The sequence below is a fragment of the Collinsella sp. LCP21S3_C7 genome (genome assembly GCF_052118485.1).
Classification (GTDB): Bacteria; Actinomycetota; Coriobacteriia; order Coriobacteriales; family Coriobacteriaceae; genus Collinsella.
Genome location: NZ_JBQKHC010000002.1, coordinates 112861 through 170531, shown reverse-complemented (window position 1 = coordinate 170531; position 57671 = coordinate 112861). Strand labels below are relative to the sequence as shown.

General features: G+C 60.4%; 49 protein-coding genes, 2 tRNA genes, 1 pseudogene and 1 riboswitch (2 of these 53 only partly in view). Of the genes and pseudogenes, 43 read left to right on the top strand and 9 right to left on the bottom strand.

Going from position 1 to position 57671, the window contains the following annotated elements:
- The 3 genes from ACTQ1E_RS02095 to ACTQ1E_RS02085 form a co-directional block, all read left to right on the top strand.
- Positions 1–643: the 3' portion of an acyl-CoA dehydratase activase-related protein gene (locus ACTQ1E_RS02095; protein WP_441564485.1), read on the top strand. Its footprint begins 4139 nt before the window's first position; 643 of the gene's 4782 nt are visible here — the last part of the coding sequence; its start codon lies beyond the left edge, outside the window; its stop codon occupies positions 641–643.
- 281 nt (positions 644–924) lie between these two features.
- A complete protein-coding gene (locus ACTQ1E_RS02090; RefSeq protein WP_154514839.1) occupies positions 925–1884 on the top strand; it encodes a 3-hydroxyacyl-CoA dehydrogenase in 960 nt (319 codons plus the stop codon).
- Positions 1885–2188: 304 nt separating this feature from the next.
- The gene (locus ACTQ1E_RS02085; protein WP_441564484.1) at positions 2189–3925 is read left to right on the top strand and encodes an aryl-sulfate sulfotransferase; all 1737 of its coding nucleotides are present in this window, start codon (positions 2189–2191) and stop codon (positions 3923–3925) included.
- A 69-nt stretch (positions 3926–3994) separates the two neighbouring features.
- Here ACTQ1E_RS02085 and ACTQ1E_RS02080 read toward each other — a convergent pair whose 3' ends face one another.
- Both ACTQ1E_RS02080 and ACTQ1E_RS02075 read right to left on the bottom strand, forming a co-directional pair.
- Positions 3995–5134: a DUF389 domain-containing protein gene (locus tag ACTQ1E_RS02080; RefSeq protein WP_441564483.1), complete on the bottom strand. Its 1140-nt coding sequence runs from the start codon at positions 5132–5134 to the stop codon at positions 3995–3997.
- Between the two features lie 209 nt (positions 5135–5343).
- Positions 5344–7044, bottom strand: coding sequence for an OPT/YSL family transporter (locus ACTQ1E_RS02075; RefSeq protein ID WP_441564482.1), 1701 nt, complete (start codon positions 7042–7044; stop codon positions 5344–5346).
- A 306-nt stretch (positions 7045–7350) separates the two neighbouring features.
- Between ACTQ1E_RS02075 and ACTQ1E_RS02070 the strand changes: the two genes are divergently transcribed.
- The 11 genes from ACTQ1E_RS02070 (at position 7351) to ACTQ1E_RS02020 (ending at position 17790) form a co-directional block, all read left to right on the top strand.
- Positions 7351–8202, top strand: a complete 852-nt coding sequence (locus ACTQ1E_RS02070) for a type III pantothenate kinase (protein WP_154514831.1) — start codon at positions 7351–7353, stop codon at positions 8200–8202.
- Between the two features lie 88 nt (positions 8203–8290).
- Complete coding sequence (locus tag ACTQ1E_RS02065; RefSeq protein ID WP_154514829.1) at positions 8291–8815, top strand: deoxycytidylate deaminase; 525 nt, start codon at positions 8291–8293, stop codon at positions 8813–8815.
- 188 nt (positions 8816–9003) lie between these two features.
- Positions 9004–9282: a NifU family protein gene (locus ACTQ1E_RS02060; RefSeq protein WP_370450539.1), complete on the top strand. Its 279-nt coding sequence runs from the start codon at positions 9004–9006 to the stop codon at positions 9280–9282.
- Between the two features lie 109 nt (positions 9283–9391).
- Positions 9392–10213: a prolipoprotein diacylglyceryl transferase gene (gene lgt / locus ACTQ1E_RS02055; RefSeq protein WP_441564481.1), complete on the top strand. Its 822-nt coding sequence runs from the start codon at positions 9392–9394 to the stop codon at positions 10211–10213.
- Between the two features lie 146 nt (positions 10214–10359).
- Complete coding sequence (locus ACTQ1E_RS02050) at positions 10360–12543, top strand: DUF6020 family protein (RefSeq protein WP_441564480.1); 2184 nt, start codon at positions 10360–10362, stop codon at positions 12541–12543.
- A 165-nt stretch (positions 12544–12708) separates the two neighbouring features.
- The gene (locus tag ACTQ1E_RS02045; protein WP_154514825.1) at positions 12709–13515 is read left to right on the top strand and encodes a YebC/PmpR family DNA-binding transcriptional regulator; all 807 of its coding nucleotides are present in this window, start codon (positions 12709–12711) and stop codon (positions 13513–13515) included.
- 165 nt (positions 13516–13680) lie between these two features.
- The gene (locus ACTQ1E_RS02040) at positions 13681–14226 is read left to right on the top strand and encodes a hypothetical protein (RefSeq protein ID WP_195838499.1); all 546 of its coding nucleotides are present in this window, start codon (positions 13681–13683) and stop codon (positions 14224–14226) included.
- A complete protein-coding gene (locus ACTQ1E_RS02035) occupies positions 14219–14596 on the top strand; it encodes a DUF2273 domain-containing protein (RefSeq protein WP_370450537.1) in 378 nt (125 codons plus the stop codon). Before ACTQ1E_RS02040 ends, ACTQ1E_RS02035 begins: the two co-directional genes overlap by 8 nt.
- 44 nt (positions 14597–14640) lie before the next feature.
- A complete protein-coding gene (locus ACTQ1E_RS02030) occupies positions 14641–15162 on the top strand; it encodes an Asp23/Gls24 family envelope stress response protein (protein ID WP_441564479.1) in 522 nt (173 codons plus the stop codon).
- 207 nt (positions 15163–15369) lie between these two features.
- Positions 15370–16392 (top strand): YitT family protein, encoded by a 1023-nt coding sequence (locus ACTQ1E_RS02025; protein WP_441540262.1) that lies wholly within the window; start codon positions 15370–15372, stop codon positions 16390–16392.
- 150 nt (positions 16393–16542) lie between these two features.
- Positions 16543–17790, top strand: coding sequence for a zinc-ribbon domain-containing protein (locus tag ACTQ1E_RS02020; RefSeq protein WP_441564478.1), 1248 nt, complete (start codon positions 16543–16545; stop codon positions 17788–17790).
- 140 nt (positions 17791–17930) lie between these two features.
- On the opposite strand, the gene ACTQ1E_RS02015 is transcribed toward ACTQ1E_RS02020, so the two are convergent.
- Positions 17931–19394 carry a M20 family metallopeptidase gene (locus ACTQ1E_RS02015; protein ID WP_441564477.1) on the bottom strand — a complete coding sequence of 488 codons (1464 nt, stop codon included), beginning with the start codon at positions 19392–19394 and terminating at the stop codon, positions 17931–17933.
- A gap of 304 nt (positions 19395–19698) precedes the next feature.
- Here ACTQ1E_RS02015 and ACTQ1E_RS02010 point away from each other — a divergent pair, with 304 nt between their 5' ends.
- The 12 genes from ACTQ1E_RS02010 (at position 19699) to ACTQ1E_RS01955 (ending at position 34238) form a co-directional block, all read left to right on the top strand.
- Positions 19699–21342 (top strand): amidohydrolase, encoded by a 1644-nt coding sequence (locus ACTQ1E_RS02010; RefSeq protein WP_441536872.1) that lies wholly within the window; start codon positions 19699–19701, stop codon positions 21340–21342.
- Positions 21343–22262: 920 nt separating this feature from the next.
- Complete coding sequence (gene groES, locus ACTQ1E_RS02005; RefSeq protein WP_427718293.1) at positions 22263–22556, top strand: co-chaperone GroES; 294 nt, start codon at positions 22263–22265, stop codon at positions 22554–22556.
- A 96-nt stretch (positions 22557–22652) separates the two neighbouring features.
- The gene (groL, locus tag ACTQ1E_RS02000) at positions 22653–24290 is read left to right on the top strand and encodes a chaperonin GroEL (RefSeq protein WP_154514811.1); all 1638 of its coding nucleotides are present in this window, start codon (positions 22653–22655) and stop codon (positions 24288–24290) included.
- 370 nt (positions 24291–24660) lie between these two features.
- A riboswitch (FMN riboswitch) is annotated at positions 24661–24853 on the top strand.
- A gap of 5 nt (positions 24854–24858) precedes the next feature.
- A complete protein-coding gene (locus tag ACTQ1E_RS01995; protein ID WP_229770605.1) occupies positions 24859–25449 on the top strand; it encodes an ECF transporter S component in 591 nt (196 codons plus the stop codon).
- Positions 25446–27350: an energy-coupling factor transporter ATPase gene (locus tag ACTQ1E_RS01990; protein WP_441564476.1), complete on the top strand. Its 1905-nt coding sequence runs from the start codon at positions 25446–25448 to the stop codon at positions 27348–27350. The genes ACTQ1E_RS01995 and ACTQ1E_RS01990 overlap by 4 nt, the downstream gene beginning before the upstream one ends.
- Complete coding sequence (locus ACTQ1E_RS01985; protein ID WP_154514805.1) at positions 27350–28150, top strand: energy-coupling factor transporter transmembrane component T family protein; 801 nt, start codon at positions 27350–27352, stop codon at positions 28148–28150. Before ACTQ1E_RS01990 ends, ACTQ1E_RS01985 begins: the two co-directional genes overlap by 1 nt.
- Positions 28151–28180: 30 nt before the next feature.
- Positions 28181–28627, top strand: coding sequence for a pyridoxamine 5'-phosphate oxidase family protein (locus tag ACTQ1E_RS01980; protein WP_441564475.1), 447 nt, complete (start codon positions 28181–28183; stop codon positions 28625–28627).
- 52 nt (positions 28628–28679) lie between these two features.
- A complete protein-coding gene (locus ACTQ1E_RS01975) occupies positions 28680–29090 on the top strand; it encodes a pyridoxamine 5'-phosphate oxidase family protein (protein ID WP_441564474.1) in 411 nt (136 codons plus the stop codon).
- A gap of 260 nt (positions 29091–29350) precedes the next feature.
- Complete coding sequence (gene argC / locus ACTQ1E_RS01970) at positions 29351–30421, top strand: N-acetyl-gamma-glutamyl-phosphate reductase (RefSeq protein ID WP_427795080.1); 1071 nt, start codon at positions 29351–29353, stop codon at positions 30419–30421.
- 134 nt (positions 30422–30555) lie between these two features.
- Positions 30556–31824: a bifunctional glutamate N-acetyltransferase/amino-acid acetyltransferase ArgJ gene (gene argJ, locus ACTQ1E_RS01965; RefSeq protein ID WP_441564473.1), complete on the top strand. Its 1269-nt coding sequence runs from the start codon at positions 30556–30558 to the stop codon at positions 31822–31824.
- Positions 31825–31905: 81 nt separating this feature from the next.
- Complete coding sequence (gene argB / locus ACTQ1E_RS01960; RefSeq protein WP_427718310.1) at positions 31906–32886, top strand: acetylglutamate kinase; 981 nt, start codon at positions 31906–31908, stop codon at positions 32884–32886.
- Positions 32887–32954: 68 nt separating this feature from the next.
- Positions 32955–34238 (top strand): aminotransferase class III-fold pyridoxal phosphate-dependent enzyme, encoded by a 1284-nt coding sequence (locus tag ACTQ1E_RS01955; protein ID WP_441564472.1) that lies wholly within the window; start codon positions 32955–32957, stop codon positions 34236–34238.
- Positions 34239–34521: 283 nt separating this feature from the next.
- Here the strand turns inward: ACTQ1E_RS01955 and ACTQ1E_RS01950 are convergent.
- From ACTQ1E_RS01950 to ACTQ1E_RS01935, 4 genes and pseudogenes are all read right to left on the bottom strand, one after another.
- Positions 34522–35532, bottom strand: a pseudogene (locus tag ACTQ1E_RS01950) (MFS transporter); the annotation flags it as partial.
- Between the two features lie 97 nt (positions 35533–35629).
- Positions 35630–35705, bottom strand: a tRNA-Val gene (locus ACTQ1E_RS01945).
- Positions 35706–35762: 57 nt separating this feature from the next.
- Positions 35763–37631, bottom strand: coding sequence for an asparagine synthase (glutamine-hydrolyzing) (gene asnB / locus ACTQ1E_RS01940; RefSeq protein ID WP_427718316.1), 1869 nt, complete (start codon positions 37629–37631; stop codon positions 35763–35765).
- Positions 37632–37798: 167 nt separating this feature from the next.
- Positions 37799–38050, bottom strand: coding sequence for a hypothetical protein (locus ACTQ1E_RS01935; protein ID WP_441564471.1), 252 nt, complete (start codon positions 38048–38050; stop codon positions 37799–37801).
- 202 nt (positions 38051–38252) lie between these two features.
- On the opposite strand from ACTQ1E_RS01935, the gene ACTQ1E_RS01930 reads away from it, so the two are divergent.
- The 13 genes from ACTQ1E_RS01930 (at position 38253) to ACTQ1E_RS01870 (ending at position 50118) form a co-directional block, all read left to right on the top strand.
- Positions 38253–39770, top strand: a complete 1518-nt coding sequence (locus tag ACTQ1E_RS01930; RefSeq protein WP_441564470.1) for a Mur ligase family protein — start codon at positions 38253–38255, stop codon at positions 39768–39770.
- 130 nt (positions 39771–39900) lie between these two features.
- Complete coding sequence (locus tag ACTQ1E_RS01925; protein ID WP_427793596.1) at positions 39901–40812, top strand: HAD family hydrolase; 912 nt, start codon at positions 39901–39903, stop codon at positions 40810–40812.
- A 53-nt stretch (positions 40813–40865) separates the two neighbouring features.
- Positions 40866–41750, top strand: coding sequence for a glutamate racemase (gene murI, locus ACTQ1E_RS01920; protein ID WP_117769301.1), 885 nt, complete (start codon positions 40866–40868; stop codon positions 41748–41750).
- 53 nt (positions 41751–41803) lie between these two features.
- Positions 41804–42529 carry a ribonuclease PH gene (rph, locus tag ACTQ1E_RS01915; RefSeq protein ID WP_117799672.1) on the top strand — a complete coding sequence of 242 codons (726 nt, stop codon included), beginning with the start codon at positions 41804–41806 and terminating at the stop codon, positions 42527–42529.
- Positions 42530–42671: 142 nt separating this feature from the next.
- Positions 42672–43313 (top strand): RdgB/HAM1 family non-canonical purine NTP pyrophosphatase, encoded by a 642-nt coding sequence (rdgB, locus tag ACTQ1E_RS01910; RefSeq protein WP_118206636.1) that lies wholly within the window; start codon positions 42672–42674, stop codon positions 43311–43313.
- A gap of 3 nt (positions 43314–43316) precedes the next feature.
- Positions 43317–43763, top strand: a complete 447-nt coding sequence (gene dtd / locus ACTQ1E_RS01905) for a D-aminoacyl-tRNA deacylase (RefSeq protein WP_117797049.1) — start codon at positions 43317–43319, stop codon at positions 43761–43763.
- A 114-nt stretch (positions 43764–43877) separates the two neighbouring features.
- Positions 43878–44174 (top strand): Veg family protein, encoded by a 297-nt coding sequence (locus ACTQ1E_RS01900; RefSeq protein ID WP_118206416.1) that lies wholly within the window; start codon positions 43878–43880, stop codon positions 44172–44174.
- A gap of 2 nt (positions 44175–44176) precedes the next feature.
- Positions 44177–45073, top strand: coding sequence for a 4-(cytidine 5'-diphospho)-2-C-methyl-D-erythritol kinase (gene ispE, locus ACTQ1E_RS01895; protein WP_441564469.1), 897 nt, complete (start codon positions 44177–44179; stop codon positions 45071–45073).
- 49 nt (positions 45074–45122) lie between these two features.
- Positions 45123–45199 (top strand) — tRNA-Pro (locus ACTQ1E_RS01890).
- A gap of 112 nt (positions 45200–45311) precedes the next feature.
- Positions 45312–45587, top strand: coding sequence for a twin-arginine translocase TatA/TatE family subunit (gene tatA, locus ACTQ1E_RS01885; protein WP_195838497.1), 276 nt, complete (start codon positions 45312–45314; stop codon positions 45585–45587).
- A gap of 106 nt (positions 45588–45693) precedes the next feature.
- Complete coding sequence (gene greA / locus ACTQ1E_RS01880; protein WP_006234960.1) at positions 45694–46164, top strand: transcription elongation factor GreA; 471 nt, start codon at positions 45694–45696, stop codon at positions 46162–46164.
- A 79-nt stretch (positions 46165–46243) separates the two neighbouring features.
- Positions 46244–48208 carry a lysine--tRNA ligase gene (lysS, locus tag ACTQ1E_RS01875; RefSeq protein WP_441564468.1) on the top strand — a complete coding sequence of 655 codons (1965 nt, stop codon included), beginning with the start codon at positions 46244–46246 and terminating at the stop codon, positions 48206–48208.
- 341 nt (positions 48209–48549) lie between these two features.
- Positions 48550–50118 carry a threonine/serine ThrE exporter family protein gene (locus tag ACTQ1E_RS01870; protein WP_441564467.1) on the top strand — a complete coding sequence of 523 codons (1569 nt, stop codon included), beginning with the start codon at positions 48550–48552 and terminating at the stop codon, positions 50116–50118.
- 103 nt (positions 50119–50221) lie between these two features.
- Here the strand turns inward: ACTQ1E_RS01870 and ACTQ1E_RS01865 are convergent, their stop codons facing one another.
- Positions 50222–50503, bottom strand: a complete 282-nt coding sequence (locus ACTQ1E_RS01865; RefSeq protein WP_441564466.1) for a hypothetical protein — start codon at positions 50501–50503, stop codon at positions 50222–50224.
- Between the two features lie 491 nt (positions 50504–50994).
- Here ACTQ1E_RS01865 and ACTQ1E_RS01860 point away from each other — a divergent pair, with 491 nt between their 5' ends.
- Positions 50995–53637, top strand: a complete 2643-nt coding sequence (locus tag ACTQ1E_RS01860; RefSeq protein WP_441564465.1) for an ATP-dependent Clp protease ATP-binding subunit — start codon at positions 50995–50997, stop codon at positions 53635–53637.
- Between the two features lie 324 nt (positions 53638–53961).
- Positions 53962–55419 carry an aminoacyl-histidine dipeptidase gene (locus tag ACTQ1E_RS01855; protein ID WP_427796172.1) on the top strand — a complete coding sequence of 486 codons (1458 nt, stop codon included), beginning with the start codon at positions 53962–53964 and terminating at the stop codon, positions 55417–55419.
- Between the two features lie 80 nt (positions 55420–55499).
- Here ACTQ1E_RS01855 and ACTQ1E_RS01850 read toward each other — a convergent pair whose 3' ends face one another.
- Complete coding sequence (locus ACTQ1E_RS01850; RefSeq protein ID WP_154514774.1) at positions 55500–56084, bottom strand: manganese efflux pump MntP; 585 nt, start codon at positions 56082–56084, stop codon at positions 55500–55502.
- Positions 56085–56332: 248 nt separating this feature from the next.
- On the opposite strand from ACTQ1E_RS01850, the gene disA reads away from it, so the two are divergent.
- Together disA and ispD are read left to right on the top strand one after the other, a co-directional pair.
- Entirely contained in the window at positions 56333–57373 is a 1041-nt protein-coding gene (gene disA / locus ACTQ1E_RS01845) for a DNA integrity scanning diadenylate cyclase DisA (RefSeq protein ID WP_370450554.1), read from the top strand.
- Positions 57373–57671 carry the 5' portion of a 2-C-methyl-D-erythritol 4-phosphate cytidylyltransferase gene (ispD, locus tag ACTQ1E_RS01840; RefSeq protein ID WP_441564464.1) on the top strand. The gene runs 430 nt beyond the window's last position, so 299 of the gene's 729 nt are visible here — the first part of the coding sequence; it begins with the start codon at positions 57373–57375; the stop codon falls past the right edge of the window. Before disA ends, ispD begins: the two co-directional genes overlap by 1 nt.

The following is a 57671-nucleotide window of genomic DNA, read 5'->3' as shown; positions in this document are numbered from 1 at the left end:
GGTGCCGGGCCTGCTCGACTTCTTCCTGTACTCCATGAGCAACGCCGAGCTGCAGAAGGATGAGCTCGGAAGCTCTGCAACCACGCGCGCTGGTATGCAGGCGCTCATCAAGCTCGTGGACTGGATGCGTACGCCGGTGGAAGAGCTGCTCCAAAAGTCCCGCCGCTTTGAGGCGCCCGAGCGCATCGGCACCATGGCGGACAAGGCCCGTACGGTGCTTTCGGTGTGCAACAACATGGGTGAAGGCTGGCTGCTCACGGCCGAGATGCTCGACCTGATTGACCATGGCGCGCCCAACATCATCTGCACGCAGCCCTTTGCGTGCCTGCCTAACCACGTGGTGGGCAAGGCCGTGATCAAGGAGCTGCGCCGTCGGCACCCCGAGAGCAACATTGTCGCAGTGGACTACGACCCCGGCGCGTCCGAGGTCAACCAGCTCAACCGCATTAAGCTCATGATCAGCGTGGCCAAGGAAAACATGCGCGCCGGTAAGGGCTTTAAGCTCGAGAAGGTGGCGCCGCTCGCGATGGACGAGGTCACCGGCCAGATGCATGCCCATGATGGCTGCGTGAGCTGTGGCTCGGTCAGCGAGGAGGCCGTTGCATCGGTCGCCAAGCGTCTGGGACGTGGCATTAAGAAGTAGTTGGCCTGCTATGTGCTAGATATGAGACAAACGGGTGGTAGCCGTATCGGCTACCACCCGTTTTTGCTGGACGTATGCTGCGTAAACGCCCCAACTATCACCTCTTCCGAAAGCTACGTGTCAGTGGCACCAAAAATCGCCCTTGGAACCCTGAGATAATGAACATATGTAGTCGTTCGCCGCAAAATACCGTCCGTTTATGGAACCCACCTCTAGCGCGCGTCATCCTTACGGTTGAATAAATACACATCCATGGAATTACGTAAGAGAGGACTGTTCCTATGAGCTACAAGACCGTTTGTGTTGCCGGTGGCGGCGTGTTGGGAAGCCAGATTGCCTTTCAGGCTGCCTACTGCGGCTTCGATGTGACGATCTGGCTGCGCAGCGAGGGCAGCATCGGCCGCACTCAGCCCAAGATCGATCATGTGCGCGAGGAGTACATCGCGGCTATCGAGGGCATGGCGGACGGCACGGGCGAGTGGTGTGCCGGTATCGCCGATAGCGACCAGCCCTTCGATAAGGAGGCGGCGCTCGCCGCCGTCGAGCGTGCCTACTCCACACTCAAGCTAGAGCTCGATCTTGCCAAGGCAGTGGCCGACGCCGATCTGGTTATCGAGTCGATGGCCGAGGACACCCAGGCAAAGATCGACTTCTACAAGAAGCTCGCCCCGGTTCTCCCGCAAAAGACCGTTGTCGTGACGAACTCCTCCACGCTGCTGCCGAGCACCTTTGCCAAGTACACCGGCCGCCCCGAGAAGTACCTGTCGCTGCACTTTGCCAACTCCATCTGGAAGAACAACATGACCGAGGTCATGGCTCAGGACCAGACAGACAAGCGCTATTTCGATGAGCTCGTCGACTTTGCCAGCGACATCCGTATGCTTGCCCTGCCCGTCAACAAGGAAAAGAACGGCTATCTGCTCAATTCCATGCTGGTACCGTGGCTGCTTTCGGGCCTTGATCTGTACGTCTCGGGCGTCAGCGACCCCAAGAGCATCGACCTCGCATGGACGCGCGGCACTGGCGCGCCCAAGGGCCCGTTCCGCGTGTTCGACACCGTGGGCATCCAGACGGCCTACAACATCGTCATGCAGTATCAGAAGGTGCCGGGCTTGGTGAGCCCGCTGCTCAAAAAGATGATGATGCCCTACAACTTTAAGGCTATGGCATCCGTCCTCAAGCAGATGCTCGACGAAGGCAAGCTGGGCGAAAGCTCGGGTGAGGGCTTCTTCAAGTACTAAAAAGATTCCTCGGCAACATTGAGAAACGTATCATTTGCAGTGTCAGTGCGCCGCAGCGCCGCTCGGCAACGGGACAATCCGCTTTATGCGCCAACGCGAACTTGTCGACTTTGCCGCGGACTGGATCGAGCACCATCGCGGCCGCCCCGATTGATCACTTGGGAGCGGAAGGGTTGCGGATTCCCTTCGCGCCCCGCGTTTCCGTATCGCTACAAGCTTAAACTTGCATTAAGGGGCGTTTGTTAAACTGCGAGTCATAATTAGACAGGGCTGGGCAAACGCCGTGGTATATGAGGGAACAACAATGGTATTCAAAGACGTTAACGATATGGAATTGAGTGACAAGGACAGCAGACTGTTTTCGCGTCGAGCGGCTCTTGCGGGCGCGGCGGGCGCGCTGGCGCTTGCCGGGACAGGGCTCATGGGCTGCTCGGTCGGCGGAGCCGGCACGGGCGCCGCATCTACTGCGAGCAACGAGCTCACTGACGAGCAAAAGAAACTCCACAAGCAGATTGTCGCGACCTACGACGTCGAGAAGCAGGCGGCCATCAAGGAGCGGCTCGATGCCGAGTACGCTGACGGCGGCTACAACGAGACCACTCCGTTTATCGCGCAGGATCCCTTTGGCACCGATACCCTGAGCTGCTACGTTCGCTTTGCGACAACGGATTCCGTAACCGTCTCCTACAAGGTCGCCGGCCGCAAAAAGACTGGCGACACGCCCAAGGTCGCCGCGTTTTCCCATACGCCCCACGGCGGTGACGCGCCGGCCATGGAACACGAGTTCAAGGTCATCGGCCTCATTCCCAACCACAAAAACACGGTAACTATCACTTGCACGGCACAAGATGGTATCAGCCGCACCTCGACGTTCACGGTCAAGACGCCGGCTCTCAAAGGCGAGGAAGAAGAGCAGCTCGCCGTCACGTCGGGGGAGTCCAATACGCCGCTTGCCGATGGTCTCTTTACCATCTTGGGCAACGACTCGTCCAAGCTCGACTTTATGTACCTCTACGACAACGACGGCCAGATTCGCGGCGAGGTGCCGATTGTCGGCTACCGCAGCCACCGCCTGCTGTTCCCGGGCGACGGCAGCATGATCATGAGCGTCTCGACTACCAAGATGGCCCAGATCAACGCCATCGGCCAGGTGGTAAACGTCTGGAGCACGGGCGACTACGAGCTACACCACGACTACGCTTTCGATGACGATGGCAACCTGCTGGTGCTGGCGAGTCACGCCGGCTCCGAAGCCGATTTGGACGTCGATCGCGCGGCTGCCAAAAAAGATAAGGATGATCGCGTTAATGTAGAGGACCTCATCATTAAGGTCGACATAACAACAGGTGACGTCTCTCTCGTCGTGGACCTGGGCGATATATTCCCCGACCTCAAGGCAAGCGCCAAGGTTGCCTCGGACGGCGACCTGGATTGGATTCACATCAACACGATTCAGTGGCTCGGCGGCGGCACCGTTTTTCTCAGCTCGCGCGAGACCTCAACGGTCATCAAGCTCACGGATATCTACGGTACGCCTTCGGTCGATTGGCTTATGGGCTCGCCAGAGTTTTGGGCCGGCTCGGGCTTTGAGGACAAGTTGCTGCAGGCTCAAGGCGATTTTTCGCTCAACGCAGGCCAGCATAGTGTGACCTATCTGCCAAACGACGAGACGACCGCGACTGGTCGCTACCAGGTGCTGCTATACGACAACAACTTTGGTGCTGCCGAGAGCTATCCCAAGTTCGACTGGGGCCAGCTGGGCGCTGCGGTAGTGACCGACTACAGCAAGGGAACGCATTCGTTTGGGCGCATTTTTACGGTGGACGAGACCGCGCGCACCTACGAGCTTGTGGATCAGATCGCAGTGCCGTTCTCAGGTTACGTAAGTAGTGCGCAGCGCGTCGGCGATTCGAATAGCATGCTCGTGGCATCGGGCATAGCCAAGACCTTTGCCGAGTACGATCGCTATGGACTGCCCATTGCCACGTACGAGATGGAAGCCGAGAAGTACATCTACCGCGTGTACAAGTACGAGCTGTAGCGCTGCGCTTGGCTGTGCCTGTGCCCCGCGGCTGCGCGCGCTCGTACCGGGCCTACCTCACGTTCCGCATCACTTCACGTCAAACTCCACGCGATCGAGTTCGGGTACGTTGAGGTCGATGAGCTTGCGGGCAACACGGCGGTCGTGCGCCCCGAGCGTCTCGCTTGTCGTTACGCGAGCGACAGTCTGGCGCTCGACAACGCCCTCCTTGTCGCCCTCGGTAGCCGAGGTCTCGACGGCGACGGTGTAATCCTTAAAGCCCGGCAGCACCGCCGCAAGTTCGCGCGTGGTTTCAGTGACGCCGTAGCCGTCTTGCACGCCGGCCTGCGCCGAGCCAATAGACCCCGCCGTCATAATAATGCAGGGGATGGCAAAGATCACCGTGCCTACGATGATGCGGCGGCGCACCTTGCGTGATAGCTCGTTGACCTCGGCGTTTTCTTCAGCAGTCACAATACCGTCGCCGTTCAGGTCGCGCTTGAGCGGCACGCGCAAAAGAAGCAGCACGGCTTCGGCAGCCAGTGCGATAAAGACCACGTTGATGCCAAACTCATAAAGCGCCGAGAGAAACAGTGACCCGCTTGCAATGGCGATGCCATAGCCCGCCGCGCACAGGGGCGGCATGAGCGCGGTCGCCACGGCCACGCCGGCGATAAGCGTGGCAGGTTCCTGGTCACGCGAGTTGCCCAGCCCGCCCGCAAAGCCGCCCGCGAGCGCGACAGCAAGGTCCCACACAGTGGGCGTCGAGTTGTCGATGATGGCGGCCGTGGTGGTGCCAAGGGGCGAGAGCTTAAAATACAGCGTGGACGTGATCAGACAAAAGGACATCTGTAGCGCGAGGCCGGCGACGGCCTCGACGGCAATCTCGCGGTCGAGCGTGGCGATGCCATATGCCATGGCAAGGACCGACCCCATGAGTGGGCAGATGAGCATGGCGCCCACGATGGCAATGTCCGAGTCGATATCGAGGCCGATGCTCGCGATGAGCATGGCGATGATGAGGATGCATAAGTGCGAGCCGGTCAGCCGCGCCCCGTTTACAAAGCGCTTGCGAATCACGTGATAGGGTGCGCGACCCTCGCGAATGTTGAATGCGCGCTTTAGGAAGCGGCCGGTGTTCTCCAGGGCTTCACTATGGGCAGGTCGAATGCCGTGGCGCCGGTGATGGCGTTTGCGTAGTCGCTTGATCTGTTGTTTGTCGAGTTCCATTTCCACCTCGTATTGCCGCAGGAACGCGGGTGCGCTCGCAGCATGTACTCTACACCGTGGCGGGCGGGGAGGTCATCTTGACGTGAAACTTAGACGAGCAGGTAAGGGGGACGTCAAATGCGGTTGCGGCCGAGTGTTTCGACAGATACAGAGCACGGGGCCGGATGGTCTCCGACCCTGCGCTCTGTACGGGTACGTTGTTGTTGGGTTTAGGCCAGCAGACTCAGGCCGACGGAGACAAACGCCAGGATAACGCCAACGACGGACTCGCCTCCCAGCAGGCCGCTGGCGACGACCAGGCCCTGCTCCTGGAAGGCAGCATCCTTGGAAGCCTTCTCTTTGCCCGAAAGACCGGCGGCGTCGCGGTGTGCGGCCCACTTGTCGTAGGCGAGCTTGACGCAGGAGCCCAAGAAGGCCGTGAGCGACATGTAGAACGGCAGGTACACGCCCAGACCGATCATCATGGCCGGAATGCCGAGCCAATACATGACGATGCCGGCGATAAAACCGCCTGCGAACCACGGCACACTCGGGATGCCCGAGACCATGGTGGCGACTACGCTTGCCTGCGCGGCCACAAAGCTCTTGTCGGGACCAAAGGCGTCCGGACCATAGGCGGTGACGAGCGCGACCATGACGGCGGCAGCGACCAGTGCGCCCACGATGCCGCCGATGGCCTGGCCGATCCACTGTGCGCGCGGGTTGGTGCCCAGCACGGCGCCGGCCTTAAAGTCGTTCATGACGTCGCCCGCAAGGCCGCACGCCACGGCCACGATGCCGGCGATAAAGAACAGCTTGACCTGCGCAAGCTGCGCGAAGGCCGCTACGATGAGCATGACGATGAGGCCAAAGATTTCCATGGGGTCGATACCCGTCTGGCCGCAGCTCTGCGCACTCATGATGGTGGTGACAAAGGTGAACAGCGTGACGATGACGGCTGGGACGGGGCCAAGGTCGAGCGCGATGGCGATGATCACGGCGATGGCGGCGGTGCCCAGGCCGATGATGCCGGCGTCGAGCTTAAGCGAGCCCGAGATGAGCGACTGCTCGTCGGTGTCGGTGGAGCTGTCGGCGGCAAGACCGCGAACGATACCGGCGACCTGCGGCAGGATGTCTTTAAGGACGACGGCGACGCCAAAGCCCATCATAAGGCCCATACCTAAGGACTTGACGATACCCTGCGCGGTCACAATATCGAACAGGCCGGCAGCGGTGCCGCCGACGATAATGCCAAAGTTGCCCAGCAGCGCGCCGGCAAACCAGAAGGCGACGGGGGCAAAGCCCACCAAAAAGCCGATGGACAGCAACATGGGCGAGTTGTAGATGGCAAAGGTCACGCCGGGGATATTGAGCGTGCACAGCATGCTGGGCACCACGCCCAGGGCGTCGCGCAGCACGCTATAGATGCCTGCGATGGCCATGGAGCCAAAGAGCTGCTTGCCGGTCTTGCCGCCGGCCTCGGTAGCACGCAGGGTCTGGGCTGCGGCGTTGCCGGTGGGAAACTCCAGCGCGGCGTCCACGATAAAGTGACGGTGGATGAGCGCCGTTGCCAGAAGGCCCAAAATGGTGCCGGCGAGCGCCACGATAAACATGTCGAGCCAGCTGATCTGGTCGGCATAGCCCAGCATCCAGGCGCCCGGGATGGTAAACGCCAGGCCGCCGGCGACCATGGCACCCGCGGACATGATGGTGTGGGTAACGTTGGCCTCGTTGAGGCTGGCATTGCCCATGAGCTTAAGGAAGAACAACGAGATGACGGCAGCGAAAATGATCGGCCAGGGGAGGGCGCCCATCTTGAGGGCCGTGTAGGCCGAGCTTGCCGTGATAATCACGCAGCCAAGGACGCCGATGACGACGCCGCGCAGCGTGAGTTGACCGCGCATAGAGGTGCGGTTCGAGGGATTGCCCATATAGAACTCCTTTGCGTATATCCGCTTCCCCCGCAAGCGCCGCTACGGATACGGCGCGGGAAGTCGGGTTACCAAGGGCCGCCGCGTGAGCTCGCGCACGACCGCGCATCAGTATAGCGGCAAGGTAGTCATTTTGGGACGGGGCTATTTTAGCTACCCTTTGACAGTCGACGAATTATCTGGGATTGGGGCAAATATCAACCGACATATTGGGGTAGCTAAAATAGCCCCGTCCCAAAATGACTACCTGGGATGGCTGGTTCGGGTAGGGGATATACTGCTGGGCAGACGAAAGGAGCGCCGACGATGCTTAATGGGTGCGCATATATATTGACGGTCGACGTGGGCAACACGTTCATTCGCTTTGGTCTGTTTGCCGAGGATTCGGCCGCGGCGCAGGAATGCCCGCTTGCGACGTGCGAGATCACGACGCCGCCGAGCATTACGGCCGATGAGGCGCGCATGAGGCTCGCGCGGGTCATGGGCGCACTGGCAGCCGATGCGGGCATGCCTGGTGTGCTCGTTCCTGCGGCAGCAGTGCTGAGCTGCGTGGTGCCGGCGCTCGAGCGCCCGTGGAAGGCGGCACTTTCCCGTACCTGCACGGGGCGCGTGCTCACCGTGGGGCCGGGACTTAAGACCGGCATGCCCGTGCACTACGACGACCCGGCCGAGATCGGTCCCGATCGCATCGCCGACGCCGTGGCGGCCCGTGCCGTCTACGGCTCTCCGTGTATCGTGATCGACCTGGGCACTACGACCAATATCGAGGTCATCGATGCGCGCGGAACCTTTGTCGGCGGTGTTATCGCGCCGGGGCTGGCGCTCGGCGCTCGCTCGCTCTCGGCCGCTGCGGCGCGCCTGCCGCAAGTCGAGCCCTCGGCACCCACGCATGTGATCGGTCGCAATACGCGCGAGGCCATGCGCTCGGGCGTGGTCTTGGGCGAGGTGGCCCGTATCGACGGCATGCTCGACATGGTGCTTGCCGAGATGCGCTCGACCAAGGCGGCAGGCGAGGGCAGCGTGCCCATTGTCATCACCGGCGACGATGCCGAGGCGCTCGCGGCGTTGGTCGGCCACAGCCTGACGGTAGACGACGCGCTGACGCTGCGGGGTCTCGCCGAGCTGTACCGCATCAACCAAAAGCCTCGCCGCGCATAAAGCCAAGAACGTCGGCGCCGGGAGGAAACAGCCCCACCTTTCACCTGCTACAATGGGCCAAACTATTTCGATTTCGGAGGTGTCTGCCATGTCGGACGATCTTCATCAAACCGCGTCGGGCAAGCGCCGCGACGTTATTAGCTGGGACGAGTTCTTTATGAGCGTGGCCATCGCCGCGCAGCGCCGCAGCAAGGATCCCAATACGCAGGTGGGCGCGTGCATCGCCAGCACCAACCACCGCATTCTTTCGGTGGGCTACAACGGTACGCCCTCGGCGCTCAACGACGACTTTTTCCCGTGGGGCACGAGCGATGACCCGCTGCAGGACAAACATAACTACGTAGTTCATGCCGAGGCCAACGCCGTGCTCAACTACCGCGGCTCGCTCAAGGACCTTGAGGGTTCCACGGTCTACGTCACGCTGTTCCCGTGCCACGACTGTGCCAAAATCCTGGCGCAGGTAGGTGTGGGCGAGGTTGTCTATCTGGACAATAAGTACGCCGACACCGACGACGGCCGAATCAGTCGCCGCATTCTCGACTCCTGCGGCATTAGCTTCCGCCAGGTTATCGTCGATGTCCACATTGGTACCGGGGAACAAACGCAGCAGTAGCGGCAGCGTGTACGAGCGCCGGGCGTTGGCAAAAGCGGCTAATTAAGCCCCGTTCCAAATTGATTGTCAAATTAACTGCTCGTGAAAGTCGTGTCCGCGCGCATGGACGGCTCGCGAGCGGGTACATGGCTGTAGTAACATAGCTCTGTCCGCGGGCGCGCCCGCGTTATTGTGAGAAAGGAGCCCCTGTGGCTGTTAACGAAGAGCTGCTTAAGAAGGTTCTTGAAGAGATTCGCCCCAACCTGCAGGCCGACGGCGGCGACATGGAGTATATGGGCGTTGATGACGAGGGCGTCGTCAAGCTGGAGCTCCAGGGCGCCTGCGCCGGTTGCCCCATGAGCGCTCTGACGCTTTCCATGGGCGTCGAGCGTATCCTCAAGGAGCACGTGCCCGGCGTTACGCGTGTCGAGCAGGTCAATGCCTCCGGCGAGGCCGAGGATCTGTACGACGAGTATGCGCCGTTCTGAGAAGCGAAAGCTGCGGGCGATGTGCTCCGCATAGACGTCATGCCCAAATGTGCGGCTGCGAGCGAAAGGCCCGCGGCCGCATTTGTATGTAGGGAGCAGGGGGACCGATATGCTCAACGACCTCTACCATATGCTTGATCCTGTCGCCATTTCGGCGGGGCCCATCACCATCTACTGGTACGGCTTGGCCTATGTGGTCGGAGCTCTGCTCACGGCGGTCGTCATGTACCGAACGCAGCGTCGTTGGGGTTTTGACATTACGGTCGACGACCTGATGAGTGTCGTGGTTGGTGTGGTCTTTGGCCTCATCATTGGCGCCCGTCTGTTCTACGTCATCTTTTACGGTGACGGCTACTACTGGGCGCATCCGCTCGAGATCTTTGCCACCAACGAAGGCGGCATGAGTTTCCATGGCGGCCTGGTGGGCGGCATCATCGGCGGCGTGCTCGTGTGCCGCATGTACAAGCTCGACGCCTGGACCATCGCCGACCTTGCCGTTATCGGTGCTCCGCTGGCCTTGTTCCTGGGGCGCTGCGCCAACTTTGTCAACGGCGAGCTGTGGGGCAAGCCGACCGATTTGCCCTGGGGCGTGATCTTTGGCGGCACCGCGGGCGATATGCCGCGCCATCCATCCCAGCTCTACGAGGCATTTCTCGAGGGCATTGTGCTCTTCTGCATTCTGCAGGTGCTCAGCCGCAAAAAACCGCTGCTGCCCCAGGGTGCGTTTATGGGCGTGTTCGTGATGGGGTACGGCATCGTCCGCTTCCTCATTGAGTTTGTGCGCGTGCCCGATGCCCAGCTGGGCTATCTGCTGGGCGGCGTCATCACCATGGGTCAGCTGCTGAGTCTGCCACTCGTGATTGCGGGCCTGGCGCTCATCATTTTTGCCCTCCGCCGCAACCGTCCCCAGCGCATCTATCTCGACGCCTAACCACCATATACCACCACAAAGGGGACAGGCACCTTTGTGGCGGTTTTGCCAGGCAACGATGACAGAACCGTAACGTTTCCCCAGATAAAACCTGCCAAAATAAGCCTGTCCCTTTTTGGCAGGTTTCTAGAAAGGCTTTTCGGACTGTGAAGGATTCCGATCTCTCCACAACGGCTGCGCGCGACGCCGCCCGCATCGTTTGGTTTAAGCGCTATCCCGCCAAGCAGACGCTCGTCGCATTTTTGCTCGCCCTGCTGGCGACCACGGCGTTTTCCATCGATCCCGCCCCGGTGTCGAGCAACGCGGTCTTGGCGATCGATCCAAAGGCCTCGGGCATGCTTTACGTGTGCTACGAGGTACTCCTCTCATTTGCCGGCCATACCGACGCTGTGATGCTGCTCGCGCTGGCCTGCCTGCTCACGCTGCCGTTTCGCTATGTGTTCTTTGGCCGCGGTGACGCTTGGCGCCCCTCGGTCGTGCTGCCGTCGCTGTTCTTTGCCGTCTGCATGGTGTTCGGCCGCAGTTACGACCTCACCGATTCGGCCGAGATTGTGCTGGGCGACAAGGCGCGCGTTATCTGCGCTTGGATTGGCGGCGCGGGCTGGATACTTCTGGCGATTGTGGCCTTCTATCTGGCTTTTGAGTTTTTGGATTGGTTGAGTTCTCGCCGCATTCCGTTTTCGGAGGCGCATTTTGGCCGCGTGTGGCGTGTTACCCACGCCGTGCTCTCGGTCCATCCTTTTGTTGGGCCGTTTCTTGTACTCATGATTGTCTGGGCGCCCACGCTTATCGCCTCGCTGCCCGGCCTCTTTATGGGAGATACGGGCGCGCAGATTCGCCAATGGTTCAACTACCCCAACGGCACGAGCGACTACCTGCGCCTGCTTAACCCCAACGTGCTGCTCAACGGCCATCATCCGGTGATGCACACGGCCATCATCGGCTCGTGTGTGCAGCTGGGGCTTTCGCTATTCAACAGCGCCAATGCGGGTCTTGCCATCTACACCTGCGCCCAATTTGTCATCACGGCCGCCTGTGTGGCCTATTCCATATCGTCGCTGCGTAAGCTGGGCGTGAGCCTGCCGGTCCGCGGCGTCATCTTGCTGTTCTTTGCGTTTATGCCGATGTTCTCCAACTACGCGGCGCTGCTGACCAAAGACGTACTGTTTGCCGATGCGTTTCTGGTACTGCTCGTTCAGACCGTCAAGCTCGTGGCATGTGGCCTGCCCCGTCGCGATGTCAATGCCGAGCGCGCGGGCGAGCGCACGCCTGTGCTCTTTGCGCGCCACGACTGGCTGTTGCTCGTGCTGGGCGCCATGGGTTCCACGTTTTTGCGCAATGGCGGCCTGGTCTTTCCGTTGGCGGCCTGCGTGATTGCGGCGGCGTTTTGCGCCTGGGACGCGCATGTGGCCCGTCGCGTGGTCAAACAGTCTGGCGTCGCACCCTCATGCGCCACGCCGCGCTTCCGCTGGGCCGGCGTTCTCGCGGTGCTCGTGCTCTGCCTTGCCTCCAACATGTACTTTACCAAGGTCTTTATGCCCGCGCACGATATCACGCCGGGCTCCAAGCGCGAGATCCTCTCGATTCCGTTTCAACAGACGGCGCGCTTCGTCCAAAAGCACGACGGCCTTAATTCGGGCGTTAACCCCAAGGTCAAAGACGACGGCACGATTGAGGAAGCTCCCTGCGACGGTCTGGTGACCGATAAGGAACGTGCCGTGATCGACCGGGTGCTCAAGTACGAGAATCTGGGCCGTCGCTACAACCCCGACAAGTCGGATGCCGTAAAAAACTGTTTTAACGAGTACGCCTCGCAGGAGGACATCAAGGCCTATTTTGAGGTGTGGGCCCAGATGTTCAAAAAGGATCCCGAGTGCTATATCTCGGCGCTCATCAATAACTACTACGGCTACTTTTATCCGAGTGCCCGCGATGCGTGGGTCTACAGCACGGCGCGCAGTGCCGAGATCATGGCGAAGCCCGATAACCTCAAGTACTTCGACTTCCATCCGGTCGATAGCAAGGTTGTGCGCTGGTGCGACCACCTGATCAACCTGTATCGCGTGGCAGTACAACGCATCCCGTTTATCTCGCTCACCATGAGCTCGGCCACCTATGTGTGGATCATGATCGCTGTGGTGGTCTATCTGCTACGTCGTCATTCGTGGCGCGGGCTGGCCATTTGGGTGCCGCTGCTGGGCGTGCTCGCCGTGTGCCTGATCGGTCCCTGCAACGGCTCGACCTACATGCGCTACCTGTATCCAGTCATCGCCTGCATGCCCTTCGCCATCGGCGCCACCATCACCCGCAGCGACCTCCTTTGGTTCTAACTTGGTGCAAAGGGGACAGGTTACTTTGCACCAAGGGGCTGCATCATCACGACGCCTTCATTTTGGGGTTTATCTCGCAGGCCAGTAGGTATATCATAACGACGTTTGTTTATATTGCCCGAGCATCTGCGCTGGGCTTTAGGTCGAAACCGATAGGAGACACGTATGTCCGGACACTCTAAGTGGGCCACAACCAAGCATCGTAAGGGCGCGCAGGACGCCAAGCGTTCCGCCCTCTTCTCCAAGCTGAGCCGCAACATCACCGTTGCTGCCCGTCTCGGCGGCGACCCGCTGCCCGAGAACAACGCCAGCCTCGCCGCTGCCGTTGCCAAGGCTAAGGCTCAGTCCATGCCCAAGGACAAGATCAAGTCCGCTATCGACAAGGCCTTCGGTTCGGGTGCCGATGCCGCCGTCTACGAGAACATCGTGTACGAGGGCTATGGTCCCGCCGGTGTTGCCGTCTACGTCGACTGCCTGACCGATAATCGCAACCGTACCGCCGCCGATGTCCGTTCCGCCTTCTCCCACGCTGGCGGCAACCTGGGCACCTCCGGCTCCGTCGCCTTCCAGTTTGAGCGCAAGGGCCAGATCGTCGTCGCCAAGGAGATCCTGGACGAGAACGCCAAGAAGGAGACCATGATCGCCAACGGTGCTGCCGGTGACGAGGAAGAGTTCATGATGGCTATCGCCGAGGCCGGTGGCGACGACTACGAGGACGCCGGCGAGGAGTGGATCGTTTGGACCGCCGCCAACGACGTCATGGCTGTTTCCAAGGCGCTCGAGGAGCAGGGCATCCAGGTCAAGGGCTCCGAGACCACTATGGTTCCGACCACCCCGACCGAGGTCTCCGGTGCCGACGCCAAGAAGGTCCAGCGCCTCATCGACCGTCTCGAGGAGCTCGACGACGTTCAGGATGTTTACAGCACCATGGACATGACCGACGAGGTCATCGCTGCCCTCGAGGAGGAGTAGCGCCTGCACGGGTTAAGTCGTGCATATCTGGGCATAATGAAGCGAGCATACAAGCCTCGTGGAATAGATGAGCCGGATCCGCGTGCGTATGGCACCGGACCCGGCTCTTTTATAATGATGCGAATCGTTTTGCATTCTGTGGACCGAAACCTGAAGGGAGCGCGCGTGCGCGTACTCAAACGAGCCCTAGCAATCGTGTACCTTGCCGCCGCCATCGTGGCGCTGGGCACGCTTGTCTGCCAGTTCTGGGGACCGTATACGTATCGCTTTATGCTGCTGTTGCGTGACACCATGCCTCGCGTCGTCGTTACGGTGTGCGCCGCCATCGTGGCACTTGGCGTGCTCATCGGGTTTTTCCGCCTGATGTTCGCGCGTCGCGAGCCGTCCTGCGTGCATCCGGCGGGGGAGCGCAACATCGAGGTCACCCTCGCAGCGCTTTCCTCGTGCGCTCGCGCTGCGGCAGAGCGCGACGACCGTGTGATGGTCGAGCATGTCGAGGCGCGCGTGCAGGGTTCCGACGAATCGCTCGTCCGTTTTAAGGTCGACGCCATCGCGCTCGATGACCGGGACGTGGCCTCCCTTGCAACCGCGATGCAGCAACGTATCGAGGAGGCCTGCGACACCATGCTCGGCACGCCGGGCACGACCGCGCGCGTCCGTTTTTTGCCGTCCAAGACTACCGTCCAGACCGTGGAGGTTTCCGGTGAGTGATACCAATCAAGACAAGACCGTCCGCACCCCGCGCCTGACGATCGACCAGAACGCTACGCCGGCAGGCGAGTCCGCCGACACCAAGCCCGAGGCCGGCGAGCAGCACGACAGCGCCGCCAGCGACTTTGACGAGGCCATGGGTCTCATCAAGGGTACGGGGGCGGCCATCTGGAGCTATGCCGTCCGTCATCCCAACACCACGCTCGGAGCCGTCGCCGGTTTTGTGCTCGCCGTGCTGGTGCTCACGCTCGGCCTGTGGGACACACTCGTCATCGCATTCTTTGTGCTGATCGGCGCCGTGATTGGCCAGATCCGTGACGGCGAGAACGGGATCGTCAACTTCTTCGGCCGTCTGTTTAGCGGTCGCTAGTATGTATTCGACCGCCGCGTGTGCGGTGGGCATAAGGAGGAACCATGGCTTTTAACACGAAGGTCGATGTGGCCGATACCGAGCTCGAGGCAGACGAGACCGTCGCCGTCGAGGCTGAGGACGTAACGCTCGAGGACGGGGCGCTCGTCGAGGCCGAGCCCGCCGACGATGCGGACGAGGATGATGAGGAAGCGGACGAGTCCGAGGATTCGCTGACCTATTCCAACGGTGTGATCGAGAAGATCGTCGCCATGGCCACCCGCGAGGTGCCGCACGTCCTGGGCATGAAGGGCAACCTTATGCACTTTGTGCAGGAGCAGTTTGGTGCCGAGAACCTGACCAAGGGCGTGACGGTCGAGGTCACCGATGACAACCGCGTGGTCGTCAACATTTCCGTCATTATCGAGTACGGCGCCTACGCACCCGCGATTTTCGACGACGTTAAGGCGCGCGTGACCGAGCGTCTGGCCGCGATGACCGGCCTTGAGGTGGCAGGCGTCAACCTGCGCATCGAGGATGTCATCACCCCCGAGGAGTACGAGCACCGCACCAGCCAGCACGAGTAGCCTACCAAATAGGGACAGGTTTGTTTCGATAGGTTTTACCTGCGAAAACGCTAAACGGTCGACCGCACGGATGCATGTGCGGCCGGCCGTTATTTGTATGCCCCCGATGTAGGCATACCGCTCGTCTAACTAGGGGTTGCAATCTTCGCGCTCCGCGTTACCCTAATGGGCGCATTGTTTCCAAATCGTTAACGAGGGGTTGCCGTAATGGCCGACGAGCACGAAACAGAAAGCAAGGCATGGGCGATTGAGGCCGCTGCGGCAGAGGCGGCGTCGCGTGCCGCCGAGGAGGTGCATCGTCCTCCCGTGGTGCCGATGGAGCGCGTTGTCGGTCGCGAGGATATCGAACGTGGCGAGCGCGCCGGCCGCAAGCGCAGCCAGGAGCCGGGCTTCCCGCGCTTTTTCGCCGAGCTCAATCTGGGCCTGATCCTCACGGCGTTCGCCATCGTGGCCTTTAAAACCCCCAATCACTTTGCCTTCGGCGGAACCTCGGGCGTGTCGGTCATTCTTTCCACGCTGTTCCCGACTCTGCCCGTCGGCGTCTTTATGTGGATTATCAACGCGGTTCTCGTCGTCTTGGGCTTTATCTTTTTGGAGCGCAAGGCAATCCTTTGGAGCGTTTTTGCCTCGTTTGCGCTTTCGGCCTACGTCTCGCTGTTTGAGCTCTTCATTCCGACGGATGTTTCGATGACGGGCGATATGTGGCTCGACCTGTGCTTTGCCGTTATCTTGCCGGCGCTGGGCAGTGCCATTGTCTTTGACATTGGCGCCTCAACGGGCGGCACCGATATCCTTGCCATGATCCTCAAGCGTCGCACGACGCTCGAGATCGGACGCGCCTTGCTACTGGTCGATATCGGCATCGTGACCATCGCGGCCTTTTTGTACGGTCCGCGCGTTGGCCTGTACTGCGTGCTCGGCCTGTTTGCCAAGACGCTTGTGGTCGACAAGGCCATCGAGAGCATTCATTTGCGCAAGGTCTGTACGATTATTTGCGCCGAGCCACGCAAAGTCGAGGAGTTTATCGTCAAGCATCTCAACCGCACGGCAACGATCAGCCGCGGCTACGGTGCCTTCTCGGGCAATTGCGTGACGGTGATCATGAGCGTGCTGAGCCGTCGCGAAGCAGTGCAACTGCGCCGCTATACCCGCGATATCGATCCAGATGCGTTTATCACGATCGTTGACAGCTCCGAGATCGTGGGCAAGGGCTTCCGCGGCACGAACTAGCGCGGATATACCCTTCGAACCATTGAATAAAGCCGCCAACGTTTCAAATCGGTCATCTTGGGGTATTTGTCCCCACATTGCGCGATAATGTTGCCAAAGACGTCGTTTGCGATCCAGGTGGTTCACTCTAGATACGAAGGGATGATTTCGATGTTCTGTTCGCAGTGTGGCGCCCCCATGGGCGATAACGACAAGTTCTGCGGCGTGTGCGGTGCCCCTAATACCGTGGTCAAGGCCGCCGGCCCCGCTCCCCAGGGACAGTCTCAGCCCCAGCAGTTTGTTCCGCAACCGCCCGTGGCGAATGCGCCAAAGGGCTGTGTGGCTCAGGCGTTCCAAGACATGACCAAGACTCCGGGCGTGCTGCAGCGCGTGTGCCAGATTGCTTTTTTGCCGGCGCTTATCTGTGTCGTGTCGGTGCTCGTGCTGTTCATTCCCGTTATCGGCGGTATTGCAGCTGCCATCGGCTTTTTGGCCGCCTGCGTGGCGAGTGTGTGCGGTTCGGGCTTTGGCATCGAGTGGGGTCGCGACCTGTCGCTTAAGATCGATGACGGCATGGATCGTCCGTTGATGCGTTCCACATCGTTTGGCCTCGGGGTCTTTTCGAGCGTTATTTCGGTCGTGCTCGAGATTATCGCTGCCATTCCCGTTATTGGTGTAGTGCTTTCGCTGGTGGAGAGCGTGGTAATTGGCGCGGCGGGCTCGTATTCGTATTACGGCTCTTCTGCGCTCGAGACTGCGCTGTTTGGCTCGCTTGGCCTGCTTGTCCTGGCTATGATTGCCACGGCGGTCCTGGGAGTCTTCTTTAAGATGTTCGCCGATATCGCCGTGATGCACTTTGCGGTGACCGGTCGCGTCGAGAGCGCGTTTTCGCTCGACAAGGTCTGGGTGGCCTTTAAGAACAATAAGACCAAGCTGTTTTGCGCTTCATTCCTTCCCGAGTTTTTGACGGGCCTGGTCGCCAACGTTGTCACATGGATCTTGACGGCGGTCTTTGGCGCCATTGCCTCTGTCGGTATGTATAGCTACTACTATCGTCCTACGGGTATTGAGGCAATTGTTACCGGCGGTGGCATCTCACTCGTGCTGTTCCTGGTGCTGATCGCTTTCGTCACCGTATTTCTAACGGTCTTTGGCAAGATGCTCAAGCACCGTGCCGTTGGCTATTGGGTCGCACGTTATGCAAGCGAGTGGGCCGACGAGGATAAGGACGACGTCCTGACTTTTGTATTGCCCTTCGAGAAGAAGTCCGCTCCTTCGGGTTACAGCGCTCCGGATGTCGCGCCTGAGCCCGAGCCTGAGTCTGTCCCGGGATCTGCGCCGGAGTCCGAGCCCACGACGGAGCCCGAGCCCGAGACGGAACCCGAGCCAAGCTCCGACGAGGACCCGCAAGACGAATAGCCCTGTCACCTGCCATTTGGGGACGGGATAGAAATGGTAGAAATAGTGCTTGACGAATGAGCGGGGGCGGACGTGTCGAAACGTCCGCCCCCGCTTTGACATCGCGATGTGGCTACGGCTGCGAGATGGTCGCGATTCGACTACTCGTTGTGCTTCTCCTCGTGACGAGCGGCGGTGCGAGCTTCGTGGATGCCCTTGATGGCGGCATGGCGGGCGGTGCGGGCGTCGTGCATGGCGTCGCGGGCCTCGGCGGCCGTTGCCTTGGCAGAGCGTAGCTTGGCTGCCAGATCGGGATTGGTCTCGGCAACCGCGGCGATAGCGGGGCCGTCGAGCTCCTCTTGCGTGGGCTCGGCCAAAAAGTCGATGGCATACTGAGCGGCTACCATGGAGCCCTTGGCGAGCACGCTCTCGTCGATCTTATAGAAGCAGGAGTGCTGGGCGTACGTGGCGCCAATCTTGGGGTTGCGCGTGCCCACAAAGGCAAGCACACCCGGTACACGGCGCAGGTACTCCGAAAAATCCTCGCCCGAAAGCGTGCCGCGATAATGGCCTTCGCCGGCTGCACCCAGACACTTGACCACGGCCTGACGACAACGCTCACTCGAGGCGACGTCGTTTTCGACCTTGTAGTTGGCGATGGTGTAGTCGGTAAGTTCAGCCTCGGCGCCCAGGGCCGCCGCAGTGTGCTCTACGATGCGGCGCATGAGCTCGGGCATTTCCTCGTGCGTCGAATCGCCATAGGTGCGCACCGTGCCGGCGAGGTAGGCGGTACCGGCGATAACGTTGCGCGCGGTGCCGCCGTGCAGCTCGCCGACGGTAATGACGGCCGGCTCGTAGGGGCTGATCTCGCGCGAAACGATGGTCTGCAGGGCGTTGACGATCTCGGCCGCCACCATGACGGCGTCGTGGCCGCGCTGGGGCATGGCGCCGTGGCACGAGGTCCCGCGGACATCAATGCGGAACCAGTCGGTATTGGCCATGCGCGGACCGGGCTCGCAGCTTACGGTGCCGGCGTTGACCTCACTCCAGATGTGTGCGGCGTAGGCGCCATCGACGCCGTCGAGCACACCCGTGCCGATCATGAGTTTGGCGCCTTGGCCGTTTTCCTCACTGGGTTGGAAGACGATGCGGACCTCGCCGTGGATGTCGTCGGTCATATGGCGCAGGATCTGCAGCGTGCCGAGCATCATGGCAATGTGGCAGTCGTGGCCGCAGGCGTGCATGCAGCCCTCGTTGACGCTGGCGAACTCCTCGCCGGTCTGTTCGGTGACGGGTAGGGCGTCGATATCCGCGCGCAGCAGGATGCGGCGGCGCGGCGTGCCGTCCTCGCGGTAGGCGTCGGGTGCGGTGCCGCGAAGGGTCGCCACCAGGCCCGTCTTAAGCGGGCGCTCGTAGGGGATATTCATGGCGTTGAGCTGGTTGGCGATGTCAGAAGTCGTGCGCTCTTCGGCGAGGCTCAGCTCCGGGTGCTTATGGAAGTGCCGGCGCTGCTTGATGATGTAGGGCTCAAACTCGGCGGCGATATCTTGGATGGCTGCGGTGACGTCATCAGCCGCGCGGGCCTCGGTCGCTGCCATAATCTGCTGTGCCTTGGTCTTCGTCATGGTCGATTTGCTCCTTGCTGGTTTATCGCAAAATCGTACAGGCTCTTTCCAGTATGCCACCTGCCACTTGGGGACGGGGCAGAAATGGTAGAAATGGATACCTCCGTAACCTTGATAGGTGCAAATTGCTTGTGCACGCAGCCTTGGATGCGGATTTCAAGCTTGAAATCTACCATTTCTACCCCGTTCCCAAGGGGCAGGCGGGGCCGTTGGGGTTGGGAAAGGTGCCGTTTACCGCTTGACGTTTTGCAACTGTGGCGGTGGAGTACACTCGGGGGTGTTGAATTTCCTGCCAGAGATGGGGATGCCCATGCAACATATCGATCGGATTATCCGCTCTAAGAACGTCTTTACCTCGCAAGACGGCATCGATACCGCCCGTGAGCTGGCGATTGCCATCGCAGGCGACCGTATCGTCGCAGTCGGCAAGCCCGATGACGTGATCGCCGCCGCGCCTGCCGCCACGCCGGTTATCGACTACGGCGAGCAGTTTGTCTGCCCCGGTTTCCATGACGCTCATCTGCACTTCTTTCATACCTCGGTCGGTTCCTCGCCGTATATGCTTATGGATGGGGGCACGTCCGAGGTGGCGCTGGTGCAGCACGTGCTCGAGTTTTCCCAGGATCTGCCCGACGACGCTTGGGTTGTGACGCAGGGCTGGCGCGACTACCGTTGGGACCCGCCCGAGCATCCTACCAAGGCGTCGCTCGATGCGGTATTTCCCGATCGTCCCTGCGTTATGTACTCGGGCGACGGCCACACGCTGTGGCTCAACAGTCGCGCTCTCGAGGCGCTCGGCGTCACGCGCGATAGCGAGCCGCCAGCGGGCGGCAGCTACGACAAGGACGCAAACGGTGAGCTCACGGGCATTGCTCACGAGGCGGCCGCCATGCAGCTGTTGCCGCGCTGCCTTGAGTGGCTGGGCGAAGATCGCATCGCAAGCGCTTACGCCGATCAAATGAGGCGCATGGCCGAGCAGGGCATCACCTCGATCTGCGACATGTCGCTCATGCCCATGCCGGGCTGCGATTTTATCCGCGACGACGTCTACGACAAACTGCAGACAGCCGGCAAGCTGGGCATTCGTGCCCATCTGTTCCCCACGCTGCTGGATGACCAGTCGCGTCTAGAAGAGCTGCAGGCACGTTACGCGAACAACGCACTGCTTTCGGCGCCGGGCTTTAAGCAGTTCTTTGACGGTGTGTCGAGTGAACATACGGCATATCTCACCGAGCCCTATACCAATCCGCGCTTCCCGGGCGACCAAGGCCGTCTGACGGTTTCCGCCGAGCGCATGCGCAAGCTGGTTCTGGCGGCTGCGGAGCGCGGCCGCGCCGTGCGCATCCACGTTATCGGCGACGGTGCGATTCATGCCGCGCTGGATATCTTCGAGGAAGCCGCCGGTCTGTACGGCCTGCCCCAGCACGGCCACAACACGCTCGAGCACCTGGAGAACCTCCTGCCCGAGGACATCGACCGCCTGCGCAAGCTCAACGTGATCGCCTCGAGCCAGCCCTGCCACATTACGCTCGACCCGGGTGGACCGGAGCGCGATTTGGGCTTGGAGCGCAGCCGCATCATGTGGCCGTTCGCAACCTATAAACAGCGCGGCATTCGCCAAGCCTTCGGTACCGACAGCCCCATCACGCCCGTTACCAGCATGGACGTGCTCTACACGGCTATCACGCGCCAGGACCCCAAAAGCCACTGGCCCGAGGGCGGCTGGTTACCGAGCGAGCGCATCGACGCGGCAACGGCTTTGCGCAACTACACCTTGGGCAGCGCCTATGCAGCAGGCGACGAGCAAAACCTCGGCAGCTTGGAGCCCGGCAAGTATGCTGACCTGGTAGTCCTGGACCAAAACCCGCTCACTGTTGACCCCCAAGAGCTGCAAGCCACCAACGTTCAGGCCACCTACCTGGCAGGTAACGTAATCTACGAGCGCTGATGCTCATGCCGTGTCGTTAAACGCGGCCCGGGCGACTTATTTTGGGATGGCGCTCGAGCCACGTCTGCATATCGGTGGGGACTCGTTATGAGCGTCCCTGCTCTGCCGGATTTGTGCGTGGGGTGGAGGCGCTGCTGCCCCGCGCGTTCAAATTGGACATTTGCAATGCTGCCTCATGGTGTTTGCATACTTCCCATTACAGATTGCATAAAAAGGTTGGGATGTTCTTTCTGGCCCTGATGTACCCCCGCTTGGGCCGTGCAAAAAACGGAGTATTCAGCACTGCGAGCTCTGCCGGCGCCGTTGCGGTCGGGTAATGTCATGGGGATTGACGTCATTTTGGCGTCCGGGCAGGCACGAGGCATGCCTTTATGCCCTGATGGGGTCTGCCTGCCGACCCAAATCGCCGGTCGAAGGCGTCCTTGGGACCAATAAGATGTGTCTGGCGCGTATACAGCCATCCTGGTCTGCTGAATACTCCCAAAAATGCACGGCGCTCCCCAGGGGACCCGTGCGTGCAGCGAAAGCCATGCCCATGTTCCTATCCGCATCGCCATTTTGCTGCACTGACGTTTCTGAATGCCGCGCCCGAACTAGTTAACTTGGCTCCCGTGTGGCGCCGGAGGGGCGGGATATAAGGTTTATCGCGAGTTCCGCACGAGCCGAAGGCCACGTAATGTGGCCTTCGTGCGAGCAGGACTGCCCGAGCAGGAAACCTTATGCCCCGCCCCTCCGGCGCCACACGGGAGCTGCGCACAAGTTATCCCCCCGGCATTCAGAAAATCTAAGTGCCAAAAAATAAGATTTTTTGACTCTGTGTTGTATAACCCGCCATTCGTGGGTACCATTCAACGCGTACGCAAACAAATGGGGTTAATTCGCGTGGCATAACCACGCGGCCCAAAAAGGAGGAGACAAGCATGTCGTCTTTGAAACCGCTTGCAGATCGTGTTCTGGTCAAGCCCGACGAGGCCGAGCAGAAGACCGCTTCTGGTCTGTATATCGCCAGCAACGCTCAGGAGAAGCCGCAGCGCGGCACCGTCGTTGCCGTTGGCGCTGGCAAGGTCAACGACAAGGGTGAGCGCATCCCCATGGACGTCAAGGAAGGCGACGTTGTCATCTACGGCAAGTTCGGTGGCAACGAGGTCAAGGTCGACGGCGAGAAGTATCTGCTGATGCGCGCCGACGACATCTACGCCGTCGTCGAGGCCTAGTCTCATCAGGCTCTCTGATTCGTCTTTGAACGCGGTCGCCGCATAGGACTCGGAAGCGGCGACGTGAGTCACATTTCTTTTGGAGGATTACCTACCATGGCAAAGAACATTACGTTCAATACCGATGCCCGCGCTAAGCTCGCCAAGGGCGTCAACACTCTGGCCGATGCCGTTACCGTCACCATGGGCCCCAAGGGTCGCTATGTCGCCCTGCAGCGCACGTTCGGTGCCCCGACCATCACCAACGACGGCGTTTCCGTCGCCAAGGAGATCGAGCTCGAGGACAACATCGAGAACATGGGTGCCCAGCTGGTGAAGGAGGTCGCCACCAAGACCAACGACACCGTGGGTGACGGCACCACCACCGCAACCCTGCTCGCTCAGGCCATCGTTAACGACGGCCTGCGCAACGTCGCCGCTGGCGCCAACCCGCTGGCCATCCGTCGCGGCATCGACAAGGCCGTCAACGCCGCCGTCGCCGAGATGAAGAAGCAGGCCAAGCCGGTCGAGACCAAGGAGCAGATTGCTTCCGTCGGTACCATCTCCGCCGGTGACCCCGAGGTCGGCGAGAAGATCGCCGAGGCCATGGAAGTCGTGGGCAAGGACGGCGTCATCACCGTCGAGGATTCCCAGACGTTCGACATCACCATCGACACCGTCGAGGGCATGCAGTTCGATAAGGGCTACGTCTCCGCTTACTTCGTCACGGACAACGACCGCATGGAGGCCGTGATGAAGGATCCGTACATCCTCATCACCGACCAGAAGATCTCCAGCGTCCAGGACATCATGCCTGTTCTCGAGGCTGTCCAGCGCGCTGGCCGTGGCCTGCTCATCATCGCTGAGGACATCGACGGCGAGGCTCTGCCCACCCTCGTCCTCAACAAGATCCGCGGCGCCCTCAACGTCTGCGCCGTCAAGGCTCCGGGCTACGGCGATCGCCGCAAGCGCATTCTCGAGGACATCGCCGTCCTCACCGGTGGTCAGGCTGCTCTGGACGAGTTGGGCGTGAAGGTCGCTGACATCACCGCCGATATGCTCGGTACCGCTAAGTCCGTCACCATCTCCAAGGACAACACCGTCATCGTCGGCGGCGCTGGCTCCAAGGAGGCCATCGACGCCCGTATTGCTCAGATCAAGGGCGAGATGGAGAACACCACCTCTGACTTCGACCGCGAGAAGCTCCAGGAGCGCCTGGCCAAGCTCTCCGGTGGCGTTGCCGTCATCAAAGTCGGCGCTGCCACCGAGTCCGAGCTCAAGGAGATCAAGCACCGCGTCGAGGACGCCCTGCAGGCAACCCGCGCTGCTGTCGAGGAGGGCATTGTCGCTGGCGGCGGCGTCGCCTTCATGGACGCTGTGCCTGCGCTCGATGCAGTCGAGATCGACGACCCCGAGGAGAAGATCGGCGTCGACATCGTCAAGAAGGCTCTGACCGCTCCGGTCGCAACCATTGCCAAGAACGCTGGCTTTGAGGGCGCTGTCGTGGTCGACAAGGTCGCCGAGCTGCCCGCTGGCCAGGGTCTCAACTCTGCCAGCGGCGAGTGGGGCGACATGATCGAGATGGGCGTCCTCGACCCCGTCAAGGTCAGCCGCGTCACCCTGCAGAACGCTGCTTCTGTCGCCAGCCTGATCCTCATCACCGAGGCCACGGTTTCCGATGTGCCCAAGAACACTCAGCTTGAGGATGCTATCGCTGCTGCTACCGCTGGTCAGCAGGGCGGCGGTATGTACTAAGGCCGACAAGGTCTAGAACTCCCACCGGGAATCCGGGGGCGTGACGGGGCTTCTCTCCGGAACGTCCTCGGACATGCAAAGAGGCTCCGCATCGCGCTTCGCGCTGCGGAGCCTCTTTGCGTCCTGCGGAATGTTCCGGAGAGAAGCCCCGTCACGCCCCCGGATTCCCTACGTTTACGGCCTTGAGGTCGGCTCGCGGAGAAGGACATGGTTGATGGGGGTACGTGTCCCTTTCGCTGTTTCGCGGCTTTGCCGCGAAAGGCGCGTTACTTTGGGGAGGGTGGGGAACGTGGTTGTTGCGGCAACTGATCCCCACCATAAATTACCCTTGACATACTTGCGCGAATACCTGCTCGTGCTACACTTCCAATTGCTGTTTCAGGGCGGGGTGAAATTCCCCACTGGCGGTAAATCGGACGGTGCCAGAGGGGCGCCGTGGCGCAGGGGAGGTACCTGCGTCCGAGCCGATGAGTCCGCGACCCGTGCGTGCGTTGGTTCGCATGTCGGCTGAACTGGTGAGATCCCAGTACCAACGGTTAGAGTCCGGATGAAAGAGGCAGGTGATCTTATGTCTGAACAGTCGCAGCATATCCATTTTGAGAACACGAATAGGTGGAGCACCAAACAGCTCGTTACCATGGCGCTGATGTGCGCCTTGGGCGCCCTGTTTATGTACGTGCAGCTGCCCATCCTTCCTTCGGCGCCGTTTTTGACCTACGACCCGTCGCTGGTGCCGGCGATGGTGTGCGGGTTTGCGTATGGTCCCGGCGCCGGTACTGCTGTTGCCGCTATGGCTATCGTTATTCACGCGCTCACCACGGGTGACTGGGTCGGCGCGCTTATGAACCTGGTTGCCACGCTGGGCTACATTCTGCCCGCGGCTATCGTCTACCAGAAGATGCATACCTATAAGGGTGCCGTGATTGGCCTGGTGTTCGGCGTCATTGCCGCTACGGCGCTGTCTATGGTCGCAAACCTTACCATTGGCGTATGGTTCTGGTATGGCTCGGTCGATGCGATCGCTCCGCTCATGGTTCCTGCCGTGCTGCCGTTCAACCTTATCAAGACCGTGCTCAACTCGGTGCTCACGCTTGCAGTGTACAAGGCGGTCTCCAACCTCATCACGCCTAAAAAGAACCAGGTCAAAGGCCGCGCATGATTGATTGTCGAGGCGTTTCCTTTAGCTATGACGGTGTCACGCCGGCGCTCGACGGTATCGATCTGAACATCGAGGATGGCGAGTTTTTCTGCATCCTCGGCGGCAATGGGTCGGGCAAGTCGACGTTTGCCAAGCATCTGAATGCGCTGCTGCAGCCCGATGCAGGAACGGTGCGTATCAACGGCATGGATGCATCCGATCCCGAGTTGGTCTACGACATTCGTTCGACCGCGGGCATGGTGTTCCAGAATCCCGATAATCAGCTGGTGGCAACGCTTGTCGAAGATGACGTTGCGTTTGGTCCCGAAAACTTTGGCGTGCCATCGGCGCAAATTGCGCAGCGCGTACGCGAGGCGCTGAAGGGTGTGGGCCTGGTGGGCTTTGAGCGCCACGAGACCCATGTACTTTCGGGCGGCCAAAAGCAGCGCGTGGCGCTTGCCGGCGTGCTCGCCATGGAACCGCGCGTACTCATATTGGACGAGGCTTCCTCGATGCTCGATCCGCGTGGACGTAAGGGCCTCATGAAGGTTTGCCGCGCGTTGCGCGATCGCGGCATGACCATCGTGATGATTACGCACGTTATGGAAGAGGCCGCCGAGGCCGATCGTGTCGCGGTGTTTCGGGCGGGGCGCGTTGCCATGCTCGGTGCGCCCGAGGAAATCTTGACGCGGGCGGACGAACTTGCCCAGCTCAACCTGGATATGCCGGCGTCGTGCTGTCTAGGTAGGGCACTCCGCGAGAAGGGCGTACCCGTTTGCGCGCAGGTGCGTGAGTCGGATATGGTCGCCGAGATTGCACAGGTTTATGCTGAGCGGAGCGGGGCGGACGTCGCTGGGCGGCCCTCTGCATCCGATTCTCGTGTGCTTGACCATGCATCCTCTGCGGCCGGTGGGATGGTCGCGTCGGAACCCGTCATCGAGATTTCGCACCTCTCGCATAGTTACTCGCTGAGCGCCCACGAGCGCCGTCGATGGCGCAAGCGCTCGACCACTGTGGGCGCATCGGGCAAACAGGCTCTTTGGGGCAACGATCCAAACAGCCCCTGGGCGCTACGTGATGTTTCGCTGACGGTGTGTCGCGGCGAGTTTCTGGGCCTGGCGGGTCATACCGGCTCGGGTAAATCAACGCTGGTTCAGCATCTCAACGGGCTGATTCGTCCACAGGAGGGGAGCGTTTGCGCACTGGGGCTCGACCTATCAAGCAAGAAAGGCGCCGCCGCGGTTAAGGCCAAGGTCGGCGTGGTGTTTCAGTATCCTGAGCGCCAGCTATTTGCCGAGACCGTGGCGCAGGACGTGGCGTTTGGCCCGCGCAACCTTGGCCTGCCGCAAGACGAGGTTGTTCGCCGTGTCGCAACATCGCTTGCGCGCGTGGGCCTCGACCTTGCCGCGATAGGCGACAAGAGCCCCTTTGAGCTTTCGGGCGGTCAGCGGCGCCGCGTGGCGTTTGCCGGCGTGCTCGCCATGGAGCCCGAGGTCCTGGTGCTCGACGAGCCCATGGCGGGGCTCGATCCGGCTGCGCGCAGGGATTTCCTGGAGCTCATCGATCGGCTCCATCGTGAGGGCCTGACCGTTGTCATGGTTTCGCACAGCATGGATGACCTGGCAAATTGTTGTGACCGTATCGTTGTGATGAACGAGGGCGCGGTGTTTGCCGATGGAACGCCCGCACAGGTTTTTGCGCACGCGAACGAGCTCAAATCGATCGGTTTGGGCGTTCCCGCTGCGCAGCGCATGGCATTGTCGCTCGTGCAAGCCGGTGTGCCGCTCCGCTGCGACAAGCTTTATACGGTTGAGTCGCTGGCCGACGAGTTGGCCGGCATGCTGCTAGGCTGCGCGGACGGACCTTTGAGGGCGTCGAGTCAGGCTGGTTCCAAGATGGCCACGCAAGAGGAGGGCTGCTAATGGAGGCATTCTCATTTGGCAGCTACTATCCGGGGGAAAGCGCAGTGCATCGCCTGGATCCGCGCACTAAGTTGCTCCTAGGTTTCGCATTTCTGATCACTGCGCTCACCGTCGGCAGCTTCCGCGGGCTGGTTCCGATCGCAATTTTTGTCGTGCTGGTCTATGTCGCGGCCCGGGTTCCGTTGCGTCGGGTCCTATCGTCGATGGCACCACTGCTGGCGATTGTCGTGGTGGTCGCGGTGCTCAACCTGTTTTCCGATCAGAGTGGCCGCATCCTGTGGCAGTTTGGCTTTTTGCAGGTGAGCGAGGGCTCGCTGCGTTCTGCGACGTTTATGGCGTGTCGCCTGACGATGATGATGGCCGGCATGAGCGCCATTACGCTCACCACGCCGACGCTCGACCTCACCGCGGGTTTTGAGCGCCTGCTCGCACCATTCGCGCGCGTGGGGCTTCCGGCGCACGAGCTCGGCATGATTATGGGTATCGCACTGCGGTTTATGCCACAATTTGCCACCGAGATGAAACAGACGGCCGATGCACAGGCAAGCCGTGGCGCGCGCGTGACGGGCGGTCCGCTCGGTGGCGTGCGCATGCTCGGCAGTGTGGCGATTCCGCTGTTTACTGGCGTGTTCCGTCATGCCGAGACGCTTTCGGCCGCCATGGATGCGCGCTGCTATCACGGCGAGCGGGGACGCACGCGTCTGCATGCGCTTACGTTTGGCCGCGGGGATGCACTGGCCGCGGTGGCGATGGCGCTGCTGGTGGCATGCGTTGTCGTTATCAATCTTCAGCTCGTCTAAGCTCGATTCGAGCGCAAGAAAGGGGTCTCTATGACCGACATCGATCGCACGGCTCAGCTCGAGCGCGTCTGCTCGTATCTCAGGCGCATTCCGGCGTGGTATCTTGCCACGACCGATGCAAACGACGGGTATCAGCCCCGCGTGAGGCCGTTTTCGTTTGCCATGGTCGATAACGACAAGCTGTGGTTTTGCACGTCGCGCGACAAGGACGTGTGGGCGGAGTTGAGCAAGAATCCCAAGTTTGAGGTATCGGGCTGGAAGCCGGGGGAGTGCTGGATCGTGTTAACTGGCGAGGCCGCACTCGAGGACGATGCATTCGTGAGTGACAAGGTGCGCCAGACGGGCTTTAAGCACATGGTGGGCATTGGCGAGCAACACGATAGTGCCAACGATGGTCGCCTTGCGTTCTTCTCGGTCCGCAACATCGCCGCGCGGTTCTGCGATATCGACGGCAGCGAAGAGCTCCTCGAGCTTTAATTTCCCAAATTAGCTGCCATTCCAAAAGACTGGTCAGATGACAGGAGGAAACGTGAACGGATTGAATACGGTGCTGGAGTATCTGACGTCGGTGCCGGCGTGGTACCTAGCGACGAGCGTGGACGGGCAGCCGCATGTGCGTCCGTTCTCGTTTACGCAGATTCAGGACGGCAAGCTGTGGTTTGTAACGGCGCGCACCAAAGATGTGTGGCAAGAGCTGCTGCAAAACCAGCGCTTTGAGGCCACGAGTTGGTGGCCGGGCCATGGTTGGTTGATCCTGCGCGGACGTGCGGGTCTGGACGACCGGGCTTCGGATGAAATGCGTGAGGCCGGGTGGAAGCATCTTGAGCGCTTGAGCGAGCACTATGAGGGGCCTAACGATCCCACGCTCGTCTTCTTTAGCGTCGAGGACCCCGAGGCTTTTATCTGCAATCACGACGAATGGGTTCCGGTCGAGCTCTAGGCTGCTCTGGGCGACCCTTAAGTTTGGTATTCCGTATAAGGTGGGCTCCGCATTGGCCAGCAGTATGATGCGCTGCGGCTAATGCAGAGCTCGCTTTTTTGTCAATTCCTTCAAGCGAATGTGTCGGGTATGTTTCAATGCATGAAGACACAAATTATTTGCGTAAATATGCATTCTTGGGTGCTAAAGTTTCAACCTACCTCATAACGACGGCTGCGGAATGCGCAATGACGCATAAGACCGCAGACAAGGAGTCCGATATGTCTTTAAAGGTTGGAATCGTCGGCGCGGCTGGATATGCCGGCGCCGAGCTTATTCGCCTCGTGCTCGGCCATCCCGAGTTTGAACTTGTTGCCATTACGTCCAACGCCGATGCCGGCCAGCTGCTGTCCGCGGTGTATCCGAGCTTTGCTGGCGTGAGCGATCTGGTTTTCACCACGCATGACGCCCCTGAACTCAAGAGCTGCGATGCGGTTTTTCTCGCCGTGCCGCACACGGCTGCCATGGCACAGGTGCCCGCTCTGCTTGCATCGGGTGTCTCTTGCTTTGATCTTTCGGCCGATTACCGTCTGAGCGACGCGTCCGTCTTTGAGACATGGTATGCCGCCGAGCACACGAGCCCCGAGTTGCTCAAGACACGTGCCTTCGGTCTGCCCGAGTTGTTCTGCCAGGACTTAGAGACCGCTGCATCCGACCACGCCGACGGCAAGCCCGTACTGGTCGCCTGCGCCGGTTGCTATCCCACCGCAACGAGTCTTGCTGCCGCGCCTGCCGTGCGTGCGGGCTGGGTGGCCCAGAGCGGCCCCGTAGTCGTCGACGCCATCAGTGGCGTGACGGGTGCCGGTAAGTCGTGCAACACCCGCACCCATTTTTGCAGCGCGGACGAGAATCTGGAGGCCTATGGCGTAGGAAAACATCGCCATACGCCAGAAATCGAGCAAATTCTGGGCCTTACCGATCGCGTCGTCTTTACTCCGCACCTGGCACCGCTCAAGCGCGGCCTGCTCTCTACGGTGACGCTGCCGCTCGCAACGCAGGCTCTCGAAGCGCTGACTCTTGAGGATGCCGTCGACCATTACAAGAAGTTCTACGCCGGTCGTACCTTTGTGCGCGTGCTCGATGCCGGCCAGCAACCCAAGACGGCTTCGGTTGTCGGTACCAATGCCGCCCAGATCGGCCTTGCACTCAACAAGCGTGCGGGCGTGCTGGTGGCGACGGGCGCCATCGACAATTTGTGCAAGGGCGCTGCGGGCCAGGCGGTCCAGTGCGCCAACATCGTCTTTGGTTTTGACGAGCGACGAGGCTTGCCCACAGTGGCGTGCCCGGTGTAGCACATTCGATTATTAACGATTTGGTAGTCGGGTATCGAGTTTGGCGCCACTTTTAAGCTGGTCTCATGATTGTGGCTGGCATGGCGCACCAACCGATGCCCATTTTTTGTTTGACATAAGGAGTCGTAAAGACGATGAATGCTGAGCAGTTCGATATCAAGATTCGTGCCGTAGAGGGCGGCGTAACGGCGGCAGCCGGCTTTAAGGCGGCGGGCATCCATGCCGGATTCCGCAAGAATCCCGAGCGCCTGGATTACGCGCTCGTTGTGCCCGATAAACCCTGTCCCGGGGCCGGCGTGTTTACGACTAACCGCTTTTGTGCGGCGCCCGTGCAGGTGAGCCGTGCCAACCTGGGCGGTACGGACAAGGGCTATGGCATCATCGCCGGTGTTTCAATCAACTCCGGCAACGCGAACGCCGCCACGGGCGAGACCGGCCTTGCCTGTGCGCGCGAGACGTGCAATATCGCCTCGCAGGTCATTGGCTGTGAACCCCAACAGATTTTAGTTGCCTCCACGGGCGTGATCGGACAGATTCTGCCGATCGACACGTTTGAGACGGCAATTCCGTCCGCCTACGAGGCACTCTCTGCCCATGGCGGCGCCGATGCAGCCCGTGCCATCATGACGACCGATACGCATTCCAAGGAGTATGCCGTTCGCTACAGCAGCGAGGCCGCGGGGCACGCAGGCAATACCTATACGGTGGGCGGCATGTGCAAGGGATCGGGCATGATCATGCCCAATATGGCCACCATGATCGCGGTCATTACTACCGATGCCCCCGTCGAGTCGGCGGCGCTCCACACCCTACTGCTCTCGACCGTTAAACAGACCTTTAATAAAGTGACGGTCGATTCCGATACCTCGACCAACGACACCTGTATCATGCTGGCTTCTGCCGCTGCCGCCGCGGATGCCGAGGCCATCGTCGAGGGCACTGACGCCTTTGACGAGCTGGCCTTTGCCGTGCACGAGGTGTGCGAGAGCCTGGCGCGTAACATCGCGGCCGATGGCGAGGGTGCGTCAAAGCTCGTGACGGTTAACGTCACCGGCGCCGCCAACGACGAGGAAGCCGATATCGCCGCCCGTGCCGTCGCCAACTCGCCGCTCGTCAAGACCTGCATCGCTGGCCACGACTGCAATTGGGGTCGCGTTGCCATGGCGCTCGGCAAGTGCGGCGTAAAGTTTAATCAGGAAGACGTTTCCATCGACATGATGGGCATGCCCGTCTGCCGCGATGGCCTGACTGTTCCTTTTGACGAGGACGAGGCCCTGCGACGTTTTGAGGCGCCCGAGATCGTGATTTCGGCCGACCTGGGCGCAGGCGACGCGGCAACGACCGTGTGGACCTGTGACCTCACGCACGAGTACATCTCAATCAATGGTGACTACCGCTCCTAGACTCCAGGCACGCTGTGCATCTCGCCGCGATTGCGGGCAGCGGAGCACAGCGCGATAACGATACGAAAGACGAGGCAGATTATGAAATTCGCACGCGATTGTCGTTCGAGCGAATCCAACGAAGCAACTGCGCAGCTGCTGTTCGAAGCGCTGCCGTGGATTAAAAACCTGACCGGCAAGACGGTCGTTATCAAGTATGGCGGGGCCGCCATGGTAGACGAGCAACTGCGTCGCGACGTGATGAGCGACATCGTTTTGCTCAAGATTATCGGCATGCGCCCCGTCATCGTGCATGGCGGCGGTAAAGCCATCAACGAGGCGCTGAGCCATTACGATATGCCCGTCGAGTTTAAGAACGGCCAGCGCGTGACCACGCCGGCGACCATGGATATCGTGCGCGAGGTGCTGGGCGGCAAGGTTAACCAAGAGCTGGTGGCGGCAATCAACCACCACGGTAACTTGGCCGTGGGCGTATCGGGCAGCGACGCCGGCACGCTCATCGCCGAGCCGCTCGACCCCGAGCTCGGACGCGTGGGCAAAGTGACGCATGTCAACACCGACTACATCGAGAACTTGCTCGATAGCGAGTATATTCCCGTCATCGCTACCGTCGCGGCGGGGGAGGACGGTGGCTTCTTCAATATCAACGCCGACACCGCCGCCGGTGCCGTTGCGGCGGCGCTCCACGCGCACAAGGCGATCTTTTTGACCGACGTCGACGGCCTGTACAAGGACTTTAGCGATAAAGACTCGCTCATCTCCAACCTAACGCTCGACGAGGTTAATGAGATGCTCTACGGTGGCGAGGTCGATAAGGGCATGATTCCCAAACTGCGCGCAGCCGTCGATGCGCTTGTCGGCGGCGTATTTCGCGCTCACATCATTAACGGTACCACGCCGCATTCGCTGCTCCTGGAGCTGCTGACCGATGCCGGCGTCGGCACCGTGATCCACTCTACCGAGACGGCCTACGAATTTGATACGCACCCGCACCCGCTTTCGACCTTTGCGGCGCGCCTGACCGAGAACCTCGACGAGGTCGAGAAGCTCCAGACGGTCTAGCTGGTTAGAAATCGTCACACCGTTACACCCACAGTCCGCGCCACCTGGCGCTTAACGAAAGGCATCTCATGTCACTTGCAGCTCAACAATCGCTCGAATCCCACTACGTTATGCAAACCTTTGGCCGCTCGCCGGTCGAGTTTGTCGAGGGCCACGGCATGAAGCTCACCGGCGACGACGGTCGCGAATATCTCGACTTTCTTGCAGGTATTGGCGTATGCAGCCTAGGCCACGGCAACCCGGCGGTGCTCTCGGCGCTCGAGGCCCAGGCCAAGAAGCTCCTTCATGTCTCCAACTACTTCTACATTGAGCAGCGCGGCCAGGTCGCGGCGTTGCTGTCCAAGCTCGCCAACGACGATGCGGACGGTGCGCGCGTGCTTGCCGACGCGATTGCCGCTGGCGACGAGACCACGGCGGCGGCGCTTGGCGCTCCGGCTGCGGGCGAGCAGGTGTGGGAGACGTTCTTTGCCAATTCCGGTGCCGAGGCCAACGAGGGCTCTATGAAGCTCGCGCGTCTGTATGCCCAACGTGCCGGCAACGGTGGCAACACCATCGTGTGTATGCGCGGCGGATTTCATGGTCGTACGCTCGAGACCATTGCCGCGACCATGCAGGATTGGCTGCAGGACAGTTTCCGCCCGCTGCCGGGTGGCTTTGTGGCATGCACACCCAACGATGTAGATGAACTGCGTGCAATTTTTAAGCAGCTGGGAAGCGAGATTTGCGCTGTGATGCTCGAGCCGATCCAGGGCGAAAGCGGTGTGCATCCCATGACCGAGGAGTTTATGGCGGCGGCGCGCGACTTGGCACACGAGGTGGGTGCCGTGCTTATCGCCGATGAGGTCCAGTGTGGTATTTTCCGCTCCGGCAAGCCGTTCGCGTTCCAGACTTATGGTGTGGAGCCCGATATCATGAGTCTTGCCAAGGGCATCGCCGACGGCGTGCCCATGGGTGCCGTGGTGGCAAAGAAGGAAATCGCTGACATCTTTAAGCCCGGCGACCATGGTTCGACCTTCGGCGGCAGCTGCTTGGCCATCGCGGCGTGTGCCGCGACGCTCTCCGCGCTTGTGCGCGGTGACTACGCAGACCATGCCGCCAAGGTGGGTGCCTATATGGAGGCAAGGCTCGCCAAGCTGCCGCATGTTACCGAGGTGCGTGGTCGCGGCCTAATGCTCGGCTGCGATTTGGACGATGCTGCGGGTGATGCGCACGACGTTGTGGCTCGCGCGTTGGTGGCTGGTGCCGTGATTAACGCTACAGGTGCACATACACTGCGCTTCTTGCCGCCGCTCGTGTGCGAGGAAGCCGATGTGGACAGCCTAATCGAGATCCTGGCGGGTGTTTTAGCTTAGCGTCATCAGGCATAGAGCAATTTGAAGCGGGTTCCAGACCGTCACGTGCCGTTTGGCGCACGATTGGGCGAACTGGAGCCCGTTTTGCTATCGATTTACCATGGCTGGGATAGGCCGTGTGCAAATGCTCATGTACGGTAAAGTATCACAAGAAAATTATGTCGAATTGACAGCCGCCTCCGCTATACCGAATAAGGAAATAAAGAGTCCTCAAATTTTGCGCTACTAAATGAAGACGAGCGGAAGTAATCTCCCGCTCGTCAGTAAACTTAACTATGCCATATCAATCCCGCTTCTTTCCCGCCACCGGCACTAAGAACAGCGCGGGCAACAGCAGGAAAGCGGTACAGACCAGCCCCCAGGGTATGGACACCTGCTGGGCTACCAGCCCCACAATAGGCCCGCCGATGATCTGCCCGAAAGAGTCCAGCTGTCCGCTGGTGGAAAAGACTGTGGCGCGCATTTTCTCATCCACATGGTCGTTCATCCAGGCGGCCAGCACAGGCTCCTTGATGGTGCGCATAAGCCCCGCCAGCAGGAACACCAACAACATGAACCAAAAGCTCCGCCCCACCGCGAAGAGAACCAGGCACAGGATATACCCGGCACTGGTGGACATGACCACACTGGTTCGGCTGACAGTCCCTTTTTTCTCCATGCGGGCGATGAGCAACTGAGAAGCCAGAATACTTAAGCCGTTGCCGATAAGACTGATAACACCGAACCAAGTGACGCTGTTCAGCGGCCCGATAACGGGTATTACCGTGTCATCCAGAAAATGAGCGGTGGAGAGCCGGTCAAAGCCTTCACTGGCAAGTCCCCCGCATAGTGTGATTGCTAAGAGCGCCAGCAACACAGGTGCGCCTTTCACAAAGCCCAGGTTGAGCTTGAACAGGCAGACAAAGTCTTTAAGCAAGCCCTGCCGTTCCTCAATAGCAGGGGAGAAGTTGGTTTCTGGCATGATGCGAACCATCACCAGCCCCAACAACAAGCACAAACTGCCCCCCAAGATGACAGGCATTTGCAGGTTTATGTTTCCCAGCAGTGTGCCCAGCACCACGCCCAGAACGCCGCCGATTTGCCCCATTTGACTGCCCCGCAGGAACACCTTGTCTATGGGTTTGTCCTCTTCCTCCGAGGCAATCCACGCCTCCAGAGCGCCGGTGATGAAGGTATCACCGCAACCCCAGACAACCTGGGCCAGCAGAACCGGCGCGAACCACGGTAGCGCACCCTCCATCAGAAAGCCCAGGCCGTAGAGGAACATTCCAATCAGCACCGAGCGCCGACCGCTTCGCGTTTCCTCAGCTCCGCACCCTTGCGGGTTCGAATCCCTCTGCACTGGGCCCAAAAGGGAAAGGCCCCCATCGCTGGGAGCCTTTTCAATCAAGTGGTGGGCGATGAGGGATTCGAACCCCCAGCCTTGTGCGTGTAAAGCACCTGCGCTAACCGTTGCGCCAATCGCCCGCGGGAATTGAGTATAGCGGAAACCCTGCGGGGTTCACCGCTAATTCATAACGAAATCTAAGCGGAGACTTCGGTGCCCTTGTTCTCGTCGATAAAGAAGCGCTTGTACCAAATGAGGAACGTCAGCGTGGTATAGATCTTGCGCTGGTTGAGCGCGCGGCCCTCAAAGTGATCGTCGAGCAGCTTCATGAGCGCATCGGTGTCAAAGAAATCGGCAGCCCACGGTGCGGTGAAGTACTCCTTGACGTAGTCGTAGTATTTCTGCTCGCGCAGCCAGAACTTAACTGGCACCGGGAAGCCAACCTTCTTGCGCGTTGCCCACTCATCGGGCAGCGTGCGATTGGCGGCGTGGCGCAGGACAAGCTTGCAGCCCTTTTCGTTGACACGGTAGTTGGCGGGAATATGCTCGGCGAACTCCATGACCTTTTTGTCCAGGAACGGAACGCGGAGCTCCAGGGAGTGCGCCATGCACATCTTGTCTGCCTTGAGCAGGATGTCGCCCGGAAGCCACATGTTCATATCCAGGTATTGTTTCTTAGAGAGCTCGCAGCAGTTGGGGACCTGCTTGTAGTACTCTGCGCACATTTCGGAGGCGTTCTTGCCGGTGTCGTAAGCTGGCTTGAGAACCTCGTCAACCTCGGACGGGTCGAACACCTTTGCCTGGCCCACGTACCAGCGCTCGGGGACCTCGGCGCACTTGGTCAGGAAGTTGTGACCCTTAAAGTAGGGGAGATGCTGAACGAGCGAGCCCAGGGCACGGCGCACGCCGAGCGGCACGCGTTTCTTGAAGGATCGCATCTCGGGGGTGTCCTCGTACCACTCGTACCCGGCAAACAGCTCGTCGGCGCCCTCGCCCGAAAGGACGACGGTAACTTCCTCGGCGGCCATCTGTGCCAGATAGTACAGCGGTACGCTGGAGAGGTTCGATTGCGGCTCGTCCATGTGGTACTGGATATCGGGTAGTGCGTCGAAGAACTCGTCGGCGGTGATCATCTTGCGCACGTTCTTAATGCCAAGCTTGTCGGAAAGCTCGGCGGCGTAGTTAGTCTCGTTGAAGTTCTTGTAGTCAAAGCCGACGGAATACGTGGTGTCGGGCATGAGGCAGGCGGCAATGTAGCTGGAGTCGACGCCGCCGGAGAGGAACGAGCCAACTTTAACATCGGCGATGCGGTGCGCGGCAACGCTCTCGTGCACGACCTTGTCGCACTCGTCCACGTACTCCTCGAAGCTCTTGGAGTTGTCATCGGTAAAGTCGCAGCTCCAGTAGCGCTTGATGTCCATAGTGTTGGTCGTAAGGTCGTACGTAAAGCAATGCGCGGGGGCAAGCTTGAACACGCCCTTAAAGAACGTCTCCTCCGTGGCAGGGAACTGTAGCGTGAGGTAGGGACGCAGCGCGTCGCGGTTGACAGCCTTCTCAAACTTGGGGTGGTCCAGGAAGCTTTTGATCTCGGAGCCAAACAGCAGCGAGCCGTCGGAGGCCCGGTAGTAATAGAACGGCTTGATGCCAAAGATGTCACGGGCGCCGAAGAGCTTGTTCCTGTTCTGGTCGTGAATCACGAACGCATACATGCCGCGCAGGCGGTTGACCAGGTCCTCGCCCCACTCCTCGTAGCCGTGCACCAGGACCTCGGTGTCGGCGTTGCAGTGGAAGACGTAGCCGGCAGCCTCGAGCTCGGCGCGAAGCTCCTGGAAATTGTAGATCTCGCCGTTGAAGACGATGGTGACCTTGCCGTCATCGCTCGACATGGGCTGAGCGCCAGCCTCGGAAAGGTCGAGAATCGAAAGACGGCGGAAGCCGAGGGCGACGTCATCGACGATGTGCTGGCCACCCATATCCGGCCCGCGATGGATGATGCGATTCATCATGGCCGTGAGAACCAGCTCACTCTGTTCATCTGTACCGGTAAAACCGACAAAACCGCACATGCAAGATCCTTTCTGCTGACGGCTTAGGTGCGCTGCCGCAAGGTTTGCAGCAGTCGATATCAATCAATCCTTACTATCATGCCAATCTTTTGCTTCGTGATGGGGCATAAGCGCCGAGGGGACCGAAAAACCACGGCCCGCACGTTGGGCGAAGCGGCGGGCCGCGACTACGACGATTGCTGTGTGCGAGAGCGCGAGAGGGGCTGGCGCTTGCCGCGCTTGGCAAGGCGGTGCCCTACCTTGGTGACGACGTGGATGAGCGGAATCGTCACAACCAGATAGTAGGGTGCGGCGCAAATGTAGGGTGTGATGTTGCCCGTGGTGGTCGTGAGGTTTTTGGAGAACAGCGTGAGTTCCATGACGCCGACGCTCGAAAACAGCGACGTGTCCTTGTAGAGCATGACAAACTCACTGGTCATCCCCGCATCGCGCGCATTTGTAGGGCGGGGGTTTTGTTATTTCGAATTAACCGTGCGCTGGTCCTTGCAAGTTTTTAGGGTGCTGAGACACTCGCAAGGTCAGGTGGCATATTAGGATGGTTGATAATACAGGGGCGCGACCGGATTCATCTGGGACGGTTTTTGCTCTTTTAAGGTTAGGTTTAGCGAGAAAGGTCGTTATATGTCGGGTACGACGAAGGAGAAGCTGGCTTTGATGCGCTATGTGGAGCTGCTCGAGGCCGAGGCCCTTGTTGTTTCCAAGCCGGATACTCTTTGCGACCAGCGCATCGAGTTTGCGACCGACGACTCGCGCCAGGTACGTCCGGGCACATTGTTTGTCTGCAAGGGCCGTGCGTTCAAGCCCGAGTATCTGGTCTCGGCGATTGCCGAAGGCGCCGTGGCGTACGTGTCCGAGGTCGATTACGACGTCGATATTCCCGCTGTGATCGTCAACGATATCCGCCGTACGCTCGCTGTGGTGGCGGACGCCTATTACGGTCATCCCTCGGGCAAGGTGAAGGTCTGCGCTTTTACGGGCACCAAGGGCAAGTCGACCTGCAGCTTTTATCTGCGTGGCATTCTTGCCAACGAGGCTAAGCTCACGGGCCGTCATCGACCAGCCCTTAACACGGGTATCGAGTTCGATGACGGTATCGAGGCCGGTCCTTCTAAGCTAACGACCCCCGAGTCCTTCCTTTTGCAGTCGCGTATCGCACATGCCGCCGAGGCGGGCGCTCCGTGGCTGGTCATGGAGGCGTCGAGCCAGGGCCTCAAATACGAGCGTACGGGCAAGATTGACTTTGAAGTGGGCGCCTTTACCAATATCGGTGAGGACCATATCTCGCCGATCGAGCACCCCACGCTCGAGGATTATTTTGCCAGCAAGCTCAAGATTTTTTCGCAGAGCCGCTTTGCCGTGGTCAACCTCGATATGGACCACGTCGAACGCGTGCTCGAGGCGGCGTCCCGCTGCGAGCGCACGGTGACGTTCTCGCTGACCGATGGACGCGCCGACGTGCGTGCGTTGGCCATTCGCAACGGCGATTGCGGCGTGATCGCCACGGTCCGCACGCCGCGCTTTACGCGTGACATCGTGATCCCCACGCCCGTCAAGTTCAACGTGTCCAATGCGCTTGCCGCTATTGCCTGCGCCGAGGCCCTCGGCATTTCCGAAGAGGGCATCGTCCATGGCTTTGAGGGCGTCTTTGTTCCCGGTCGCATGGAGCTCTATCCGTCTGCATCGGGCAAGATTTTGGGCGTCGTTGACTATGCGCACAACGGCATGAGCCTCGAGACGCTTTTGCGCGACCTGCGCGAGAACTATCCCGAGCGCGAGCTGGCGGTTGTCTTTGGTGCAACGGGAGGCAAGGGTGTCGATCGCCGTACTACGATGGGTATCGCTGCCGGCAAGTACGCCGATCGCATCGTGATTACCGAGGATGACCCGGGCCCCGAGGACGTCGAGGACATCTGCGCCGAGATTGCGCGCAATGTCCAGGCGCAGGGAAACGATAGCTGGCAGATCGTGTGCGACCGTGCCGCCGCTATCGAGACGGCGGTGCGCGAGACCGACCGCCCCGCTGTGGTTATCGTGACCGGCAAGGGCGAGGAGGAGTGCATGCTGCGCAAGAACGGACCCGAGCCCTGCGAGCGTGATGGCTCGGTTCTCAAGCGCATCCTTGCGGCGTACGACGCCTAAGCGCTGCTGCCTTTAGGATGGCGTTTGCGGATTCTCGACGCCCGATGATGCAGTGTCTCTCAAGCGTGTTCACCTTAGGGAAAACGCGGTACCAAGATTAAGCCTTTTCTACGTAATAAATGGAGTGACCATGTCCCACAACACCCTGCCGACCGTTGCCGAGCTTTCGGGCGAGATGCGCGAGCGCCTTGCCAAGGTCAAGTACGTCTTCACCGATCTGGACGCCACGATGCTCGCGCCCGGCTCGTGCGTGCTGCGCGACAACGACGGCAATCCCTCGACCAAGCTCGTCGAGGCCGTCGTGGCGCTTGCCCGCGCTGGCATCCAGGTAATTCCCACCTCGGGTCGCAACCGCACCATGATCCACGAAGATGCCCGCGTGCTCGGCCTCAACTCCTACATTGGCGAGATGGGTGGCCTGGTCATGTACGACCTCAAGGCCAACGACTGGGAGTATCTGACCGGCGACATGCCTTACGACCCCGCCTGCGGCCTTACGCCGCACCAGGTGATTGAGCAGACCGGCGTGTGCGAGAAGATTCTCGCTCGCTGGCCGCACAAGATCGAGTACCACAACGACATGTCGACTGGCTATAAGTACCGCGAGGTCACCGTCGGCATGCGCGGCGATATTCCCGATGACGAGGCGCAGGCCATCCTCGACGAGGCCGGCTGCGGTCTGGTCTGGGCCTGCAACGGCCACTTGACTCATCTGTCCAAGCCGACGACCCTCGAGCTCGATCGCGTCGAGGACGGTCGTGCCTTTAACATCAATCCGTCGGGTCTCGACAAGGGCGTGGCGGTCGCGCGTTTCTGCGAGCATCTGGGCATCGAGCGCGACGAGACGCTGGCACTCGGCGATTCCGAGTCTGATTTCTACATGGCCGACCACGTGGGCACGTTCTGCCTGGTCGAGAACGGTCTGACCAGCGCCGGCGCGTCCGAGTTTCTTGCGTCCTGCGATAACGCCTTTGTCACGCGCGGCAGGATCGTTGACGGCTGGGCGGCGACGGCGGAGCTGCTCGTCGCGGCCCGTTCATAGCGCAGTGCCGTTACGCTTGGCCATATCTTTTCGAGAGAGAATCTGGTGAGGTAATGTCCGATATCGAGAATCTGGCCGGTGATACGCGCCCCATCGGCGTGTTCGACTCGGGCCTAGGCGGCTTGACGGTTGCGCGCGCGATTGCGACGGCGCTTCCGCACGAGTCCGTCTACTACTTTGGCGATACCAAGCGCTGCCCTTACGGCACCCGCACCGAGGACGAGGTGCGCTCGTTTGCGCTACAGGCGGGGCGCTGGCTTTCGAGACACGACGTCAAGATCATGGTCATCGCCTGCAATACGGCGACGGCAGCGGCGCTTCGCCTGGCTCAGCAGGTGCTCGATGTCCCCGTGATTGGCGTAATCGCGCCGGGCGCGCGTGCCGCCATCAACAGCACCCGCACGCGCCGTGTGGGCGTGCTCGCCACCAACCTCACCATCCGCTCGGGCGCCTACACGCGCGCCATCCAGGACTTGGATGCCGGCGTGGACGTGTATGGCTGCCCTGCCTCGAGCTTTGTCGAGGTTGTCGAGCACGAGCTCGCCTCGGGCGCGCATCTGCAGGAGCAGTGGCTCGAGAACGAGGATATTTTTGATACGCCAGCCGTTCGCGCGCTGGTCAACGCCACAGTCGAGCCACTGCACGATCGTGGCATCGATACCGTGGTGCTCGGCTGTACGCACTTTCCGCTGCTGGTGGGCCCCATCCGTCATGCGTTGGGGCCCGGGGTGCGCGTGGTGAGCTCCGCCGAGGAGACCACTCGCGAGCTGACCGATATCCTCACGCGCCGTGAGCAGCTGGCGGGCAACACCGCCGAGCCGCAGCATCGCTTTGCCACCACGTCCGACAACATTGCCGAGTTTGCGGTGGCGGGCAGCTTTATCTTTGGCCAGCCGCTCAAAAGCATCGAGCATGTCGATATCGACGAACTCGGTTAGGCACGCAATGTCGCCGGAGTCTTCGCCACATCTTTTGCCGAAAGGATAGTTCCATGGAATATATGCAGGTCAACCGCGCCAACGGCCGCGCCGCAAACGAGCTGCGTCCCGTTAAGCTCACCCGCGGCGTCATGAAGCACGCCCACGGCTCGTGCCTGGCAGAGTTTGGCGACACGCGCGTGCTGTGCGCCGCCACCATCGAGGAGGGCGTTCCGGGCTGGCGCAAGGGCGCCAAGGCCGGTTGGGTAACGGCGGAATATGCGATGCTGCCGGCGTCGACCGGCAAGCGCTGCAAGCGCGAACATGCCAACCGCAAGGGCCGTTCCATGGAGATCGAGCGCTTGATCGGCCGCAGCCTGCGCACCGTCGTCAACATGAAGGCGCTCGGCGAGTACACCGTTACCGTTGACTGCGATGTGATCCAGGCCGATGGCGGCACGCGTACGGCGAGCATCACCGGCGCCTGGGTGGCGCTGCACGACGCCCTTGCCATGTGGGTCGAGGCGGGCAAGCTCGAGCGCATTCCGCTTACCGGTCAGGTTGCCGCTATTTCCATGGGCGTCGTCGACGGCAACACCCTGCTCGACTTGGATTATTCCGAGGACAGCCACGCCGAGGTCGACATGAACCTCGTCGCCACCGACTCTGGCGAGATGATCGAGCTCCAGGGTACCGGCGAGCAGGCGCCCTTCGACCGCAAGCGTCTCAACGCCCTGCTCGATCTGGGCGACAAGGGCATCGCCGAGCTCATCGAGCTTCAGCGTCAAGCCCTCGCCTAACCTGCCAAAAGGTGATGTTGATTTTGGCAGGTTTAATCTGCGAAAACGCCGAAGTATAAGACTGCCGTTGATTGAGAGGGGAGAGGCCGAGGCCCTCGTCGTCCTCTACACGGCATTGCTATAAGAGACAAGGAGGCCAGCTATGGCACTTGAGAAGATTGACATCGACACCCTCGACCCGGCGGCGACCATTGTTGTGGCCACGGGTAACGCCCATAAGCTCACCGAGATCGAGGCCATTTTGGGCAAGGTCATGCCCGAGGTGCGCTTTGTGGCGCTCGGCCAGCTGGGCGATTTTGAGGACCCCGAGGAAAACGGCACGACGTTTTTGGAGAACGCCATCATCAAGGCGCAGGCTGCGGTCGAGGAGACGGGCCTTATGGCCATCGCCGACGATTCCGGCTTGGTCGTCGATGCGCTGGACGGCGAGCCGGGTGTGTATAGCGCGCGTTATGCGGGCGTACACGGCGATGATGCCGCCAACAATGCCAAACTTCTCGTTAATCTGGAAGGCGTGGCAGACGAGGATCGCACCGCACGCTTTATGAGTGTCGTTGCGCTCATCGACCAAGACGGCCTGGTCACCTATGGCGAGGGCGCCTGCGAGGGCGTTATCGCACACGAGGGCCGCGGCGACCACGGCTTTGGCTACGACCCGCTGTTCCTGCCGGTCGATACGCCGGGCAAGACTATGGCCGAGCTCACAGCGGACGAGAAGAACGCCATCAGCCATCGTTTCCATGCACTCGAGCACCTGTCCGCCAAACTCACGGGCGAGGAGTAGGCCGTGCGTGCGGTGGTGCAGCGCGTGCTCAACGCCGGTGTGACGGTCGACGGCGAGTGCGTGGGCCGCATTGGGCGCGGCTATCTGGTATTGCTGGGTGTGGGCCATGGCGATACGCGTGCCGAGGCCGATAAACTATGGGGCAAGCTCCGCGGGCTGCGTATCAACGAGGACGAGAACGGCAAGACTAACTTGGCGCTTGCCGATGTCGACGGCGAGGTGCTCGTGGTGTCGCAGTTTACGCTGTTTGCCGATTGCCGCCACGGCCGTCGTCCGTCGTTTACGGATGCTGGCGCGCCCGATGTTGCCAACGAGCTTTACGAGTACTTTCTGACGCTCGTCGCCCAGGACGTCGACCACGTGGCGCACGGCATCTTTGGCGCCGACATGAAAGTCGACCTGGTCAACGACGGCCCGTTCACCATTGTCCTCGATACCGACAATCTGTAAGTAGCCTAATTAGCTACTTGCGTGGGATTGTAACAGGGTGCTATAGTATTAGAGTTTTGTCTATCTTAGGGGTATTATCCCCTTTTTGAATTGCACCTTCTGGAGGCCCTGTTCATGGAAGAGATGGAAGTCAATTACGTCGACGACATCCACGAGAAGCTGACCGATATGGTGGGCGATCGCGTCAAGGTGAAGGCCAACATGGGCCGTACCCGCGTTGTCGAGCGCATGGGTACCATCAAGAGCGTCCACCCGGCTGTCTTTATCGTCGAGGTTGACGAGCGCCGCGGCCGCAAGTCGCGTCAGTCCTACCAGTACATCGACGTCCTTACCGGTCAGGTTGAACTGTTCGACCCCGAGAGCGGCGAGCACATCTTTACTCCGCTCGGCAACCAGCTCGAGGAGCATTAACGGTGACCGATCGGTCCCTCATCCTTACTGCGCCGGCAAAGATTAACCTCTACCTGGGGGTTCATACCGAGCGCGATACCCGCGGCTACCACAACGTCGATTCCCTGATGGCAGCTGTCGGCCTAGCCGATACCGTGACGGTCACGCCGGCGCAGGCGTTGACCGTCCAGACGGTTCCGGCATCAGATTTTCCCATGCAAAAGAATACTGCCTACCGCGCCGCCGTCGCCATGGCCGATCATTTCGGGCGCGAGGCAAACGTGTGCGTGACGATTGAGAAGCGCATCCCGCTGTGCGCCGGCCTGGGCGGCCCCTCGACGGATGCCGCGGCGGTTATCGTTGCCCTGGCTGAGCTGTGGGGCATCGACCGCACTGATCCTGCGCTGGATGAGATTGCGCGTGGCATCGGCGCCGACGTGCCGTTCTTTTTGCATACGAGCCCCGCATTCTACGTGGGTGGGGGAGACGTTCTGGCAACTGAGTACCCCGCGCTTCCTGTGACGCCCGTTGTGCTGGTCAAGCCGCGGGAGGCGAGCGTTTCGACAATTGAGGCCTATCGACGTTTTGACGAGGCCCCGGTGCCCGCGACTGCGTCCGGTGCCATTGTATCGGCTCTTAGCGTGAGTGATGCGAAGATGGCGTATTCGCTCATCCATAACAACTTGGGCGTCATTTCTGCTTTGATGGAGCCGCAGATCCAGGCGGTTCTCGACTGGCTGAGCGAACAGGAGGGAACCGTTGCCGTGGACGTGTGCGGGTCGGGTGCCTGCTCGTTTGCCATTTGCGACACCGCCGCCACGGCCGAAAGGCTTGCCGGGGCTGCCCAGCAAAATGGCTGGTGGTCCTGCGCGACTGAGCTTATTCCCAACACGGTTCAAATCGACGCGCCAAAGAAATAAAAATTTCTCTAGCACGTGGCGAAAAACTTTGTTACTATAGTCGAGCTAACGGGTTGTGGCTCAGTTTGGTAGAGCACTGCGTTCGGGACGCAGGGGTCGCTGGTTCAAATCCAGTCAACCCGACCAGAGCATGAGAAGGGACCGCTTCTTGCGGTCCCTTTTTTTAGCTATTGTTGTGATACCGCGATACCCGCGGTATACTCATTCGAGCTTGTCTCGCTGTTTTGTGGAGGTCTACATGTTTGGACTGAGGGCTCCTGAGCTCATCATTATTCTCGTCGTTGTCCTGATTATCTTCGGGCCCAAGAACCTGCCGAAGCTCGGCAAGTCCCTCGGCTCTACCGTCAAGAATATCCGCGAGGGTATGGAGGGCGACGATAAGGACGAGACCAAGCAGGCCGAGGACGTTGTGGTCGAGGAGTCCGAGGAGGACAAGAAGATCGCAGAGCTCGAGGCCCAGCTCGCCGCCGCCAAGAAAAAGAAGGCAGAGGACGGCGACGCGGACGCAGAGTAGTCCCATCCCTTTGGGGTGAGCACCTGACCGGCTTGCCCGCAGGCTAGCCGGTCTTTTTCGTTATGTTGACAGTTGATTGTTACATCATAGTTGGGGAGATATCCGTATGGACGCAAGCCAGATCGTACTGACCGCTGAGGGCCGCCAGAAGCTCGTCGAGGAGCTCGCTTGGCGTGAGGGCGATTACGCCAAGGAGATCGTCGAGGACATCAAGGAAGCCCGCGCGTTTGGCGACCTTTCGGAGAACTCCGAGTACGATGCCGCCAAGGACAAGCAGGCTCAGAATGCTGCTCGCATTGCCGAGATTCAGGCTATTCTCGCCAACGCTCAGGTTGCTGCCACCACGGGCGATCTGACCGTCTCCATCGGTTCCACCGTTTCGCTGATTGATCCCAACGGTGAGGTCATGGAAGTCACGCTCGTCGGTACCACCGAGACCAACTCGCTCGAGCACAAGATCTCCAACGAGTCCCCGGTCGGCCACGCCATCATCGGCCACGGCGAGGGCGACTCCGTCGAGGTCGTTACGCCTTCCGGCAAGACTCGCGTCTACACCATCGCCAAGATCGCACGCTAGACCACGGTCCCGCGTAAAGGTATGTTTTCGCTCCCTGGGACCGAATCCTGGGGAGCGTTTTAGTTTGAGGAGCTAACTTATGGCAGAGAACCAGAACGCCGCCGAGCAGGCATCGACGCTCAACGACGAGCGCGCCACGCGCCTGGCCAAGCGCGCCACCCTGTTCGAGGCGGGCCAGAACCCCTATCCCGAGCACTCCGAGATCGAGGACTACGTTGCCGACATCGAGGCTAAGTATGCCGATCTTGCCGATGGCGAAGACACCGAGGACGTCGTGAAGATCGGCGGCCGCGTGGTCGCCAAGCGTGGTCAGGGCAAGATCATGTTCATCGTCGTGCGCGACGCAACCGCCGAGATTCAGCTGTTCTGCCGCATCAACGACATGGACGAGGCAGCCTGGAATACGCTCAAGGCCCTCGACCTTGGCGATATCCTGGGTGTGACCGGTGTGGTTGTGCGCACTCAGCGCGGCCAGCTCTCCGTCGCCCCTAAGAGCGCGACCCTGCTCTCCAAGGCCGTTCGCCCGCTGCCCGAGAAGTTCCACGGTCTCTCCGACAAGGAGACCCGCTATCGTCAGCGCTATGTCGACCTGATCGCCAACGACGATGTTCGCGAGACCTTCCGCAAGCGCTCGCAGATCCTCTCCACCTTCCGTCGCTTTATGGAGTCCGACGGCTACATGGAGGTCGAGACCCCCATCCTGCAGACCATTCAGGGTGGCGCTACGGCTAAGCCGTTCATCACACACTTTAACGCTCTCGATCAGGAGTGCTACCTGCGCATTGCTACCGAGCTGCACCTCAAGCGCTGCATCGTCGGTGGCTTTGAGCGCGTCTTCGAGATCGGTCGTATCTTCCGTAACGAGGGCATGGACCTCACCCACAACCCCGAGTTCACCACGATGGAGGCCTACCGTGCCTTCTCCGATCTCGAGGGCATGAAGGCGCTCGCCCAGGGCGTCATCAAGGCTGCCAACAAGGCCATCGGCAACCCCGAGGTCATCGAGTACCAGGGCCAGACCATCGATCTGTCCGGTGAGTGGGCAAGCCGCCCCATGACTGATATTGTCTCTGACGTGCTCGGCAAGAAGGTCACCATCGACACGCCTGTCGAGGAGCTTGCTGCCGCCGCGCGCGAGAAGGGCCTGGAGATCAAGCCCGAGTGGACTGCCGGCAAGATCATCGCCGAGATTTACGATGAGCTGGGCGAGGACACCATCGTCAACCCGACCTTCGTGTGCGATTACCCCATCGAGGTCAGCCCGCTCGCCAAGCGTTTTGAGGACGACCCGCGTCTGACCCACCGCTTTGAGCTGGTCATCGCCGGCCACGAGTACGCCAACGCATTCTCCGAGCTCAACGACCCGGTCGACCAGGCTGAGCGCTTTGCCGCCCAGATGGCAGAGAAGGCCGGCGGCGACGATGAGGCCATGGAGTATGACGAGGACTACGTGCGCGCCCTCGAGTACGGTATGCCTCCCGCGGGCGGCATTGGCATCGGTATCGACCGCGTGGTCATGCTGCTCACCAACCAGGCTTCTATCCGCGATGTCCTGCTGTTCCCGCACATGAAGCCCGAGAAGGGTTTCCAGTCCGGTGCCGCTGCCGCCAAGGCTGCCGAGGCCGGCAACGCCGCGAGCCCGTTCGTTAAGTCGCTTAAGCCCACGCTCGATTACTCCAAGATCGCCGTTGAGCCGCTGTTTGAGGAGTTCGTCGACTTCGATACATTCTCCAAGAGCGATTTCCGCGCTGTGAAGGTCAAGGCATGCGAGGCCGTCAAGAAGTCCAAGAAGCTGCTGAACTTTACGCTCGACGACGGTACCGGTGCCGACCGCACCATCCTCTCCGGCATCCACGAATACTATGAGCCCGAGGACCTGGTCGGCAAGACCCTGCTTGCCATCACCAACCTGCCACCGCGCAAGATGATGGGCATCCCCAGCTGCGGCATGCTCATCAGTGCCATCCACGAGGAGGAGGGCGAGGAGCGCCTCAACCTGATCCAGCTCGACGCCTCCATTCCCGCCGGCGCAAAGATGTACTAATTGGTTCCGCCGTTCTACCGAACGGCGGACCAGCCGACGCTGCGCGCCGCCCAGGGCGACAATTTGTCATTCAAAAGGCAAGGCATGACCAGAAGGTCTATGCCTTGCCTTTTTCATGCCAACTTGTTCGCCCTGGACGTCGCTCGCTGTCGTTGCCAAAACATCGGCGTTGCCGGAGTAGTCGTTGGGGACGTTCTTAAACGACTAGTCATTCAAGAACGTCCCCAATGACTACCCAATGGCTATTGCACGCATGGCTCGCATGACAGTTGTCTCTTTTATGTTTCCTTTAGCCGTCGCTGTCTAGGATGGGGGTTAGTCGGCAGGAAGGGAGCGCCTATATGGACGATGCGAGCGAGCGCGCAATCGAAGAGGACATGCTCGATCAGTTCAATTACTTTGATGATGAGGACGAGGAGCTGATCGACCGTCGCGAGCCAGCGCCGCTTGATTCCTTTGATCTGGTCGATGAAGAGACTGATGAGGTTGAGGACGAATCAACGGAGTCCCCACAGTCTTCGCGCCTTAACTCGCTGCTTTCGAGAGCCCCCATGCACCACGGCGTTCGTGCCGGCGCGCTCCATATGAAAACTGACTGGCACCAGATCGTGACGGCAGGCGATGAACTTGCCGTCGATGCGCCGCTCACCGATAAATCATCCATCGTCTGCCGCACCGGTATGCTTATGCTCGCGAGTGGAACGGGTGCCTGGCGCGTACGCGATACCATGAATCGAGTCGCCGCCGTACTCGGTGTCACCATCCATGTTGACTTAAGTCTCCTGTCGTTTGAGTGTACTTGCATCGAAGATGGCCACTGCTTTAACGAGGTCGTCAGTCTGCCGACAACCGGCGTCAACACCCATCGCATTTGGATGATGGAGAGTTTCCTCAAGGAAATCGAGACCTATGGTCGTCGCTTCACGGTGCACGAGTATCACGAGATGCTCAAGACCGTTGAGAGTTCAAAACCTGATTACGCGCCCTGGCAACAGGGCCTTGCGGCAGCCTGCGCCTGTGGCGCCTTTGTCTTTTTACTTGGTGGCGGTCCCATTGAGATGGCATGCGCGTTCGTGGGCGCGGGTGTCGGCAACTTTGCCCGCTCCCATATTCTCAAGCAAGGCCTTGGTCAGTTCAGCGCTTTGACGCTCGGTGTCGCACTGGCCTGTATCTCATATTTGCTGGCATTGCTCGGCCTCGCCCAGGTTGTTCCGGGTGCAATGTCGCACCAAGAAGGCTATATCGGCGCCATGCTCTTTGTGATTCCTGGCTTTCCGCTCATTACGGCAGGTCTCGACATCGCTAAGCTCGACATGCGAAGCGGTATCGAGCGTCTTTCGTATGCTGTGTCGATTATTGTGATGGCGACCCTCGTAGGTTGGATGGTTGCCGAGTGTGTGGGACTGGCGCCGGACGACTTTGCCCCACTGGGCCTTTCGCCGCTTGCCCTTACGCTCCTGCGCGTGGTGATGAGCTTCGTTGGCGTATTCGGCTTCTCGGTGATGTTCAACAGCCCGGTAAAGATGGCCGCGGCAGCTGGGTTGATCGGCGCCGTGTCCAATACCCTGCGTCTGACCCTTGTCGATGCGCCGACGATGATTCCCTTCCTGGGCCTCAGCACGGGAATGCCTCCCGAGGCAGCAGCGTTTATCGGCGCGCTGGTATCGGGTCTGCTGGCAAGCTTGGCCGAAGTCAAGCTCACCTACCCGCGCATCGCCCTCACGGTGCCTTCGATTGTCATTATGGTGCCCGGTCTGTATCTCTATCGCTCTATGTATTACATGTGCACCTTCGACACAGTCAATATGCTCGGCTGGTTTGTGCGCGCAGTGCTCATCGTAGCGTTTCTGCCCATTGGGCTGGGTGTGGCGCGTACGCTCACCGACCCTCGCTGGCGCTACACCAGCTAATTGGTACAAGGGGGGACAGGTTACTTTGCACCAAATGAGTTGCGGTGAAATAGGGACTGAATTGCTGCTTAAAGGGTCAAAACAGTCCGTATTCCACTGCAACTTATGGGGTCGGGGGATTATCGGTGCCCTGCATCTTCATAAACTCAACGCTTACGAAGCGTGTGCTGTTCGTGTTAGGGTAGTTCCACCACATAAGTAGTCGCAGACGCACGTACCACGGGCGGGCGAGATGAAGTCCCAGTAGCTCCATCTCGCCCGCCCGTTTTTGTTGTGCACCGCGGCGTAACACAGAAAGGATTTTGCCCTTTATGCCTATCAATAAACGAGAGAGCTTGCTGTTTACCTTTATCATGTGCTTTTGCATGGTGCTCTGGATGAGCATCTACAACGTTGCCTTGCAGCATGGGGCCATCAACGGCGAGGCCATTGCCGCCGCGTGGCTCGGCTTCCCCGTTGCCTACATTTTTGCCATGTGCTGCGACTGGTTTGTTGCCAGCCCCCTTGCCAAGGGTTTCGCTTTTAAATTCCTGGTCACGCCGGGGTTGCTCGCTTTGTCTTCCGACGCGCCTTCCCCATGGGAACCGTCTTTGAAGAGCAGCATATGGAGCTCGTACGTATGCCGGGCGCTCCCGTTGCCGATGTCGTCGATGACGTTGCCGAGAGTATGGACGCCGAGCCCGTCTGCTAGGCAAGAGCCACTAACCTAGAGCGCCCGCCGCACCCGGCGATTCCTTTTTTGTAGACGTTGTCGTATGGCTGCACGCGGAAAAGGCCACAGCGGTTAACATATACTCCATATGGGTAAAGAGACCAAAGCGCCGCCACGAGTGGCGCTTTGCGTTTGAAAAACTAGCTCGTCTAAGAGGAACTAGCATGTTGGACCGTTTTACCGATCGCGCGCGCAAGGTCATGTCCATGGCCAAGCAGGAGGCGCTCGATCTTCACTCAAATAAGGTGGGTACCGAGCATCTGCTGCTCGCGCTCGCCAAGGAGGACGAGGGCATTGCCGCCGAGGCACTGCGCTCACTCGATATCTCCTACGATGACATCATGGACACGCTCAAGGAGGTCCAGACCACCGTTCCCGAGCCCAGCGAGGAGACCGAGGCAGCTAAGCTCGCCTTTACGCCGCTCGTCATCAGCGTGATGGAGCGTTCCTTCCGCGTGGCGCGCGAGAACAACCAGACCTATGTGTCGACCGAGCACCTGCTCATCGGTATCGTCGAAGAGGGCAACGGCATGGCCATGGACATTCTCATGCGCCTGGGTGTTTCGTCCGCTTCCATTAAAAAAGCCATCGAGAAGCTTACCGCCAAGGATCAAGACAAGAAGCGCCCGCTCGCCGGTGCCGGTGCCGGGCGTCCCGGTACAGGCCTGCCGTTCTTTAGCGGCTCGGACGCCTCGCAGCAAAAGGGGAGCGGCACCGACACGCTCAAGCAGTTCGCCACCAACCTTACGCAGAAGGCGCGCGACGGCGAGCTCGACCCGGTGATCGGTCGCGAAAAGGAAGTCCAGCGCATGATGGAGATCCTTTCGCGCCGCACCAAGAACAACCCGCTTATCTTGGGTGACCCCGGCGTGGGCAAGACGGCCATCGTCGAGGGCCTGGCGCAGCAGATCGCTGCCGGCAACGTGCCCGAGAACCTTATGAACCAGAACATCTGGACGCTCGACCTGCCGGGTCTTGTCGCGGGCGCCAAGTATCGCGGTGAGTTTGAGGAGCGTCTCAAGAACGTGATCCAGGAGGCAACCGAAGCCGACGACGTCATCCTGTTTATCGACGAGATGCACACCATCATCGGTGCCGGTTCTGCCGAGGGATCCATCGATGCAAGCTCCATGCTCAAGCCCGTGCTCGCGCGCGGCGCTTTCCAGATCATCGGTGCCACCACGGCCGAGGAGTTCCGCAAGTACCTCACCAAGGACCCGGCCTTCGAGCGCCGCTTCCAGACCATCGATGTTGAGGAGCCAAGCGTCGAGGACACGGTCAAGATCCTGACCGCGCTCAAGCCGCGCTACGAGGAGCACCACCACGTGCGCTATACGCAGGGTGCCATCGAGGCCGCCGCGAACCTCTCCAACCGCTACATCCAGGATCGCTTCCTGCCCGATAAGGCCATCGACCTCATCGACGAGGCCGGCGCCCGCGCCCGCATTGCCGCCAACCGTGCGCCTGAGTCGGTGCGCGAGGCCGAGCATCGCGTGGAGGAGCTCAAGGCTGCCGCGCAGGAGGCCACCGAGGGCGACGACATGAACAAGGCCGCCGAGATTACCGAGCAGCAGAAGGCTGCCGAGATTGAGCTCGCCGAGGCCAAGGCAGCTTGGACGGCCGAGCTCGACGCCAGCCCGCTCACCATCGATGTCGCCCAGGTTGCCGACATCGTGTCCGTGACCTCGGGCGTACCGGTGTCTTCGCTCACCGAGAGCGAAAGCCGTCGTCTGTTGCAGACCGAAAGCGTGCTCAAGACCCGCATTATCGGCCAGGATGAAGCTGTCGAGGCCGTGGCCAAGGCAGTGCGCCGCAGCCGCTCGCCGCTCAAGGACCCGCGTCGTCCCGGCGGCAGCTTCATCTTCTTGGGTCCTACCGGCACAGGCAAGACCGAGCTCGCCAAGACGCTCGCCGAGTATCTCTTTGGCAGCAAGGACGCGCTTATCAGCTTCGACATGTCGGAGTTTGGCAGCGAGTTCGAGGTCTCCAAGCTCATCGGTAGCCCCCCGGGCTACGTGGGCCACGACGAGGGCGGTCAGCTCACCAAGGCCGTTCGCCGTCACCCGTACTCGGTCGTGCTGTTCGACGAGATCGAGAAGGCGCACCCCGATATCTTCAACATCTTGCTGCAGGTGCTTGAGGAGGGTCGCCTGACCGACAGCCAGGGCAAGACGGTCGATTTCCGCAACACCGTGATCATCATGACGTCCAACGTGGGCGCCCGCGAGATTGCGCAGGATGCGAGCGTTGGCTTTGGCACCACCGGTGAGCAGGGTCTTACCTCGAGCGAGATTAAGGGCCGTGCGATGGGCGAACTCAAGCGCCTGTTCCGCCCCGAGCTGCTCAACCGTATCGATGACATCGTGGTGTTTCAGAAGCTTTCGGGCGAGAACTTGACCAAGATCGCTCACCTGCTGGTGGACGACCTGCGCCAGCGCCTGATTGCCAACGGCATGAACATCAAACTCACCGATGCGGCCTACGACAAGATCGTAGCCGAGGGTACCGACCTCACCAACGGCGCACGTCCGCTGCGCCGCGCCATCCAAAAGCTCATCGAGGATCCGCTATCCGAGGAGCTGCTAGCCGGCGAGTGGGGCAGCGGCGATACCGTCATGTGCGACGTGGCCGACGGCAAGTTCGTCTTTAGCCACGGTACGGGCGAGATCCCAGCGCCGCGTCCGGCAGGTGCGCTTGGGGGCGATACCGCTCCGGAAGCGCCGCACACCGGAAACGCCGCGCCTGTGAGCAGTGGCGTAAGCTCGGGCCCCGGCGGCATGATGCAAGCCGGTTCCGGCGCGCTGTAGGGCGTAACAAAACCTTGTGTCCACGAGGGCGTTCCAAAGGAGCGCCCTTTTTTCTGTTGGAAAGGCCCCTCGTTCAAAGTAAATCTCATTAAACATACCAACGGCGTATGCATAAGCGTTGGTCAGGCGTTGAGGTTGGTTAAAGGGTCCAACGTCCCTTCGGCGCGGTCCGTCTACCTGCTTTATCTTAATAAAGTGGCGTTTCTCCGCCGTTAGCCGATGATGCGAGAGCGCTCGGCGTTTTCGACTGGTTTATGCAAACGAAGTCTGGGAATATACAAGGCGCATGTCTTATTGTCTAACCAGTTGCGCCAAGGAGGCACCATGGACTACAAGATCACCGGCTATGAGCCCGCCCAGCTGTTCCATTTCTTTGAGGAGGTCAGCGCGATCCCCCGTGGGTCTGGCAACGAGAAGGGCATCAGCGATTTCCTGGTTGCGTTTGCCAAGGAGCGCGGCCTCGATGTGTATCAGGACGAGGTCTACAACGTCATTATTCGCAAGCCCGCATCTGCCGGTGCCGAGAATGCCCCGACCGTGATGCTGCAGGGCCACATCGATATGGTGTGCGACAAGTTGGGCTCCGTTGAGCACGACTTTACGACCGATGGTATCGACCTGCTCGTCAAGGACGGCGTTCTCACCGCTAACGGCACCACGCTGGGCGCCGACAACGGTATCGCCGTCGCTCTGATGCTCACTGTTCTCGATGACGATTCGATCGTTCACCCCGCCCTCGAGTGCGTATTCACCACCGACGAGGAGACTGGCCTGGTCGGCGCCGAGACGCTCGATAAGTCTCAGATTAGCGCCCGCACCATGATCAACCTTGACTCCGAGGAAGAGGGCGTTGCCACCGTCAGCTGCGCCGGCGGCGTCGTCGTTACCTACACCTGCCCGATCGCGCGCGAGCACAAGACCGGTAGCACCCTCACGTTCGACATCTCCGGCCTGCTGGGCGGTCACTCCGGCAGCGATATCCACCTGGAGCGCGGCAACGGCAACCTCATCATGGCCCGCATCATCGACCGCCTGATGGTTGCCGGCGAGCCCGCCATCGTTAGCTTTAACGGCGGCACCAAGGACAACGCCATCAACCGTGAGTGCAAGGCTGTTCTGGTCTACGCCGACCACGCTGCCGCCGAGGCCGCGGCCCAGATCGCAAAGGGCATTATCGCCGACGTCACTGCCGAGCTCGAGGTCTTCGACCCCGGCTTTACCTGCACTGTCGAGATTGCCGACGACGCCGAGGTCGAGGCCATGGACGAGAAGTCCGCGCTTGCCCTCATCCGCGCCCTGCGTCTTGCCCCCAACGGCGTGATCCGCCGCAACGTCGCTACCGACGGCTCCGTCGAGGTTTCCTCCAACATCGGTGTGGTTGCCACTTCTGACGACGAGGTCAAGATCATGCTGTCCCCGCGCTCCTCGATCACCTCGCTGCAGAACGAGTTCAAGGACCGCCTGCAGACGCTGGCCGATGTCCTGGGCTTCGACGCCAAGTTTGAGTTCGAGTATCCCGGCTGGAGCTATGCCGAGCATTCGCCGGTCCGCGACGTCTTTATCGAGAGCTATCGCGAGCTCTTTGGCTCCGAGCTGCGCATCGAGTCCATTCACGCCGGCCTTGAGTGCGGCCTGTTTGCCGAGGCCCTGCACGGCCTGGACGCCATCGCCGTGGGCCCGACGCTCTCCGATGTCCACACCCCGGACGAGAGCATGGAGCTCGCTTCTGCCGAGCGCTTCTACGAGCTGCTCATCGACGTCCTCAAGCGCCTTGCCGCGTAAAGGTCGCCTTGGTTAAGCCGCTCTAAAACGGCTGGCTATGAAAACGGCCTCCTGGCGTAATGCCGGGCGGCCGTTATTTGTCACAGTGCGAGGATCCCAAGGTGCTCAAGTAGGATCTTAAGCCCGATGAGGACGAGTACGACGCCACCTACGATGGTGGCGGGTTTTTCGTAGCGCGCGCCAAAGGTGTGGCCGATCGCTACGCCGGCGACGGAGAAGATGAACGTTGTGACGCCGATAAGTGATACAGAGGGCACGATATCGACCGAGAGCGCGGCAAACGAGATGCCCACGGCGAGCGCGTCAATCGAGGTGGCGATGGCAAGGATTAGGTACTCGCCCAGGTCGATCTTTTCGGCATCCTTGCCGTCGCCTTCGTCCTCATCCTCGTCTTCGGTAAAGGCTTCCCACAGCATCTTGCCGCCGATAAAGGCCAAAAGGATGAAGGCGATCCAATGGTCGATGGGACCGATGATGCCCATGAACTGGCTGCCGAGTGCCCAACCGATTACGGGCATGCCGGCCTGAAAGCCGCCAAAGAACAGGCCGAGCACAACGGCGACTTTAAGGTTGATCTTTTTCATGCCGAGACCCTTGCAGATAGAAACGGCAAAGGCGTCCATCGAAAGGCCAACGGCGAGCAACACGAGCTCTGCGAGTCCCATAGTCTGGCTCCCTCTCTCCGGGCGAACCCGATTACACGACCACTCCCTCATTTATATGAGACCCGATGCTACCACATGAGCAGCCAAAAGAGCCCCGTCCCAAATGAGCTACCTAAGCGGTGTTCGCTCATTCTGTAAGCATCGGAATTTGCGGGCGTCACAGGGGCAAACCGTGAGAAACTTATTGACGTTTATGGAGCGTATACGATGGGAGCGATGCCTTGGATAAGAACGAGCTGCAAAAGCGTATGGAACAGGCCATCCGCCTGACGGCACCTGGTCAGCCGATCCGCACCGCCCTTGACATGATCATCGCCGGTCACCTGGGTGCCCTTATCTGCGTCGGCGACACCGAAAACGTGCTCGCTGCCGGTAACGACGGCTTCCCGCTCAACATTTCGTTTACCTCGAACCGCCTGTTCGAGCTTTCCAAGATGGACGGCGCCATCGTCATCGACGGCGACCTTACCCAGATCCTGCGCGCCAATTTCCACCTCAATCCCGACCCCTCGCTCGCCACGAGCGAGACGGGCATGCGTCACCGTACTGCCGCTCGCATGTCGGTGCTCACCGACGCCATCGTGATCTCGGTCTCGGCCCGTCGTGCCGTCGTCAACGTGTATGTGCACGGCAAGAGCTATGAGATTCAGCCCGTCACCACCATCATGAGCTCGGTCAACCAGCTCGTCGCTACGCTTCAGACCACCCGTCAGTCGCTCGACCGCTCCCTGCTGCGTCTGACGGCCCTCGAGCTGGACGACTACGTCACGCTCGCCGACATCACTGGCATTTTCTCGAGTTTCGAGATCATGCAGCAGGCAAAGACCGAGCTTAAGGATTGCATTGTCAAGCTGGGCAACCAGGGAAAGCTCGTGCAGATGCAGCTCGAGCAGCTCGCCGGCTCCAGCATGGATACCGAGTACGACTTGATGATTCGCGACTACGCAAGCGATTCCTCCGAGGCAAATGCCGAGAAGATCCGTGCCGAGCTTAGCCGTATGACGCCCAAGGACTTGTCCGACCCGCAGCATGTGGCGGCGGTTCTGGGTTACGACGACCTGGACGAGGACTCCGTCATGACGCCGCTGGGCCTGCGCACGCTTTCGCGCGTGTCCGTCGTGCGCGACGGCGTGGCCGAGAAGATCGTCGACGAGTATGGCTCGCTGCAGGAGCTCATGGACGACATCAGCAAGGATCCGGAGCGCCTGGGCGACTTTGGCGTTAACAACCCTGCCATTCTTGCGGACTCCCTGTACCGCATGAAGGGCACCAAACAGGGGAACGCATAATGGCGCCCGTATGCGCCGTGGTCGTTGCCGGTGGCAGCGGCCAGCGCTTTGGTAATCCCGGTGGCAAGCAGCTCGTCAATGTAGCGGGCCGTCCGCTTATGAGCTGGTCCATCCGCGCGTTTGACCGTAGCGATAAGGTCGGCCATATCGTCGTGGTTTGCCCTGCCGAGCGTCGTGCCGAGATGCGCCGCCTGGCCATCAGCCCGTATTCGTATGACACGCCCATCAGCTTCGCCGATGCCGGCGATACTCGCCAGGACTCCACTCGTGCCGGCGTGCATGCGGTGCCGGCAGGCTT

Bases quoted from the DNA above. Each gene is read 5' to 3' on its own strand.
- ACTQ1E_RS02090 (WP_154514839.1), top strand. From the start codon at position 925: ATGAGCTACAAGACCGTTTGTGTTGCCGGTGGCGGCGTGTTGGGAAGC.
- ACTQ1E_RS02085 (WP_441564484.1), top strand. From the start codon at position 2,189: ATGGTATTCAAAGACGTTAACGATATGGAATTGAGTGACAAGGACAGC.
- ACTQ1E_RS02080 (WP_441564483.1), bottom strand. From the start codon at position 5,134: ATGGAACTCGACAAACAACAGATCAAGCGACTACGCAAACGCCATCAC.
- ACTQ1E_RS02075 (WP_441564482.1), bottom strand. From the start codon at position 7,044: ATGGGCAATCCCTCGAACCGCACCTCTATGCGCGGTCAACTCACGCTG.
- ACTQ1E_RS02070 (WP_154514831.1), top strand. From the start codon at position 7,351: ATGCTTAATGGGTGCGCATATATATTGACGGTCGACGTGGGCAACACG.
- ACTQ1E_RS02065 (WP_154514829.1), top strand. From the start codon at position 8,291: ATGTCGGACGATCTTCATCAAACCGCGTCGGGCAAGCGCCGCGACGTT.
- lgt (WP_441564481.1), top strand. From the start codon at position 9,392: ATGCTCAACGACCTCTACCATATGCTTGATCCTGTCGCCATTTCGGCG.
- ACTQ1E_RS02045 (WP_154514825.1), top strand. From the start codon at position 12,709: ATGTCCGGACACTCTAAGTGGGCCACAACCAAGCATCGTAAGGGCGCG.
- ACTQ1E_RS02030 (WP_441564479.1), top strand. From the start codon at position 14,641: ATGGCTTTTAACACGAAGGTCGATGTGGCCGATACCGAGCTCGAGGCA.
- ACTQ1E_RS02025 (WP_441540262.1), top strand. From the start codon at position 15,370: ATGGCCGACGAGCACGAAACAGAAAGCAAGGCATGGGCGATTGAGGCC.
- ACTQ1E_RS02020 (WP_441564478.1), top strand. From the start codon at position 16,543: ATGTTCTGTTCGCAGTGTGGCGCCCCCATGGGCGATAACGACAAGTTC.
- ACTQ1E_RS02015 (WP_441564477.1), bottom strand. From the start codon at position 19,394: ATGACGAAGACCAAGGCACAGCAGATTATGGCAGCGACCGAGGCCCGC.
- ACTQ1E_RS02010 (WP_441536872.1), top strand. From the start codon at position 19,699: ATGCCCATGCAACATATCGATCGGATTATCCGCTCTAAGAACGTCTTT.
- groES (WP_427718293.1), top strand. From the start codon at position 22,263: ATGTCGTCTTTGAAACCGCTTGCAGATCGTGTTCTGGTCAAGCCCGAC.
- groL (WP_154514811.1), top strand. From the start codon at position 22,653: ATGGCAAAGAACATTACGTTCAATACCGATGCCCGCGCTAAGCTCGCC.
- ACTQ1E_RS01995 (WP_229770605.1), top strand. From the start codon at position 24,859: ATGTCTGAACAGTCGCAGCATATCCATTTTGAGAACACGAATAGGTGG.
- ACTQ1E_RS01990 (WP_441564476.1), top strand. From the start codon at position 25,446: ATGATTGATTGTCGAGGCGTTTCCTTTAGCTATGACGGTGTCACGCCG.
- ACTQ1E_RS01985 (WP_154514805.1), top strand. From the start codon at position 27,350: ATGGAGGCATTCTCATTTGGCAGCTACTATCCGGGGGAAAGCGCAGTG.
- ACTQ1E_RS01980 (WP_441564475.1), top strand. From the start codon at position 28,181: ATGACCGACATCGATCGCACGGCTCAGCTCGAGCGCGTCTGCTCGTAT.
- argC (WP_427795080.1), top strand. From the start codon at position 29,351: ATGTCTTTAAAGGTTGGAATCGTCGGCGCGGCTGGATATGCCGGCGCC.
- argJ (WP_441564473.1), top strand. From the start codon at position 30,556: ATGAATGCTGAGCAGTTCGATATCAAGATTCGTGCCGTAGAGGGCGGC.
- argB (WP_427718310.1), top strand. From the start codon at position 31,906: ATGAAATTCGCACGCGATTGTCGTTCGAGCGAATCCAACGAAGCAACT.
- ACTQ1E_RS01955 (WP_441564472.1), top strand. From the start codon at position 32,955: ATGTCACTTGCAGCTCAACAATCGCTCGAATCCCACTACGTTATGCAA.
- asnB (WP_427718316.1), bottom strand. From the start codon at position 37,631: ATGTGCGGTTTTGTCGGTTTTACCGGTACAGATGAACAGAGTGAGCTG.
- ACTQ1E_RS01935 (WP_441564471.1), bottom strand. From the start codon at position 38,050: ATGACCAGTGAGTTTGTCATGCTCTACAAGGACACGTCGCTGTTTTCG.
- ACTQ1E_RS01930 (WP_441564470.1), top strand. From the start codon at position 38,253: ATGTCGGGTACGACGAAGGAGAAGCTGGCTTTGATGCGCTATGTGGAG.
- ACTQ1E_RS01925 (WP_427793596.1), top strand. From the start codon at position 39,901: ATGTCCCACAACACCCTGCCGACCGTTGCCGAGCTTTCGGGCGAGATG.
- murI (WP_117769301.1), top strand. From the start codon at position 40,866: ATGTCCGATATCGAGAATCTGGCCGGTGATACGCGCCCCATCGGCGTG.
- rph (WP_117799672.1), top strand. From the start codon at position 41,804: ATGGAATATATGCAGGTCAACCGCGCCAACGGCCGCGCCGCAAACGAG.
- rdgB (WP_118206636.1), top strand. From the start codon at position 42,672: ATGGCACTTGAGAAGATTGACATCGACACCCTCGACCCGGCGGCGACC.
- ACTQ1E_RS01900 (WP_118206416.1), top strand. From the start codon at position 43,878: ATGGAAGAGATGGAAGTCAATTACGTCGACGACATCCACGAGAAGCTG.
- tatA (WP_195838497.1), top strand. From the start codon at position 45,312: ATGTTTGGACTGAGGGCTCCTGAGCTCATCATTATTCTCGTCGTTGTC.
- greA (WP_006234960.1), top strand. From the start codon at position 45,694: ATGGACGCAAGCCAGATCGTACTGACCGCTGAGGGCCGCCAGAAGCTC.
- lysS (WP_441564468.1), top strand. From the start codon at position 46,244: ATGGCAGAGAACCAGAACGCCGCCGAGCAGGCATCGACGCTCAACGAC.
- ACTQ1E_RS01870 (WP_441564467.1), top strand. From the start codon at position 48,550: ATGGACGATGCGAGCGAGCGCGCAATCGAAGAGGACATGCTCGATCAG.
- ACTQ1E_RS01865 (WP_441564466.1), bottom strand. From the start codon at position 50,503: ATGCTCATCCAGAGCACCATGCAAAAGCACATGATAAAGGTAAACAGC.
- ACTQ1E_RS01860 (WP_441564465.1), top strand. From the start codon at position 50,995: ATGTTGGACCGTTTTACCGATCGCGCGCGCAAGGTCATGTCCATGGCC.
- ACTQ1E_RS01855 (WP_427796172.1), top strand. From the start codon at position 53,962: ATGGACTACAAGATCACCGGCTATGAGCCCGCCCAGCTGTTCCATTTC.
- ACTQ1E_RS01850 (WP_154514774.1), bottom strand. From the start codon at position 56,084: ATGGGACTCGCAGAGCTCGTGTTGCTCGCCGTTGGCCTTTCGATGGAC.
- disA (WP_370450554.1), top strand. From the start codon at position 56,333: ATGGAACAGGCCATCCGCCTGACGGCACCTGGTCAGCCGATCCGCACC.